The following is a 57,671-nucleotide window of genomic DNA, read 5'->3' as shown; positions in this document are numbered from 1 at the left end:
CAACCCGGCACCGGACGTCACACCGAACGCCTGGGACCTGGACGAGGAACTGGCGCACATGCTGTCCGCGGCGACGACCGGTCCGGAGGCCGACACGGTTCCCCTGCAGCGACCGCAGCGCAGGACCAACCGCCGTCGCCAGCGCCCCGAGTCGCACTTCCTCGACGGAGGTCAGCGCATCACCCACGTCACGATCCTGATCGCCGCGATCGCGGTGTGCGCGGCGTCCATGCTGGCCTGGTCCATCACGTACTCCTACGGCCAACTCCGCACCATCGCCGAGTCCGTACTGCCCGCGGGGCTGGCGCAGTGGTGGCCGCTCACGGTGTACGGGCCCTGGTTCGTGGCGGCCCTGTCGATCCTGCGGGCCACCGTCCAGCGCCGCAGCGCACACCGCTCCTGGGGGGTCATCCTCGCGGCCTCGTTCATGGCGGTGGCCCTGTGTGTCAGCCACTCGTCCCGTTCGCTGCTGGCGTTCGTGATGCTCGGCATCCCGCCGATCACGGCCCTGGTCTGCTTCTGGGAACTCATCGGCCAGGTCTCCTCCAAGTACCGGACCCGTCAGCAGGCGCCCCAGGGGGCCCACGCACACCGCAGTTCCAAGACGTGAGTCCCTCAACAGGACGGCCGGATACGTGAGTTCCACGGCGCGCGGTCCAGGACCTCGGCCGGCCAGTCGAAGACACGCTGTTCGAACACCACCCTGCCCGTCGGCTCGCAGTGCGGATGGGTGCCCTCCGCCTCGGTGAAGGGGGCCAGTCGCTCCGGGCCGGGCAGGGCGTCGTGGTGGGCCCGGCCAGAAGTGCTCGCCCTCCGGTCCGTGGTCAGCAGCGGGGCGGTGATCCGGTCGACGACCGGTGTGACGTCGTACCGGGCGATCTCGGTGGGCAGGGCGAACGGTGAGTCGATGCCGTACGCCTTGGCCCGCCGGCGCCGAGTCCCCTCGTCCAGGCCGGCTCCACGACGCGGCCGAAGACCGCGCGGTCGCCCGACTCCCACAGCGCGCGCAGCTCCGGGCCGAGGTCGTGCCACCAGCTCTCGGCCACCGCGACAACCCCCGGATCAGCAACCCCGGCTGCGATCCGGTGCTCGAAGGCGAGCGCGGGGAGCACCCGGTAGCCCCATCGACTGCTGGCCGGGACCGTCGCAGCGGCATGCGAAGGCCCCGCTGCCACGGCACGATGGAACGGTGGGGCGGTTACGACACAGGGGTGGTCAGCGCTGGGAGGATCTCCCATGAGACAGCAGACGGCGACGAAGGCCCCGGCCCGGAAGTCCGTCAGCGCCGGCGGTGCCTTTCTCTCCTTCGCTCCGTGGATCATCTTCGGCGTGGTCGCGAGCCCCAGCACCTGGGAGTACGCCGCACTCGCCGCGCTGATCGCCTCCTTCGGCCTGGCCGGGCAGGACATCCCCCATGGGCGGCTCAACATCCTCGACATGGCGGGCATCGTGTTCTTCGGCGTGCTCTCGGTCCTCGCGCTCGCCCTGGACCGCCATGAGCTCATCTGGCTGGAGACGTATGCCCAGGTCCTGTCGAACGCGGTCGTGGCCGTCGTCGCGCTCGGCTCGCTGCTCGCCGATCCGTTCACCGCGCAGTACGCCCGGCGCTCCACGCCCCCCGAGGTGTGGGACTCGCCGGTCTTCAAGCACATCAACATGGTGCTGACCGCGACCTGGGGCGGGGCGTTCACCCTGATGGCGCTCTCCACCTGGCTCGCCATCCGCGTGCCGGAGCTGAGCGACTGGTTCAACTGGGTCATCCCCGTCGCCCTGCTCGTCTGGGCCATCAAGTTCACCCAGCGCTACCCGGAGTCCTACCGCGCCCGCGCGATCTAGTGCTGTGACCGGAAGGGTTCACCGGCTCGCGACGCCCGGCACGGCACCTCGCGGCGTTGTCGCCTCACCCGAGTACATCCAGTACGCGGGTGACGCTCCGCCTTGCGATGCACCGCACCGGACGCCGCGAGCTTCCCGGCAAACCTTCCCGGCCACAGCACTAGCCTGTCCGCCGCCGTAGGGATCCGGACCGGCGGCTGAGACGTCCTGGTGGGTATGGACTTCGACAAGGCGCCCGAGCGCCCCCAGGAACCGGAGCGCTCTCGGGAGACCGAGCGTCACCAGGAATCGGAGGGTTGCCTCGTCGTCGCCCTGCGTCTGCCCCTGCGGATCGTCGTGCTCGTGCTGGTGGTGCCGGTGCGCATCGCGTGGGACGCGCTCGTTGTAGCCGGGCGGTTCCTGGCCGACATCGTGCTGCGCCCGCTCGGCAGGGCACTGCTGTGGGTCGCCCGCGCACTGTTCGTCCGGCCCTTCGTGGTGCTGTGGCGGTACGTCCTCGTACCCCTCGGAAAGGCGCTTGCCCGGCTGGGGCACGTGCTCGTCGTCCTACCGCTCGGGTGGCTGTACCGGTACGTGCTGACCCCGGTCGGACACGCCCTCGCGTGGCTCGCACGCGGGATCGGCTCCGGCCTCGCGTGTTTGTACGCGCGCGTGCTCACCCCGATAGGACACGGCATCGCCTGGCTACTCAGGGGCGTCGGGCGCGTGCTCGCCGCCGTCGGCGTCGGGCTGTACGCCGTGGTCGCCCGGCTGGTGCGGTACCTGATCGTCGTACCCGCCCGATGGCTGTACGAGTGGGTCCTCGCGCCGGTCGGACGCGCCCTGGCGTGGTGCGTGGGCGCCGTCGTCACCGGAATCGGCTGGGTCCTGTACTGGGCGACCCGCATCCTGCTCGCCCTGCCCGCCCTCGCCCTGTGGCGCTGGGTGCTCGTGCCCGTCGGCCGGGTCCTCGCCGTCGTCGCGCGCGAGGTGGGGGAGGCGCTAGCGCACGCCTGGCGGATCGCCGGGCACATCTCGCTCGCCGTCGGGCGGTTCCTCGGGACCCTCTTCCGGTGGTTCTTCGTGGAGCCGGTGCGCTGGGTCTACAGGACGGTCCTCACCCCGGTGGGGCATGTCGTCCGGGGCGCCGTCCTGCGCCCCGCGGCCGAGGCCGCGCGCGCCGTGGGCCGGGCCACGCGGCAGGCGCTGGCCGGCGCCCGCGAGACCGTACGGCAGGCCCGTGCCGACATCCGTCGGGCGTTGTTCGGCGAGCCGCGGCAGCCGGTGGCCGTGGACCGGCGGGAACCCTCGGGCGGTGAGACACGTACTCTTGGTAGCAGTACGACCGCACTCACTAAGGACTGAACGAAACTGGGCAAGCGACAGCCCGAAGGCCCGCCGCCCGCACCCGCGGTGCAGCGCATTCGACTGCGCTACACCAAGCGCGGCCGCCTCCGGTTCACCAGCCACCGTGACTTCCAGCGCGCCTTCGAGCGTGCGCTGCGCCGTGCCGAGGTGCCGATGGCGTACTCGGCCGGATTCACGCCGCACCCGAAGGTGTCGTACGCCAATGCCGCACCCACCGGCACGGGCAGTGAGGCGGAGTACCTGGAGATCGCGCTCGCCGAGGCCCGTGACCCGGAGAAACTGCGCGTCCTCCTCGACGAGTCGCTGCCCGCCGGGCTCGACGTCGTCGACGCGGTCGAGGCGCGGACCCCGGGGCTCGCCGACCGGCTGACCGCTTCCGTCTGGGAGCTCAGGCTGGACGGTGTCGACCCCACCGACGCCCAGCGCGCGGTCGAGGCCTTCACGGAGGCCGACACCGTAGAGGTCCGGCGTACGACCAAGAACGGCGTCCGCACGTTCGACGCCCGTTCCGCGGTCGTGAGCCTGACGAATGCGGAAACGCATGGTTCGCAGGCTGATGGGCCGACCGACCAGCCTTGTGCGATACTGCGGCTGGTTGTTCGGCACGTGACGCCTGCCGTACGACCCGACGACGTCCTGTCCGGTCTTCGCGCCGTGGCCGACCTGGCGCCGCCGGTCCCCGCAGCGGTGACCAGGCTGGCGCAGGGGCTGTTCGATGAAGAGACCGGCACGGTGACCGACCCGCTCGCGCCCGACCGCGAGGCAGCAGAGGCCCACCCCACGGCCGCTGCCGCCGCGACGGCGCCTGCGTAAGGAAGGTTCCGCGTAAGGACGCACGTCGAAGCGCCGCCCTCGGACTCGGGAGCCACCTGGGTCGGGCAGCGCACCGACCAGAAGACTTTCGCCAGGCCGTACGCGACAAGGCATACGGAACCGGCGAGACAGGACACAGAGAGCTCCCGTGTGGCGCCCGCGCCCCGGACGGCGGCCACCGCGCATCGCGCGGGCCGTGGACGTCAGCGGTGGTCGATCGAGATGATCGACGCCGGACCAGGCGCGGCGCCCGGGAGCCTGACGGGAGAACCGCCCGCATGCTCGAACCGATCGAACCCACAGAGGGTTCCGAACTGAACACGCCCAGCGACACCCTGCCGCCGCGCAGGCGTCGTCGTGCCGCGTCCCGCCCCGCGGGTCCGCCCGCCGCGGCGGAGACCGTGGCCGAGGTCACCTTGCCGGCCATACCGGCCGAGGAGACCGCCGACATCACCGCCTCCGCGGACCTCGCGGAGGACGAGGAGAAGACCGAGTCGTCCGAGGAGATCCTCGCCGGGGCGACCGCCGAGACCGTGGTGGCCGCAGAGGCGCCTGCCGTTGCCGAGGAGCCGGCACCTGCTGCGCGTACGCGTCGTCGTGCGACGCGTCGTGCGACCGCGCCTGCCGGTGCGCCCGAGGCCGCTGAGACCGTTGTGGCGGCTGTCGAGGAGAAGCCCGAGGCCGTGGTGGCCGTTGAGGCGCCTGCCGTTGCCGAGGAGCCGGCACCTGCTGCGCGTACGCGTCGTCGTGCGACGCGTCGTGCGACCGCGCCTGCCGGTGCGCCCGAGGCCGCTGAGACCGTTGTGGCGGCTGCCGACGAGAAGCCCGAGGCCGAGGTCGCCGCAGAGGCGCCCGTCGTTACCGAGGAGCCCGCGGCGCCTGCCCCGCGCACCCGCCGTCGTGCGACCCGTCGTGTCTCCGCACCCGCCGAGGCCGTGGAGGGTGCCGAGGCTGCTGAGACCGCTGAGGCCCCTGAGACCGCTGAGGTGAGTGAGGCCGCCGCTCCGGCCGAAGCCGAGGTCACCGCCGTAGCCGAGGAAACCGCCCCGCGTCGGGCCCGTCGTCGGGCCACGCGTCGGGTGTCCGCGCCCGCCGGTGCTCCCGAGGCCGAGGAGGCGCCCGCCGTCGAGACCGCCGAGGCCGGCCGGCCGGTCGAGCCCGTCGAGGTCGCTCAGCCCGCTCCGGCCGCCGCCGAGACGGAGGCCGAGACCGAGTCCGCCGTGGCCACACAGGCCCCCGTCGCCGAAGCCGCCGCCGAGAGCGGTGGGCCACGTCGGCGTCGCCGGGTCGTGCGGCAGGCCGCGTCCGGGTTCTCCGAGCCCGCGCGGCAGCAGCCCGCACAGCCCGAGGCCGCCGAGCCCGTCGAGGACGAGGCGCCGCGCCGGCCGTCGCGGCCGGCCGTCGCCGTCTTCCAGGCGCCGGTGTTCACCGAGCCGCAGTTCCAGACTCCCCAGCGCGCCGCCGCTGCAGCGGCCGCCGAGGCTGCCGGGGCCGAAGAGGCCGAAGAGGCCGAAGAGGCCGACGAGCCCGAGGAGTTCACGGAGGAGCGCGCCGAGACCGGTTCGCGCCGCCGTCGTCGCCGCCGGGGTGCCGCCTTCGAGGAGGACCGCGACCAGACCGTCGCGGCCGCCGCCGAGGAGGACGCGGTCGAGGCCGAGGAGCCGGAGGAGTCCGTCGAGGACGCCGTCGAGGGCGACGAGTCGGAGGAGACCGGTTCGCGCCGCCGGCGCCGTCGTGGTGGCCGCCGCCGGCGCCGCGGTGACGCCGCCGAGGGCGAGGCCGGTGAGGGCGCCGACGGCGAGTCCGACGAGCTCGCCGCCGAGCAGGCCGCGCAGGATGCCGAGGACACCGCCGAGCAGGAGGAAGAGGACGCCGACGAGGCCCGTGACGAGGCCGGCGGCTCCAGCACCAGCAGCCGTCGCCGCCGCCGTCGCCGTCGGCGCGCCGGTGACTCCTCCGCCGACACCGAGCCCGACGAGGGCGACCCGGAGCGCACGGTCGTCAAGGTCCGTGAGCCCCGCAAGCCCGCCGAGCCGTCCGACGAGGTGCAGTCCATCAAGGGCTCGACCCGTCTCGAGGCCAAGAAGCAGCGCCGTCGGGAAGGCCGCGAGCAGGGCCGCCGTCGCGTCCCGATCATCACCGAGGCCGAGTTCCTGGCCCGCCGCGAGGCCGTCGAGCGCGTGATGGTCGTCCGGCAGAACGGTGAGCGCACGCAGATCGGCGTCCTGGAGGACGGCGTGCTCGTGGAGCACTACGTCAACAAGGAGCAGTCGACCTCGTACGTCGGCAACGTCTACCTCGGCAAGGTGCAGAACGTGCTGCCGTCGATGGAGGCCGCCTTCATCGACATCGGCAAGGGCCGCAACGCCGTCCTGTACGCCGGTGAGGTCAACTTCGAGGCGCTCGGCATGGCCAACGGGCCGCGCCGTATCGAGTCCGCCCTCAAGTCCGGCCAGTCCGTGCTCGTCCAGGTGACGAAGGACCCGATCGGGCACAAGGGCGCCCGCCTCACCAGCCAGGTCTCCCTCCCGGGCCGCTACCTCGTGTACGTCCCCGAGGGCTCGATGACCGGCATCAGCCGCAAGCTGCCCGACACCGAGCGCGCGCGTCTGAAGACCATCCTCAAGAAGATCGTCCCCGAGGACGCGGGCGTCATCGTGCGCACCGCTGCCGAGGGCGCGAGCGAGGAGGAGCTGCGCCGGGACGTCGAGCGGCTGCAGTCGCAGTGGGAGGACATCAAGAAGAAGTCCAAGAGCGGTGGCGGCTCGAACGCGCCTTCGCTGCTGTACGGCGAGCCGGACATGACCGTCCGCGTCGTGCGCGACATCTTCAACGAGGACTTCTCCAAGGTCATCGTCAGTGGTGACGAGGCGTGGGACACCGTCCACGGCTACGTCGCGCACGTCGCGCCGGACCTCGCCGACCGCCTGTCGAAGTGGACCAGCGAGGTCGACGTCTTCGCGACGTACCGGATCGACGAGCAGCTCGCCAAGGCGCTGGACCGCAAGGTCTGGCTGCCCAGTGGCGGTTCGCTGGTCATCGACCGGACCGAGGCGATGGTCGTCATCGACGTCAACACCGGCAAGTTCACCGGTCAGGGCGGCAACCTCGAGGAGACGGTCACCAGGAACAACCTGGAGGCGGCCGAGGAGATCGTGCGCCAGCTCAGGCTGCGCGACCTCGGCGGCATCATCGTCATCGACTTCATCGACATGGTCCTGGAGTCGAACCGGGACCTGGTGCTGCGGCGTCTGCTCGAGTGCCTGGGCCGGGACCGTACGAAGCACCAGGTCGCCGAGGTGACCTCGCTGGGCCTCGTGCAGATGACCCGCAAGCGGGTCGGCCAGGGCCTGCTGGAGTCGTTCTCCGAGACCTGCGTCCACTGCAACGGCCGCGGTGTCATCGTCCACATGGAGCAGCCGACCGCCGCCGGCGGAGGCGGCGGCAAGCGCAAGAAGCGCGGCCGTGGCGGCGACGGACATGTCCACGAGGCCGAGACGGTGGTCGCCGAGGCGATCGAGACCGCCGAGCAGGAGGCGGAGAGCGAGGCCGAGCTGGTGGCCGAGGTCGCCGAGCCGGTCGCGCTTCCGGCCCCCGACTTCGCGCCGGACGAGGAGCTGTACAGCAGCGTCGCCGAGGCGGAGGCCGCGGCGAGCCGTGGCCGTACGCGCCGGCGGGCGAGCCGCCGGGCGTCCGCTCCGGCGGGCGCGCCGAAGCGCGAGTCGGCTCCGGCACCTGAGACCGTGACTGACGAGGCCCCGACGGCCCAGGCCGTCACGGCCGAGGTCGAGGTGGAGCGTCCGGTGCAGCCGACGCCCGCCGCCGAGGCGCTCGTCGAGCCTGCGGCCGTGGAGGACGCGGTCGTCCCGGCCGAGGCACCCGCCGCCGAGGAGGCCGCGCCGAAGGGCCGTACGCGTCGTCGCGCCACCCGCAAGGTGTCCGCGCCGGCCGGTTCCCCCGCCGGTGCCGAGGCGGCCGTCGTGACGGTCGCCGAGACCGCCCCGGTGGCCGAGGCGCCCGAAGCCGTCGAGGCTCCGGCCGTCGTCGAGGAGGCGCCCGCCGAGAGCGCTGCCCCGGCCCGTCCGCGCCGCCGTGCCGTGCGCAAGGAGACCGCGCCCACCGCGTCCGAGGAGACCGCCGTCGTGGTGCTCCCGTCGGCCACGGAGGACACCGAGGGCTCCGGGGCCGAGGCTGCGGAGGAGGCCGCCCCGGCGAAGAAGACGGCCCGCAAGACCGCGAAGAAGGCGACGGCGAAGAAGGCCGCCACCAAGAAGACCGCGGCGAAGAAGACGGCCGCGAAGAAGACGACGGCCAAGAAGGCGGCGAAGACCGTCAAGACGGCCGCCGCCAAGTCGACGGCGAAGAAGACCACGGTCACCGCCGCCACCGACGAGAGCTGAACGGGGCGTGCGGCCGGTCCACGTGACCGGCCGCACATCCCGGGGGCCCGGCCCGGTTTGACCCCTTCGACCGCGGCCCCGTAACCTTGACCGTCGGCGTGTCAGTGGACAAAGGCACGCCGCATCCCCGTAAACCTCTTCCTCCGGAGCACCGGGTGTTCCGGAGAGGCCGCCCGCGTGCCGGGTGGCTGGACTGCGGGGGTTCCGTTCCCGAGCGAGAGAGTGAGATCCGCGTGTACGCCATCGTGCGCAGCGGTGGTCGCCAGCACAAGGTTGCTGTCGGCGACATCGTCGAAGTTGACAAGATTTCCACCGCCAAGGTTGGCGACACGGTCGAGCTCTCGACCCTGCTCGTTGTCGACGGCGACGCTGTGACCAGCGACCCGTGGGTGCTGGCCGGCATCAAGGTCCAGGCCGAGGTCGTGGACCACCACAAGGGCCAGAAGATCGACATTCTGCGCTACAAGAACAAGACCGGCTACCGCCGTCGGCAGGGCCACCGCCAGCAGTACACGGCGATCAAGGTCACCGCGATCCCCGCGGCTGCGAAGTAAGGACTGAGGAGACATGGCACACAAGAAGGGCGCATCGTCCACCCGGAACGGTCGCGACTCCAACGCCCAGCGGCTCGGCGTGAAGCGCTTCGGCGGTCAGGTCGTCAACGCGGGTGAGATCCTGGTCCGTCAGCGTGGCACCCACTTCCACCCGGGCGCCGGTGTCGGCCGTGGCGGCGACGACACGCTGTTCGCGCTGCAGGCCGGTGCGGTGGAGTTCGGCACCCACCGTGGCCGCAAGGTCGTGAACATCGTTTCGGTCGCCTGACCCCGGGCTTCGACCGAACTTTTGCGAGGCGGACCTCACTTCCCGGACGGGAAGGCGGGTCCGCCTTTCGCGTGTTACGCAAGAAACACCCCGTAATCCTCTGGAGGCACTGATCATGACGACCTTCGTGGACCGCGTCGAGCTGCACGTCGCCGCGGGTAACGGAGGCCACGGCTGTGCCTCCGTCCACCGCGAGAAGTTCAAACCGCTCGGTGGACCCGACGGCGGCAACGGCGGCCGCGGCGGCGACGTGATCCTCACCGTCGACCAGTCGGTCACCACGCTGCTCGAATACCACCACTCCCCGCACCGCAAGGCCACCAACGGCAAGCCCGGCGAGGGCGGCAACCGCTCCGGCAAGGACGGCCAGGACCTGGTCCTGCCGGTGCCGGACGGTACGGTCGTCCTCGACAAGGCGGGCAACGTGCTCGCCGACCTGGTCGGACACGGCACGTCGTACGTCGCCGCGCAGGGCGGCCGGGGCGGGCTCGGCAACGCGGCGCTGGCGAGCGCACGCCGCAAGGCACCCGGGTTCGCGCTGCTCGGTGAGCCGGGTGACCTGCACGACGTCGTCCTGGAGCTGAAGACGGTCGCCGACGTGGCGCTGGTCGGCTACCCGAGCGCGGGCAAGTCCTCACTGATCTCGGTGCTCAGCGCGGCCAAGCCGAAGATCGCCGACTACCCCTTCACCACCCTCGTGCCCAACCTGGGCGTGGTGACGGCCGGTTCGACGGTCTACACGATCGCGGACGTGCCCGGTCTGATCCCGGGCGCCAGCCAGGGCAAGGGGCTCGGTCTCGAGTTCCTGCGGCACGTGGAGCGCTGCAGCGTGCTGGTGCACGTGCTGGACACGGCCACGCTGGAGTCCGACCGCGACCCGGTCTCCGACCTCGACGTCATCGAGGAGGAGCTGAAGCAGTACGGCGGTCTCGGCAACCGTCCACGCCTCGTCGTCCTGAACAAGATCGACGTACCGGACGGCAAGGACCTCGCCGAGATGGTGCGGCCCGAGCTGGAGGCGCGTGGTTACCGCGTCTTCGAGGTGTCGGCGGTCGCCCACACCGGCCTGCGGGAACTGTCGTACGCACTCGGTGAGTTGGTGGGCCAGGCGCGGGCCGCGCAGCCGAAGGAGGAGGCGACGCGGATCGTCATCCGGCCGAAGGCCGTCGATGACGCGGGCTTCACGGTGACGCGCGAGGAGATCGGCGGGGAGCCGCTGTTCCGGGTGCGCGGCGAGAAGCCGGAGCGCTGGGTACGGCAGACCGACTTCAACAACGACGAGGCCGTCGGGTATCTGGCTGACCGGCTCAACCGCCTCGGTGTGGAGGAGCGGTTGATGAAGGCGGGCGCCCGCTCCGGCGACGGCGTCGCCATCGGGCCCGAGGAGAACGCGGTCGTCTTCGACTGGGAGCCGTCGGTCATGGCGGGCGCGGAGATGCTCGGCCGGCGTGGCGAGGACCACCGCTTCGAGGAGCAGCGTCCCGCGGTGCAGCGGCGCCGGGACCGCGAGGCGGAGCGGGACGAGGCGATGCGGGAGTTCGACGACTTCGATCCGTTCTAGAGCCGGTTCGGACGGACACGGGCCCCGGGCCGGGGCTCCACGGCGGGTGCACGTGCGTGCGCCCGCCGTTCGTGTTCGGTGAACTCCAGGGAAAGTTGCGGTGCACGACAGGGCAACCAAGCGGGAGTCCGGTGGGTCGTACTGGGCAGCGTGGAGGGTGATCTTGAGACTCTCCGCCGCCGACTTACCTTCGTCATCCCTGGAGTTGACGTGCCCAAGCACACCTCGCGCAGAACCCGCCGTTCTGTCCTGGTCGCGCTCGGCCTGCTGACGGGCGTCGTCATCGCCCCCGAACTACCGGCCTCCGGCGTCGGGCCTGGCGCGGGTGAGCGCGTGCGGCAGGACTTCAACGGCGACGGGTACGAGGACCTGGCCGTCTCCGCTCCCGACGCGACCGTGAACGGCAAGCACGGGGCCGGCTATGTCGCCGTGGTGTACGGGTCCGCGAACGGGCTCGACCTCCACAAGAAGAAGGTCTACTCGCAGGCGTCCGCCGGGGTGCCCGGAAACCCCGAGACGCGGGACGCGTTCGGGTACGGGCTGGGCGCCGCCGACCTGGACGGGGACGGGTTCACCGATCTGCTGGTGGAGGCGCAGGGCGAGAAATGGCAGTACGGCGGCGTCACCCGGCAGAGCAGCCGGACCGTGCTCTGGGGCGGCGCGGCCGGTTTCGTCTCCGCGACGGTCCTGCCGGCCGTGGGTGACAGCCCGTACCAGGACGGCCATGTCGTCAACGGTGACTTCAACGGCGACGGGCACCAGGATCTGGTCCGGATGGGCAGCGTGGAATTCGGGCCCTTCGAGCGGGACGGCAGCCCCGTCTCGACGCAGGACACGGGACTCACCTACAAGTCCAACCAGTCGCTTGCCGCTCTGGCGGCGGGTGACGCGGACGGCGACGGCAACACCGACCTCGTCGCACGTGTCCGCGAGGAGACGGACGACGGTGAGGAGATCACCGGCCATTTCTACCTGCACTACGTGCGCGGCAGCCGCGACGGCCTGCGTCCGCTCACCGTCCTGAAGGACGCGCAGGGCCGCCCCGTCGAGTCGGACAGCCTGTCCCTGGAACTCGGCGACCTGAACGGCGACGGCCGTGCCGACCTCGTCGACGGCTACAAGAAGCTCAAGATCTTCTGCAGCACCGCGAGCGGCCCCGACACCACCGCACCCCTGGTCATCGATCAGAACACCCCCGGAGTGCCCGGCACCCAGGAGGCGGTGGACCATTTCGGTTCCCAGGTCTCCATCGGGGACGTGGACGGCGACGGCTACGGGGACATCCTGGCCGGTGACTCGGCCGAGGCCGTCGGCACGGTGAAGTACGCGGGCACCTTCGCCGTCATTCCGGGCGGGCCGAACGGGCCCACGGGCGGCGGCACCAAGGTCTTCAGCCAGAACAGCTCCGGCGTCCCCGGCGCCTCCGAGAGTTACGACAACTTCGGCGAGGCCGTCGAGCTGGTCGACTCCAACGACGACGGCCGGGCCGAGCCCGTCGTGGGGGCCATGGGGGAGAACGGCTTCAACGGCGCCGTGTGGGTGTTCCGCTCCACCACCGCCGGGGTCACGGCCAAGGGTTCCTTCTCCTTCGGCGCGGGCACCCTCGGCACGGTCGCGAAGCTCGCCGGCCTGGGCGACGAGTTCACCGACTGATCCCTCCACCCCCGTACGCACGACCACCCAGGAGGAAGCGACATGAACAGGCACCGAAAGACCTGACGGACGGGTCTCGCCGTCGTCATGGAGGTGACCGGGGCCGTGGCGGTCCCGGCGGCCCACGCCGCGGCCGGCACCGCCACCACCACGAAGCTCGAGGACGACTTCAACGGCGACGGCTACTCCGACCTCGCGGTGGCCGCGCCGTCGGGCACGGTCGCGGGCAAGCGCTACGCCGGCTGGGTGGCCGTGGTCTACGGCTCGCCGGCCGGGCTGAAGACCTCGACGCGGCAGGTGTTCAGCCAGAACTCGCGAGGGATTCCCGGGACCGCCGAGACGGGCGACCGGTTCGGCGGCGCGCTCGCCACCGGTGACGTCGACGGGGACGGATACGCGGACCTCGTCGTCGGAGTGGGCGCCGAGAACACGGACGCGGGTTCGGCGGCCGGGCTGGTCGAGGTCGTCTGGGGCGGGCCCAAGGGCCTGTCCGGCGGTGCCGTGGTGGCCCGGGGCGCCCGGCACGACATGCTCGGCCGCGAGGGGCGCCTCGCCGTCGCGGATGTCGACGGCGACGGCGCGGACGACGTGGTGAGCGTGCGGAACCTCAAGGACCTGCGGATCGACAACGGCCCCTTCGCCCGGGACGGTTCGACGGTGCACGGCGGTCAGATGGTGGTCGACCCGTACAACAGCATCGTCCTGAACCTGGCCGCCGGTGACCTGAACGGCGACGGCTTCGCCGACTGAACACCCGTTCGCCGGGCGTCGGTCGGCGTCTCCCAGGGACCCGTTGCGGCGAGATCACGGCAGGCGTCGTGATGTACGTGCGGCAACGGGCTCCCTGTTGTCTGCTCACTTGTCATGCACGCGCACGCTCCGGTTCAGCGGACGGGCGAACCGGCCGTGGGAGCTTCGAAGGGCCGGCCGTCCGAAGAGGCCCCTGTGGCGGGGGAGTTCGCGCATGACAGGAGCAGCATCGCCCGACCGCCGCCGCTTTCTGACCGCCGGTGCCGCCGGCCTCGGCGCCGCGGTCACCACCCGGCTCTGGCGGCCCGCAGCCGCGAGAGCGGCCGAAACCCCATTGCCCGACGGCGTGTTCAGTCTCGGCGTCGCCTCCGGCGACCCTCTGCCTCGAAGGCGGACAACCCGCACTGGAAGGTGATCGACGCCCACCGCGGCTACCACCTCTTCGACATCCGCCGCGACGGCATCGATGCGCGGGTCCGGGTCGTCGACACGGTGGTGGCGCCACGGGCAACCGTGAGAACATTAGCCACACTTAGGATCAAATCGGATAAGCCGGGCGCGCGTCCGGTCTGATCGTCTCCGGCCCCCAAGGGCACCCCCGGGACTCACTCGAACCCCGGGGGTGCCCCTCATTTCTTACCTTTTCTCACCGAGACCGAAATACCGTGGAATCGTGATGTGAACATCCGGTGCAGCCGAGTGGGAGAGATGTCGCAGAGCCGACAGACTGTCACGGTCGGCAATCAGAAAGTGCTGTGGAGTTACTCACAGCAATTCCGGGAGTCATGGGATCGCATCCGCAACGACCAGCGATGCAAGGTGAATGACAGGTTGCGAGCACATATGCAGTGAAGGGCGCTCACCTTGCACTGCGGTTACTCGAAGTGGGACCATTTCGGGGTTCCCTGACGCCCCAAGGTAGGTCACCCTGTGTCCCAGCACATAGCCAAGCCCCGTACCACCGCAGTGATCCTGGCCGGTGGTACCGGTCAGCGCGTGGGTCTGTCGATCCCCAAGCAGTTGCTGAAGATCGCCGGCAAGGCAGTCATCGAGCACACCCTGGCGACCTTCGAGAAGGCCGACTCGATCGACGACATCATCGTGCTGATGGCGCCGGGCTATGTCGCGGACATCGAGAAGATCGTCGCCAAGGCCGGGTTCACGAAGGTCAAGAAGATCATCGAGGGCGGCTCCACGCGGAACGAGACCACCGAGCGCGCCATCCAGGCACTCGGCGAGGGCCTGGCCGAGGGGGAGGACCGCAACGTCCTCTTCCACGACGCCGTACGCCCCCTGCTGTCGGAGCGCGTCATCGACGACTGCGTGACCGCCCTGGAGCGCTACCAGGCCGTCGACGTCGCCATCCCCTCCGCGGACACCATCATCGTCACGCGCACGCACGGCGAGGACGGCGAGTTCATCACCGAGATCCCGGACCGCTCCCGCCTGCGCCGCGGCCAGACTCCGCAGGCCTTCAAGCTGTCCACGATCCGCCGGGCCTACGAGGTCGCGGCCGGTGACCCCAACTTCCAGGCCACGGACGACTGTTCGGTCGTACTCAAGTACCTGCCGGACGTGCCGATCCACGTCGTCGCGGGTGACGAGTACAACATGAAGGTGACGCAGCCGGTCGACGTCTTCATCGCCGACAAGCTCTTCCAGCTCGCCTCCACCGCCGCGCCCGAGCAGAACGGCGCCGAGGCCTACCGCGAGCTGCTCTCCGGCAAGACCGTCGTGGTCTTCGGCGGGTCCTACGGCATCGGCAAGGACATCACCGAACTCGCCGAGTCCTACGGCGCCACGGTGTACGCGCTCGGCCGCTCCACCACCGGCACCCACGTGGAGAACCCGGAGGAGGTCGACGACGCGCTGTCCAAGGCGTACGCGGAGACCGGCCGGATCGACTACGTCGTCAACACCGCGGGCGTGCTGCGCATCGGCAAGCTCGCCGAGACCGACAACGCCACCATCGAGGAGGCGCTGAAGGTCAACTACCTGGCCCCGGTGCAGATCGCCCGTTCCGCGTACAAGTACCTGGCCGAGACCGAGGGCCAGCTGCTGCTCTACACCTCCAGCAGCTACACCCGCGGCCGCGCCGAGTACAGCCTCTACTCCTCGACCAAGGCCGCCATGGTGAACCTCACCCAGGCCCTGTCCGACGAGTGGGCCGGCGACGGCATCCGCGTCAACTGCATCAACCCCGAGCGCACCGCGACCCCGATGCGCACCAAGGCCTTCGGCCAGGAGCCCGCGGGCAGCCTGCTCTCCTCCGAGGCCGTGGCCCGCACCTCGCTCGACGTGCTGCTGTCCGAACTCACCGGCCACGTCATCGACGTCCGCCAGCAGGACCCGACGGCCCCGGCCGGTCGGGCCTCCGGCTTCGAGCAGGCGCTGGCCAGCGTCCTGGACCGCCAGGACGGCGTGGCATAATCAACTGCAATTACCATCTGTAATTCAGGCCTCTGTGGCTACGCGTTCGCGGAGCATTCACAGAGGCCTGAATCCGTAAGACTTCCAGATCGTCCGCAAGGTCTCATTCCGGCCTTTTTGTCAGCAAAAGGTTCTCCGTGATATCCACTGCTATTCGCGTCGCCCGGGTGGGCAGCGCGGCCGAGCTGGGTGCGGCGGTCCTCATGATCCTGGGCTTCCCGGCGCTCATGGTGGCCGCGCTGGTCCCGAATGTGTACGCCTTCGCGGCCGCGGCCGCCGTGACGTACCTGGCGGACCACTACTTGCACCGTAAGGGCAGCTATCTGATAAACCGCCTGAGCAAGGTGCGGGCCGGCCTGTCGATCCGCTTCCTGATCCGGCAGCTGCTGCTCGTCCTGCTGCTGGCCCGGCTGTCCCTCGCGGACAACCTGATCTACTACGGGGCGATCGCCTGCTTCATCGCCTTCTACGGCCTGCAGGCCCCGCACGGCGCGCTGGTCACCCTGATCCGCAACCGCCGCAGGATGCCGGTCGCCACCCGCAACGTGGACCTCAAGTCCCGCATCCGCATCCCGGACGCGCCGCCGCGCGCCCTGCTGGATCGCTCCGCCGAGAAGATGCTGCACCTCGACCTCTTCGCGGTCGCGGGCATACTCGTCGCCGCGGCGCTGGACTCGTCCGTGTACGGCTACGTCGGCATCGTCGTCACGGTCGTCCTGGGCGGTCTGTACGTCCTCGCGCTCATGCCGTACGTGCGCGGCAACAAGATCCCGCCGAACGCCGACAGGGTGCTGGCCGCCGTCGACGACTGGCTGGTCGGCTACAAGCCCGAGACGGTGCTCTACTTCTCCGGCTCCAAGGACTCCGCGTACCAGGTCAACATGTGGCTGGAGACGATGGAGCAGCTGGACACCCGGCCGCTGATCATCCTGCGCGAGCGGGTCATCCTGAACAACCTGGCGCCCACCACGGTCCCTGTCATCTGCGTGCCCGGCGGTGTGCACCTGATGAACCTGGACCTGTCGACCGTGCGCGTCGCGCTCTACGCGGCGAACGTCGGCAAGAACATCCACCTGCTGCGCGTCCCGACCATGAAGCACGTCTTCATCGGCCACGGTGACAGCGACAAACTGGCGAGCGTCAACCCGTTCAGCAAGGTGTACGACGAGGTGTGGACCGCCGGCCGTGCGGGCCGCGACCGCTACGCCATCGCCGACGTCGGCGTCCGCGACGACGACATCGTCGAGGTGGGCCGCCCGCAGCTGGCGTCCATCCAGGGCCGGCAGGGGGTGCCCGACGATCGCCGTGGCGGAGCCGTTGACGGACACTGCCCGACCGTCCTGTACGCACCCACCTGGGAGGGCTGGGACGGCAACCCCGGCAACACCTCCCTCGTGCTCGCCGGTGAGAACATCGTGAAGAAGCTGGTCAAGGCCGACCCGCCGGTCCGTGTCCTGTACAAGCCGCACCCCTTCACCGGCACCGTCAGCGCCAAGGCCGGTGCCGCGCACAAGCGCATCACCGCGCTGGTCGAGAAGGCCGGCGCCGAGCGTGCGGCCGACTCCCGCTTCACGGCCGACACCGCCGCCCAGGCCGAGGCCAAGGCCAAGGCCGAGCTGACCCGGATCGAGGCCCGCCTGGCCCAGCTGTCCGGCGCCTCCGGTGCCACCGGAGACAAGGGCGACGAGGCCGAGGCCACCCGCGACGGCGTGGTGGACGTGCGGAAGCACGAGGAGATCGCCCAGCTGCGCGCCGAGTGGAACGACGCCTACTGGCGCTCCTTCCCGGCGTACGAGCACCGGGTCATCACGGGCGCCGAGCCGCGGCTGTACGACTGCTTCAACGTCTCCGACGCGATGGTCTCCGACATCTCGAGCGTGGTCTCCGACTTCATCGCGAGCGGCAAGCCGTACGCGGTCACGGACTCGGCCGAGCTCGGCGTGGAGGAGTTCAAGCGGCAGAACACGGCCGTGCGCGCCGCGGTGATCCTCTCCAACAGCGCCAAGGAGCTGGGCGGCCTGCTGGACGCCGTACGCGACCCGTCGGCCGATCCGCTGGCCGAGGACCGCACGGAGCTCAAGCGGTATCTGCTGGGCCCGGACGAGCCGACGTCCATCGTCCAGTTCAACACCGCGGTCGCCGGCCTCGCCCGTAAGGCGGAGGCCCGCAACCTCGGCCAGCAGGCGCACGCCGCCGCCGCTGACGCCGAGGAGGCGGAGCTGGCGGGCTCGCTGCCCGGACAGCGACTGGCGTCCACCGGTGAGACGGACGGCGTCACGGCGGGCTGAACCACCCCGTACGACAGCACAGGGCCCGGCCCCCGAGGAGAGATCCCCGGGGGCCGGGCCATTTCCGTACCGGCCTCTTACAGGCCCTCTTACCCACACCTCTCGTTCACCGTGAGCAACTCTTACCGCTCGCCCGTACTGTCCGATGTCACCGCCGCATACCCCCGGCTGTCTCTTCGCTGTGTGACGTGTGCCACTTGATCCATGCCCTGAAGCAACCGATCATCCCGGCCGACCGTCTAACAAGTTGCGATTAAGGCGATACGGGGGAAATATTCCATTGACGAGGGGGAAACGTGACCGTCGTGACGCAGCCTGATGTGAGCGTGATCATCGGGGCGTACGAAGCGATGCCGTACCTGGTCGAGTGCCTGGCGTCCGTCGCCGCGCAGACCATCGACCCGGCACGTGTCGAGGTCATCGCGGTCGACGACGGCTCGACCGACGGCACGGGGGAGTACCTGGAGGACTTCGCGGCCGGCGCGCCCATGCCGGTCTCGGTGATCCGGCAGGAGAACTCCGGCGGCCCCAGCGGCCCGCGCAACGTCGGCCTCGGCAAGGCGGCCGGACGGTATGTGTTCTTCCTCGACGCCGACGACCGGCTCGGCCCCGAGGCCCTGGAGCGCATGGTCGCCATGGCCGACAGGAACGGCACGGACGTGGTCCTGGGCCGCGTCGAGGGCATCAACCGCACCCCGCCCAAGTCGATGTGGGGCCAGACCCTCGACCGTACGGACGTCTACTCCTCCAACATCAAGTTCACCCTCAGCGCCCAGAAGCTCTTCCGCCGCGAGCTCCTGGAGCGGCACGGCATGCGCTTCGACGAGTCGCTGTGGACCGGCGAGGACGCGCTGTTCACGATGGAGGCCTATCTGCGGGCCGACGGCGTCTCCGTGCTCGCCGACTACACCTGCTACTACCTGGTGGGCCGTGACGACGGCAAGCACGTGACCAAGAGCGGCAGTTACACGCTCCGCTTCGACTCCGCGCGCGCCCTGATGAACCTGATAGCCGAGATGGTCCCGGCCGGCCCCAAGCGCGACACTCTCATGGTCCGGCCCTTCCTGGTGACCCTGCTGCCGCAGTTCGGCCCGAAGTTCCTCAAGGACTCCGAGGACGTCAGGCGGAACAAGTTCGAGCTGGCCAAGCCACTCATGGAGGCCTACTGGACCTCAGAGGTCGCCCGCCGACTCAGGGTCCACGAGCGGCTCAGGCTGCACCTGGTGGCCGTGGGGCGGCCCGATCTCCTCGTGGACGTCGTGGAGTTCGTACGGGCCAAGCGGCAGGCCGCCGCCGTCATCGAGAAGCACGGCACCCGCGTCTACCTCGTCTACCCGCACTTCCGCTCGCGGACCGCCGGCATCCCCGACTCCCTCTACCTCGCCGAAGCACGCGAGGCCCGCGCCTTCGAGGGCTACCGCGAGGCGGCCGCCCATTCCCTCCTGCGGCGCGCGCTGCGCAGGATGCGCCGATCACTGCCGACGGACGGCTACGGGGCAGTGGCCTGACGAACAGCGAAGTCCGGTCCCGCCCACGGGGGCGGGACCGGACAGCGGGTCGGGATTCGATTGCGGCTGACACCGGGCCGGCGGGGGTCGGGACCCGACCGCGGTCAACGCTCGGACAGCGCGGGCGGGACCCGACCGCGGTCAACGCCCGGACTGCAGTGCCCGGCCCATCGCGCGGCGCGCACGCCGGTAGACCGAAGGGGTCCGCACGGTCACGGCCGGCGTCTGCGCCACGGTGGCGGCCTTGGCCGCGCCCTTCGCGCTCGTCCTGACCCGCGTCAGCTCACGCTTCAACTGGGCGTTGTCCTTGGACAACTGGCTGACCCGGGAGTGCAGCCAGCCGAACCGGGAGACCATCGAGTCGATGTCGGCGGCGTTCCAGGGGCGGATGCCCTCCGGGAACGTCAGCTTCTTCATGCGCTGCTCGAAGGCCGCCCCGCCGTCGCCGTGCGTGAAGGTGTTCTTCAGCCCGTTCACGTCGAGGAAGCGGACGAACCGTTCGAACCGCTCCGAGTGACCGCCGACCAGTGCACCGAAGTCCGCCTCCTCGTACAGCCGCGCCGGGTCGACGTCCTCGGGCACCTCGGTCAGCGTCCGGTGCGGGATGTCGAAGTAGCGGCACAGCTCCAGCGTCCGCGAGTCGCTGCACAGCACCGTCGCGGGCGTGCCGGCCAGCAGCGCCGCGATGTTGCCGTGGATGCGGGAGCCGAAGGAGAAGTCGAAGCCGCGCAGATCGTCGATCCAGCGCACCGGGTCGATGTAGATCCGGACCTTGTCCTCCCGGTACATCGGGTGGTCCGGATGCGTCGGCATCCCGGTCACCCGGCTGTTGCGGTCCGACAGATCGCGCCAGTGCATCTGCTGCGCGTCGGAGAGGTTCTGGCCGACGAAGCGCAGATGGGGGTAGCGGGCATGGGCATTGAGGATGATCTTGTCCATGCCCTGGTTCTTCACGGCGCTGTGCGAGCCGTTGATCGAGATCCGGGACTCGGTGGTCAGCGCGTCCACGCGCTTGTGCACCGCGAGTTCCTTGCCCCACATGAACATCGAGGGGCAGCCGATGATTTCGACGTCCCTGAAGCCCATGTCCTTCAGATACTTCTCGGTGAACTCGCCCCGCACGCCGATGGACGCGCTGCGGTCCAGCACCGCGGAGACGAAGTCGCGCACGACGGGCTCGAGCGGCTTGAGGCGTCCCGCGTCGAAGCCCACGTCGGCCTGCGCCCCGACACCCAGGACGACCACCGGGATCTTCAGCTTTCCGATGAGCTGCGTCAGCTTCTGCAGCGGCTCCGCGAACGAAGGCCGGAACGCGTTGGCGAGCGGTACGACGAAGGCGTCGTACTCCTCGTTGATACGGCCGGCCGCGGTCACATCGACGCGCATGCGGTTCGAGACCACCTCGGTACCCGGAGTCTCGAGGATCTTGTGAGCGGCGTCACTGAAGATCAGGTTGCCGGAATTGGTGGCGATCACGTTCTTGTGGAGGGCTTCCTCCACGGGAATCGCGTCGAAGGGGCTCTTCCCCGATCTGAGGAGGATGCGCTGGGGGCGGACTGGAGACGACACAGTGGTCACATTATGTTTACGTCCTCTTTAATTTCTAGAAGGAACCAGTACAACCTTTTTGCCATATGCGACGCGTGAGCAAGCGGTTACCGGGTGCGCGTCCGGGGACTGGACTGATGCGCGGCGCACGATCCCCTTCGCGTAGATTGCCGGGTGAGGCACCCGGACGTGTACGAGGGGACAGAGGGCACGGTGGCAAGGGCAAGGCAGGCCGTGGGCGAGGCCCGCAGGATCGTCGTCAAGGTCGGTTCCTCGTCGCTGACCACCGCGTCCGGCGGCCTGGACGCCGACCGTGTGGACGCGCTCGTCGACGTCCTCGCCAAGATCCGCAGCGGCGGAGAGCGGGAGATCGTCCTCGTCTCCTCCGGCTCCATCGCCGCCGGCCTCGCCCCGCTCGGACTGCGCCGCCGGCCCCGGGACCTCGCCCGCCAGCAGGCCGCCGCCAGCGTCGGCCAGGGCCTGCTCGTCGCCCGCTACACCGCCTCCTTCGCCCGCTACGGCGTCCGCGTCGGCCAGATCCTGCTCACCTCCGACGACATGAGCCGCCGCGCCCACCACCGCAACGCCTCCCGCACCCTCGACAAGCTCCTCGCGATGGGCGCCCTCCCCGTCGTCAACGAGAACGACACGGTCGCCACCGACGAGATCCGCTTCGGCGACAACGACCGCCTCGCCGCCCTCGTCGCCCACCTCGTCCACGCCGACCTGCTGGTGCTGCTCTCCGACGTCGACGGCGTCTACGACGGCGACCCCGGCAAGGCGGGGACCTCGCGGATAGCGGACGTGCGCACACCCGCCGACCTCGACGGCATCGAGATCGGCAGCGCCGGCAAGGCCGGCGTCGGCACCGGCGGCATGGTCACCAAGGTCGAGGCCGCCCGGATCGCCGCCGCCGCGGGCATCCCCGTCGTCCTCACCAGCGCGGTCCACGCGGCCGAGGCCCTCACCGGCGGCGACACCGGCACCTACTTCCACCCCACCGGCAAGCGCTCCGCCGACCGGCTGCTGTGGCTCCAGCACGCGTCCACCCCGCAGGGCGCACTGACCCTGGACGACGGTGCCGTGCACGCGGTCGTCGAGCGCCGTAAGTCGCTGCTGCCGGCCGGGATCGCCGCCGTCGAGGGCGAGTTCAGCGCCGGCGACCCGGTCGAGCTGCGCGACGCGCGGGGGCACGCCGTGGCGCGCGGGCTCGTCAGCTTCGACGCCAAGGAGATCCCCCAGCTGATCGGGCGTTCGACGCGCGAGCTGGCGCGCGAGCTGGGTCCGGCGTACGAACGAGAGGTCGTACACAGGGACGACCTGGTGATCCTGCACCCGTAAACCGGGCACAACCACCGACCCCGGTGGGGGACGTTCCGTAAAACCGCCCCACGGAGCCTTGCGGGCTGCTCAACTTTGTCTGAGGAACATGTTTGGACACGTTCCGGCACGAGCGCTGCGCGAAGGAGGCTGTCGTGAGACGAGTACGCCCTGGGGCGACGGCGTCCCGCGGTGCCTCCCCCTCGCGAACCACGGGCGAGGAGCGTCCCCTGACGAGCGTCGCGGCCGGAGAGACGTACGAGGAGCCGAAGGACCTGCCCCGGCTGTGGCACGTCACCCTCAGCGTCTCCGGCGACCAGGTACCGCTCAGGGAGCTGCGCCGTGGGCTGGAACAGCTCGCCCACGACCACCCCTTCCTGCTCACCAGCAGATACGCGCCCGACCACGCCGAGATCCGCTACTGGGAAGAGGCCCGTGACCTGCACGACGCGGCCGCCGTGGCGCTGCGCCTGTGGGGCGAGCACCGGCAGAGCGCCGGACTGCCGTCCTGGGAGATCGTCGGCCTGGAGGTCATCGACCGCGAGACCTACCATCAGCGCATCGCGGAGGGCTACGGCCCGCCACCGGCGACACCGGTCGGAGTTCACCCGTTTTGACCCCGTCTCGCGGTGTGGGACAAACGCTGAGCCCTTACCGTCCGCGCACTACCCTTCCCCCATGACGACGCTCTCGCCGTACGACGCCATGTCCCCGGTCACCCAGGCCGCCTACCGTGCCAAGGCCGCCGCCGCCGACCTCGCGCCGCTGCCGCGGGCCGAGAAGGACGACGCGCTGCTCGCCATCGCGGACGCCCTGGAGGTCCGCACGAGCGAGATCGTCGAGGCCAACGCCCTGGACATCGCCAAGGCCCGCGAGGCCGGCACCAGCGAGGCCATCGTCGACCGGCTCACCCTCACGCCCGAGCGGGTGCGCGCCATCGCCTCCGACGTGCGCGACGTCGCCGCGCTGCCCGACCCGGTCGGCGAGGTCGTGCGCGGCTCCACCCTCCCCAACGGCATCGACCTGCGCCAGGTCCGCGTCCCGCTCGGTGTCGTCGGCATCATCTACGAGGCCCGCCCGAACGTCACCGTCGACGCCGCGGCCCTCTGTCTGAAGTCCGGCAACGCGGTGCTGCTGCGCGGCTCGGCCTCCGCGTACGAGTCGAACGCCGCCCTCGTCCGGGTGATCCGGGACGCCGTCGGCGGCGCCGGGCTGCCCGCCGACGCCGTGCAGCTGGTGCCCGGCGAGAGCCGCGAGAGCGTGCGCGAGCTGATGCGCGCCCGCGGCCTGGTCGACGTGCTCATCCCGCGCGGCGGCGCCTCCCTGATCCAGGCCGTCGTCACCGAGTCCACCGTCCCGGTCATCGAGACGGGCACCGGCAACTGCCATGTCTACGTCGACGCCCACGCCGACATCGACATGGCGATCGAGATCCTGATCAACTCCAAGGCCCAGCGCGTCAGCGTCTGCAATGCCGCCGAGACCCTCCTGGTCCACCAGGACATCGCCCCCCGCTTCCTGCCGCGCGCCCTCGAGGCGCTCGCCGAGGCCGGGGTGACCGTCCACGCCGACGAGCGCGTACTGGCGTACGCCGCGGACTCCAAGGCGACCGTGGTCGAGGCGACCCCGGAGGACTGGGAGACCGAGTACCTCTCGTACGACATCGCCGCCGCCGTCGTCGACTCCCTCGACCGGGCCGTCGAGCACATCCGGCTGTGGACCTCCGGCCACACGGAGGCGATCGTCACCGGCTCGCAGCAGGCCGCCCGCCGCTTCACCCAGCTGGTCGACTCCACCACCGTCGCCGTGAACGCCTCCACCCGTTTCACCGACGGCGGCCAGTTCGGCTTCGGTGCCGAGATCGGCATCTCCACGCAGAAGCTGCACGCCCGCGGCCCGATGGGCCTGCCCGAGCTCACCAGCACGAAGTACATCGTCACCGGCGACGGGCATGTGCGCCGCTGACATGAGCGGGTGACGGCCGTCTCCGGCCGTCTCACCAGACGGATGAATTTCCATACCGTCTGCCCAAATTGACCCCCCAGGTCTACTCTGGATCCGTGCCGGAGGACGTGGGGGGCACGCCGTTCCCTGACGGCTGGGAGCCCGACGACGACCACGACCGCGGGGTGTCGGACGAAGAGTTCGCCTCCGTGGTCTTCGACGAGGCCTTCGTGCGAGCGGCCGTGGTGCACGAGCCGACCGCTGTGGAGCGTCTTCTGGCTGCCGCCCAGGCGAGAGCCGAGGCCGAGGCCCGCCGGGCCCACGCGAGGGGCGAGCGGTACGACGAGGGGTACGAACCCGACCCGTTCGGCCAGGACCACGACCTCGACGACCTGGACGACCCCGACGGCTCCGCGGACCGCGCCGGCGCGGGAGCGTACGGCAAGCACGTCCGCTGGCACCGCCCCGTCGCCTGGCTCCTCGCCCTCGTGATGGGCGTCGGCATGGTCGCGCTGGCCTTCGCGGCGGTCTACCGCAGCGCCTCCTCGGGCAGCCGCGACCAGGTCCCGCAGCCGGCTTCCACCGGCCTTGAACAGGGCAGTGCGGCGGCTCCCTCCGTGTCCGCCCACAACTCCCAGCCGGCGCTCTCCGCGATCCCGCGCTCGCCCTGAACGACCGCACAGGTTCGTGGTGAGAACCTGTCAGAACTTGTCGTGTAGCAGGGCGTTTACCCGAGGCTCGTGAGACCTACCCTGAAAGTATGGGCGGGCCAGGAGAACCACCTGAGGGGGCACCCGAGGGCGCTCCCGGTGGTGGAGAGGACGAATACCGATCCGTCGTCTTCGACGAGTCGTTCGTCCGTGCTGCCCGCCTCCAGGAGTACTCGGCGCAGGAGCGGATGGCCGACCACGCCCCCGCGGTGCGCCGGCGCCCGCCCCTGCACCGCGGGCTGTCCCGGCAGGCGCTGATCCTCGTCCTGCTGATCGCCGTCGCCTTCGGCACCGCGATCTACATGGGCGTACGCCACCCCTACGGCGCCCCCGAGGCCCGGCAGCCCGTCGAGCCACTGCGCATGACCGTCATACCGCTGTCCCCGCAGGGCAAGGTGCCGGGCGCGGCGGACCCCGAGTATCTGTACGCGCACAGCCCGGCCGCACAGTTCGGCGTCGGCGAGGACGCGATACCCCTGCCCGCCTGGCGGCGCACCGCCCACTTCTCCGACAGCGATGTGAAGGCCGCGCTGACCATCGCCAGGGACTACGTCGTCCGTTCCTCGCTCCATCCCGAGGTGCTCGACAGCAGCCAGGTGCATCTCGCGCGGATGCTGCTCGACGCCGGTCAACTCGACCAGTTCGACCAGAGTTTCGAGCATCCCGCGGCCGACGGGCGGCACGCCCCCACCGGCTGGCTGGTCCGCTTCGACCCCGCCCGCGCGGAACTGGCGGATCCGAAGATCCGCGTCCAGGGCTCGTTCCAGGCCGTCGAGGTCGACTCGGCCACGCTGGAGGTCACCGCGGACCACACCTTCGTCTACGCGCTCCGGCCGACCGGCTCGGCCGACCACGCGCAGGCCTCACTGTTCACCGTCCGCCGCGAGCTGACGTTCCGCTTCGACCGCACCGACCTGCGCACGAACCAGACCCAGCTCGTCGTCTCCTACGGCCAGGCCGGTCCGCTCTCCTGCGCCGAGGACTCCACCAACCACCTGGAGCCACTGCTGGCCGGCCAGACCGCCAGGAGCGGCGGCCCGGCGGGCACGAACCCGTACGCGACGGGCAGCGCGACGGCGCTGTGCGGCACGCTGGCGGCCGGCGCGGAACCGAAGGTGTGACGACGCCGACCTGCGTGGCAGCCAAGGTCCGACGGACGCCGGCCTGCTTGGAAGCCCCCCGTGTGACGGGCGCCGGTCGGCGTGGGAGTTCCCTGTGGCGGGCGCCCGGTCGGCGCAGAAGTGCCGTGTGGCGGGCGCCCGGCCTGTGTGGAAAGCCGAAGCAGCGATGCGCGGGCCGGTGGCTCTCAGTCGTCGTCGCCGGACGGCGTCTCGTCCCTCGGGTGCGAGCCCTGGTCCTTCGGCGGGGCCGGGCTCGCGAAGCCACCGAAGCCGCGCCGCACCCGGCCGCCCAGGTCCCCGGCGCCGCCCGCGATGTCGGAGACCAGCTTCATCAGCGGGTCCTTGGAGCTCTTCACGTCACTCACGTAGCTCGCCGCCGACTCCTTGAACGAGTCGCTGACCGACGTGTCCTTGTCCTCTGTGCGCCGCGCGTAGTGACCGTCCATGATCCGCTGGTAGTCGCGGGTCTCGGACCACTTCTTCAGCTCGGCCGCGCGGACCACGGTGAAGGGGTGCGAGCGGGGCAGCACGTTGAGGATCTTCAGCACGGAGTCGCGCAGGTCGCCCCCCGACTCGTACTCGTCGGCCTGCTGGAGAAAGGCGTCCACGTTCATCTCGTGCAGGTGGTTGCCGCCCGCGATCTTCATCAGGCCGCGCATCGAGGCCTGCAGGTCCTGGCCGACGAGGAGCCCCGCCCGGTCCGCGGAAAGCTCCGACTTGCGGAACCACTCCCGCAGAGCCGTCACTATCGCCATGATCGCAAGGTTGCCCAGCGGGATCCAGGCGACCTTGAGTGCCAGGCTGGTCAGGAACAGCAGGATCGTGCGGTACACCGAGTGACCGGACAGCGCGTGGCCCACCTCGTGGCCGACGACCGCCCGCATCTCCTCCTCGTCGAGCAGCTCGACGAGCCCGGTGGTGACGACGATGATCGGCTCGTCCAGGCCGATGCACATCGCGTTCGGCTGCGGGTCCTGATTGACGTACATCGGTGGGACCTTCTCCAGGTCCAGGATGTAGCAGGCGTCCCGCAGCATGTCGTTCAGGTGCGAGAACTGCTGGTCCGAGACGCGGACCGAGTCGGACAGGAACAGCAGCCTCAGGCTCCGCTCGGGCAGCAGCCCGCTGAGCGCCTTGAAGACCGTGTCGAAACCGCTCAGCTTGCGCAGCGCCACCAGGGCGGAGCGGTCGGCCGGGTGCTCGTACGCCCGCGAGGAGATCCCCGGGAAGCGCCTCCGCTGCCTGCTCGGCACGTTCTCGTGCGCGCTCTGCTCGTGGCCGTCGTCGGACATGTGGTCCCCCATGTGCGTCTGTGTGACCGAAGTGCCCCCGAAGCAGTGCCCAGCCTAGGCGGAGATACCGTGGACGGGCAGCACAGCCGAAGGAGTCCATCGCCATGGAACACACCCCTGCAGCCGCCCGGCTGACCGAGGCCGCCGTCGCCGCCCAGCAGCAAGGGGCGGGCGATCTGCTGCGGATCGTACTCGTCGTGATGGTCCTTGGTTGCGTACTGACCGCGTGGTTCCTGCTGCGCGGGTACAAGCAGAAGGACGACTGAGGCGCCCGGATCGTTCCCCGCCCGTCCCCAACGGCGGAGTCGGGGTGATCGCCGTCGGGCCGCCCGCATACGATGGGCCGACGTCTTTATCCCGCCCACACCGGATAGGTCTGCCGAAGATGAGCTTCCACAGCACCGCTGCCCAGTTGGTCACCCTCGCTGCCGAGGGCGAGGAGCACGGCGGCAACCACAACAGCCTCGACCCGCTCGTGACGGGCGGCAGCGCGTTCCTCATCCTGCTGCTCCTGCTGTGGATCACCACCCGTTTCAACCGGGACCGCTGACCACTGTCCGCGACGGCCTCACCCCGGGCCGTACACCCCGGGGTCTGACGAACGGGCCCCGCGGGCCGGGCCGGTAGGGTCTGCACGCATGGGAGAGCAGCACATGCCTACCGGTCCGGCGAACGAGACTGCGCGGGCCCCGGAGCCGCAGCCGGGCAACGGGCCCGTGCGCACGGGCAAGCGCCGTCTCGGTGTCATGGGCGGAACCTTCGACCCGATCCACCACGGGCACCTCGTGGCGGCCAGCGAGGTCGCCGCGCAGTTCCATCTCGACGAGGTGGTGTTCGTCCCCACCGGACAGCCGTGGCAGAAGTCCCACCGCAAGGTCTCGCCGGCCGAGGACCGCTATCTGATGACGGTCATCGCGACCGCCGAGAACCCGCAGTTCTCGGTGAGCCGCATCGACATCGACCGCGGCGGCCCCACCTACACCGTGGACACCCTGCGCGACCTGCGCGCGCTCAACCCCGACACAGACCTCTTCTTCATCACCGGCGCCGACGCCCTCGCCCAGCTGCTGACCTGGCTCGACACGGAGGAGCTGTTCTCCCTGGCGCACTTCATCGGGGTCACCCGGCCCGGCCACCTCCTGACCGACGCGGGACTTCCCGAGGGCGGCGTCTCGCTCGTCGAGGTCCCCGCCCTGGCCATCTCGTCCACGGACTGCCGTGCGAGAGTCGCCAAGGGCGATCCCATCTGGTACATGGTGCCGGACGGAGTCGTGCGCTACATCGACAAGCGCGAGCTGTACCGCGGCGAGTGAGCCGAGAGGGGCACCGGTGAACGACCGATACGACCCGGGGTACGCGGGCGACCAGTACGAGCTCGTCGGCTACGACGAGTACGGCAGGCCCGTGTACCGCCAGATCCCGGCCCAGCAGGCCCCACAGGGGACATACGACTCGTACGCGCAGCAACAGGGCTACGGGTACGACCCGTACGCCGCCGGACAGCAGCCACCCGTGCCCCCGTACGACGGCTACGACACCGGCAGCCACCCCCAGGTGCCCTCCTACGACCCCTACGGGACCGGTCAGCAGCCACCCGTGCCGTCGTACGACCCCTACGGGCAGCAGGCCCCCGACGGCCGGCCGCCCCGAACCGCCGAACAGACCGCCTACATCCCTCAGCAGCCCGGCCCGGCCGACCATCCCGAACCGCCGGCAGCCCCTGAACGGGATTACCGAACCGAGCAGTTCGCGTTCGTGGAGGAGCCGGACGGCGACTCCGAGGACGTCATCGACTGGCTGAAGTTCACCGAGAACCGCACCGAGCGCCGCGAGGAGGCCCGTCGCCGCGCCCGCAGCCGGCTCATCGCCTTGTGCGTCGTCCTCGCCCTCGTCGCCGTCGGCGGCGTCGGCTACCTCTGGTACGCAGGGAAGCTGCCCGGACTGTCCTCGTCCGGCTCCAAGTCGGGCACGGCGACGGCCGTGGGCGACCAGAACCGTGACGTGATCGTCGTCCATCTGCACAACACGGCCAAGGGCGGCACCTCCACGGCGCTCCTGGTCGACAACACCACCACCAAGCAGGGCACCACCGTCCTGCTGCCCAACTCCCTCGCCCTGAGCGGCGATGACGGCTCCGTCACCACCCTCGCCAAGTCGGTCGGCGACGACGGCTCCTCCGGGACCCGCGACCAGCTCGACACCGTCCTCGGCACGAACATCGAGGGCACCTGGCGCCTGGACACCCCCTATCTGCAGAACCTCGTCACGCTGGTCGGCAACATCGACATCGACACCAATGCCGACGTCCCCGACTCGGACAAGAAGAAGGGCACCGCGCCGCTCGTCCACAAGGGCAAGGGTCAGACCCTCAGCGGCAAGGCGGCCGTCGCCTACGCCACCTACCGCGGACCGGGCGAGGCCCAGAACGCCCAGCTGGAGCGGTTCGGCCAGGTCATGCAGGGCGTGCTGCGCAAGATGTCCTCAGACGCGCAGGGCGCGACCGTCACCGTGCAGACGCTGGGGCAGATCATCGAGCCGCCGCTGTCCGACAGGAACCTCGGCGCATTCCTCGCCAAGCTCGCCGACCTCGCCAAGGGCGGCGACTACAAGACGGCCCTGCTGCCCCTGCAGTCCGACGGCACGCTGAGCGAGCAGACCAGCGCCAGTGTGGTGAAGGACATCCTGGGCGGCACCGCCAAGAGCCCCGACGCCGGCTCCGCCGTCCGCCTGTCCGTGCAGAACGCCTCCGGGGTCGAGGGCAACGCCGAGAAGGCCCGCGTTGTCCTCCTCAACGGCGGCTTCTCCTTCCTGGGCGGCGGCAGTGCGGCATCCTCCGCCACGACGTCGAAGGTGCTCTACTCGGACGCCGCCGACAAGGAGAACGCCACCGAGGTCGCGAAGACCCTGGGCCTGCCCGCGAGCGCCGTGGCGAAGGGCGACGTCGGCGCGAACGCGGATGTCTCGGTGGTCCTCGGCCAGGACTACAAGCCGTCGTCGTCCTGACGACGAGCCGTCCTCATCCGGATGGCGGTCCGGACGACGGCAGTCCGATACGGCCCGGCACCCCATGTGATCCGATAATCACGTGGGGTGCCCCCGGCGGGCCGTGAGACCCTTGATGGCAAGTGACCGCCGACGTGCTGTGCCATGTCGGGGCCGACCCCCACACCTCCAGCCGATCTCTGTCCTCGACCGAAAGCTTCGTAGTGACCGCAACCGACCACTCCATCGAGCTCATCAACACCGCCGCCCAGGCGGCCGCCGACAAGCTCGCCCATGACGTCATCGCCTACGACGTCAGCGACGTCCTGTCGATCACGGACGCCTTCCTGCTGGCCTCCGCGCCCAACGACCGCCAGGTCAAGTCGATCGTCGACGAGATCGAGGAGCGGCTCCTGAAGGAGCTCGGCGCCAAGCCGGTGCGCCGCGAGGGCGATCGCGAGTCCCGCTGGATCCTGCTCGACTACGTCGACATCGTCGTCCACGTCCAGCACAGCGAGGAGCGGGTCTTCTACGCCCTGGAGCGGCTGTGGAAGGACTGCCCCGAGATCGAGCTGCCCGCCGACGCGAAGGCCACTCGCGGCAAGGCCGAGGAGCACGCGAAGCTGCAGGCCGCCGAGGAGGCCGCCGAACTGGGCGGGGAATGGCGATGAGCGGCACCGGCGAGGGCGCGGACCGCAGGCCCGGCCGGGGCCGCCGCATCATCCTGTGGCGGCACGGCCAGACCTCGTGGAACGTGGAGCGCCGTTTCCAGGGCACCACGGATGTCGAGCTCACCGAGACCGGCGTCGGCCAGGCCCGCCGCGCCGCCCGGCTGCTCGCCTCCCTGGGGCCCGACGCGATCGTCTCCTCGGACCTCCAGCGGGCCACGAACACGGCCGTCGAGCTCGCCGCCCTCACCGGCCTCGACATCACCCGCGACGAGGGCCTGCGCGAGACCTACGCGGGCGTCTGGCAGGGGCTGACGCACGAGGACATCATCGGCCGGTACGGCGAGGAGTACACCGCGTGGAAGCGCGGCGAACCGGTCCGCCGCGGCGGTGGCGAACTGGAGACCGAGGTCGCCGACCGGGCCGCCCCTGTCGTGCTGCGGCACGCCGAGAAGCTGCCCGAGGACGGCACCCTCGTGGTGGTCAGCCACGGCGGTACCATCCGCACCACCATCGGGCGCCTCCTCGGCCTGGAGGCCCGCCACTGGGAGAGCCTCGGCGGCCTGTCCAACTGCTGCTGGTCCGTCCTCGGCGAGGGCGCCCGCGGGTGGCGTCTCCTCGAGCACAACGCCGGCACTCTCCCGGAGCCGGTCCTCGGCGACGACGACTGAGCGCCCCCACTCCCGGATTTCACTTTCCGGCAGGTCGCAGGCTAAAGTTCTTCTTGTTCGCCCCGCCGAGCGGGGCGAGAGACCATGCGGCTCGGCCGCGTGGGACCAGGGGCTATAGCTCAGTTGGTAGAGCGCCTGCATGGCATGCAGGAGGTCAGGAGTTCAATTCTCCTTAGCTCCACACAGGCTCCACGGATCCCGTCCCCTCAGGGGGCGGGATTTTTCGTCGTGCCCGTGATCCACCGCGCCGCGTGCGGCGGCCACAGGCGTTCCCGACGCTCCCTCAGCAACGCTGTGCGCCGCGCCGTTTCCTCGTCGTCCGGGGTGTACACCACGATCCGGCACTCGGGCATGCCGTTGACCGACAGCGACACCGACGTCATCCGCAACTCGCCCACGTCCACGTGCCGGAACGTCTTCACACGTCGCCCGGGCTGCGCCACGTCGCCCGTCCCCCACAGACGCGCGAAGAGCGGACTGGCCGCGCTCAGCCCGCGTATGAAGTCCTCCCAGCCGGCTCCCCGGCGTGCAGGCCGTAGGAGGCGCGCAGGGTCGCGACCATCACCGGCAGCTCCGACTTCCGGAACATCAGCGGGCAGTCCTCCTCGGGCACCGTGAACAGCCCCCACAGCGCGTTCGGCGGGCGCGTGGCCGACAGCGGTCCGGTGAGGAACAGGTCGGCGTAGACCGCGTTGGCGGCCAGCACGTCGTACCGCGCGTTGTAGACCACCGCCGGCCGTGGTGCGAGGGCGTCGATGATGCCCTGGATCTCCGGGCCCACCGTCTGCACCGGGGCCCCCGGTGCGGCCGTGTACGGCACCTCGGCGAGGTGGTACAGATGCTCGCGCTCCGGCGGGTCGAGCCGCAGCGTGCGGGCCACGGCGTCCAGGACCTGCGGGGAGGCGTTGATCGGTCTGCCCTGCTCCAGCCAGGTGTACCAGGTCACGCCGACGCCCGAGAGCTGGGCGACCTCCTCGCGGCGCAGGCCCGGGGTGCGGCGCCGCAGGCCCGGTGGCATGCCCACGTCCCCGGGTGTCACCCGGGCCCGCCTGCTGCGCAGGAACGCGGCCAGCTCCGGCCGGCGGCGGTGTGTCGTCGTCCCCATCGTCACGTCCCCCTCGCTCCACGTCCCGCACGCCACCACCCCATGGTCGGCGCCGGGCGCTCCCTCTGCCAGGTGCTGTCAGTACCAGCATCAGCGGGCACTCGGCACCCGTACCCGCACGTCGCCAGGCTCGAGCGCATGACGACGACTTCCCGGACGGGACGAGGTCCCGCGCCCGCTCCGAGCACTGCGATCAGCGAAGCACCCGGCACCGACAACCGGCCCCGGCTGCTGCTCGCGGTCGTGCTCACCGCCCTGTTCATGGCGGTCCTCGACGTCTTCATAGTGAACGTCGCGGCCCCCACCATCGGCTCCGAACTCCGGGCGTCCGGCGCCGACTTGCAGCTGGTGATCGCCGGATACGCCATCACCTACTCCGTGCTGCTGATCACCGGCGCCCGGCTCGGCGACCGGTTCGGCCAGGGCCGGGTCCACCTCGCCGGGCTCGCCCTGTTCACCGTCGCCTCGCTCGCCTGCGGCCTGTCGCAGGGCACCACAGAACTGATCGTGTTCCGCTTGGTGCAGGGCGCCGGTTCGGCCGTGATGATCCCGCAGGTGCTCAGCCTCATCCAGCGCACCTTCACCGGCGAGGCCCGGGTCCGGGCGCTCGGCGCGTACTCGGCGGTCCTCGCCGTCGGTGCGGCGGCCGGGCAGATCGCCGGCGGCGTCCTGGTCAGCGCCGACCTCCTCGGCACCGGCTGGCGACCGGTGTTCCTGGTGAACGTGCCGGTGGGCGCCGTCCTGCTGGTGCTGGGCCGTCGGGTCCTGCCCCGGGACGGCGGCGCCGGCCCCCAGGCGGCGCGTGGCCTGGACCTGCCCGGCCTCGTGCTGCTCGGCGCGGCCGTGTCGCTGCTGACGGTGCCGCTGGTGCTGGGGCAGGGGGAGGACTGGCCGCTGTGGGCCTGGCTGTCGCTGGCCGCCTCCGCCGTGCTGTTCGCCCTGTTCTGCGGGTACGAGTCCCGGCTGGCCCGGCGCGGCGGCGCCCCGCTCATCGCGCCCCGCGTCCTGCGCCGGCCCGGCATGGGCCTGGCCGTCCTGCGCATCCTGGCCGTGATGGCGGTCAACGCCGGTTTCCTGTTCGCGCTCACCCTGCACATCCAGGGCGGCCTCGGCTACAGCGCCCTGCGCGCCGGACTCACCTTCGCGCCCACCGCCGTCGTCTTCGGCGTGGTCGGCATGACCTGGCGCAGGTGGCCGGCCTCCTGGCAGCGCGCGCTGACTCCGTCCGGGTTCGCGCTCACCGCGCTGTCCGTGGCGGGGGTGGGCCTGGCGTTCCGGGGCGGCGGCGACGGAGGAGCGGCGCTGTACGTCGCGTACGCCGGAGTCGGCGCTGGGCTCGCCCTCGCGTTCAGCCCGACGCTCACCGGGGCACTGGCGACCGTGCGCCCCGAGGACGCGGCCGACGCCAGCGGTCTGCTGGCGACGGTCACCCAGCTCGGCCAGCTGATCGGTGTCGCGGCCTTCGGCACACTGTTCCTGAACCGGCTTGAGTCACTTGGGCCCCTGGAGGCGTATACCTCTGCGAAGGCGCTCTCGACCTGCATGTGGACACTGGCCGGGACCGCCGCGGTGGGCGCCGTGTCCGGACTGGTACGGAGGCGTCGCTGACCGTATTGCTCGGGCCGTGGCAGAATCAAGCGGCCGGTAGGGGGCGCGGTCCGACGGGAGGGAGTAGCGATGCCTGCGAGCATCCTCGAGGAGGTCGGCCACCTCCTCGGTGCGGCGTTGATACGGGACACGGCCACCCGGCTCAGCTGCCCCTCCTGCGGTTCCGCGCATGTGGCCCAAGTGCTCGGCGACAACGGCGGTATTTCCTACGTGTGCACGGCCTGCGGCCACAGCTGGAGCTGATCGATGGGTGCACACAGGCGAAAGTGCGACTGGTGCGGCAGCGGCACGCCCATCGTCCGTGACATGGAACCGATCAACCCCGACTACCAGTACTGGTGCGAGGAATGCGCGCGGGCGCTGATCATAAAGGGCGACCCGATCGAGACGTACCGCGAACTGGAGGGTGAGCCGATCTACGGCCGCCTCCTGGAGGAGCACTGCACGCTCAAGCGGTTCTACTCGTTCGTCACGGCTTGACGTCCGCCGGGTCTCGGCAACGATGTCCGGCGAGCACCAGGAAGGCCAGCCCCACGCACGCGTAGAGCGCCGACAGCGTCAACTCGGCGCCGTTCTGGTGCAGTTCGGGACGGCCGTGCACATGTGGCACCCACCACAGGGCGTACGAGCAGAAGACCAGCAGCGTGCCGACGGCGACCGCGCGGTGGCCGCGCGTCCACAGCAGGAGCACCACGGGTACGCACCACACCCAGTGGTGCGACCACGACACGGGACACACCAGCAGCGCCGTCACCGCGCAGACGGCCACCGCCCAGCACCGGTGGCCTCGCAACTCCGCCGCGACCGCCACGGCGAGCCCGGCAAGGCCCACGAGGGCCGCCGTGACGGCCCAGAGGGCTCCCGGGTCGGGGGAGTGCAGCAGGCGCGCCAGAACGCCGCGCAGGGCCTGGTTCGCGGTCTCCTCGACGTGCCCGACCCGGCCGGTGCTCAGCACCATGCGCGTCCAGAAGCGCCATGAGTCGTACGGCAGGACGGCCGCCGCGAGAAGCGTCGCTCCGGCGAACGCGGCGGCGGCCCCGCGCGCGTGCCGCAGCCACGGACCCCCGTCGCCGCCCCTGAGCGCGGCCACCACACCCGTGGCGGCCAGGAAGACGGCGAACAGCGCGGGCGTCAGCTTGACCGCCGCGGCGAGTCCCAGGCCGGCCCCGGCCCAGCGGTCCGCGGCGCCCGGGGAGCGGCGTGACAGATCCCACAGCACCAGAACGGCCAGCGCGAGATTGACCTGCCCGTAGCGGAGCGTCGTCCACACCGGCTCGCACCACACGGCCGCCGCCGCGACCCACCAGACGCTCGCCACGCGTGCGTGGCCGACGAGTTTCAGCGACAGCCGCACGAACACCACCAGGAGGGCGAGGTTCCCGGCCGTCGCCAGGGTGCGCAGCAGGCCGGTGTCCAGGAGCGTCAGCGGCGTGAACAGCAGCGCCGCGAACGGCGGGTAGGTTGCGGGCAGATGGAAGGCGGTGGTGCGCAGTGCGTACAGATCGCCTCCCGCGCGGACGGTCGCCCCCTCGGCCCGGTACACCATCAGGTCGACCATCGACACGTGCGCGATCCGCTGCGCGACCCAGAACGCCGTGAACGACACCAGGCACGCCCCCACGGCGACCGGGACTCGACGGTGGACTCCGGACAACGCGATCACGGTCACGAAACCAGACACTAGCGTCCGTATCGGTGCAGAACGGAAACGATTTGGTGATGCACCCGGTGGACCGTGTAATGTTGGCGTCGCCGCCGGGGAAACCGGGCGGACCGAAGCGAGGGGCTATAGCTCAGTTGGTAGAGCGCCTGCATGGCATGCAGGAGGTCAGGAGTTCAATTCTCCTTAGCTCCACAGGAGTCGAAGGCGGATCATCCGAAGGGATGGTCCGCCTTCGATGTTTTCCGGTGGTATGTCGGCGGCGGGTCCCCCGTTTCCGGGGGACCCGCCGCGCGTGCGTTCAGCGGCCCAGGGAGCGGCGGCCGCGGCCCTGGGAGAGGACCGGCAGATTGCGGGACGGCGCCTGCGCTCGCGTGTCCTCCTCGAGGCGCAGCGCCAGCGCCGGGCAGCGGCGCACGGCGCGCAGCGCCTTCGCCTCCGCGTACTGCGGCACCTTGGCCTGGGCGACCGTCGGGAAGCCGTCGGCGCCGAGCTGGAAGACCTCCGGGAGGATGTCCGCGCACAGGCCGTGACCCCGGCACAGGGTCCAGTCGACGTAGATCTTCTGGCGGCTGGCGCCGCTGTCCTCGGGTTCGCCGCCGCCCGGGATGCCCGTCGGCGTTCTGCCCCCCTCGAAGAGCGGCAGAACGCCCTCCACGGGCCGTCCGCAGCCGTTGCCGAGGACATGAGCGGCGAGATCGTCGGTGAACGCCTTGATGGTCGACTCCAGGAACATCGCGGAGCCGTCCGGATGCGAGCACGCACCGCGCCGCTTCACGTTCCTGGCGACCTGCTTGAGCGCCTCCAGGGCGGCCGGTCCGCCGCCGCTCAGGATGTCCTCCATGCCGCGCGCGGCGGCGGGCAGTCCGAGGTAGCAGGGACCGCACTGGCCCGCGCTCTCCTCGGCCAGCCACTGCGCCACCCGCAGCGACTCGCCCAGCGGGCAGGTCTCCTGGCTGATCGGCAGAATGGCGCCCGCGCCCAGCGAACCGCCCACCGCGTCGAGGGAGTTGCGGGAGACGATCGCCTCGTCGACGGTCGCCGCGTCGATCCACTTGCCGTGGTAACCACCGGTCAGCACGCCCTGCGGCACCGGCGGGGCGCCGGCCAGCTGCAGGACGTAGCGCAGTGGCACGCCCGTGGGGACCTCGATCACCATGGGCCGGGCGACCGCGCCGGAGACCGTCAGCATGACGGTGCCCGGCTCGTCGTACAGACCGGTGTGGCCGTAGCGCTCCGGGCCGATGCGGGCGGCGATCGCCAGCTGGGCGAACGTCTCGGCGTTCGACAGCAGCGTCGGCGCACCGCCGACCCCGGTCTGCGAGGCGCTGACCTTGCGGCCGGGCGGGATCGCCGGACCGCCGTCGATGGAGCGGATCAGCGACGCGGCCGCGCCGGTGACCATGCGGACCGGGTTGCGCTGCACGCTCGCGCGCACCGCCGACCTGCGGCTGTTGCTGAGGCCGCGTTCGGCGAGCGCGGCCTCCATGGAGCGCTGCGTCGACTCACGGGTGACCCCCACCACGAGCGTGCGGGCACCCAGGGCCTCGGCGCACAGCAGCGCGCCGTCCAGGATCAGGTGCGGGGCACGGTTGATGAGCACCGTGTCCTTGCGGCAGGCCGGTTCGTCCTCGCTTCCGTTGACGACGACGACCGGCCGTACGCCACGCTTGATCGCCGACTCGGCGACCGAGCGCAGCTTCTTGTGGAAGGGGAAGCCCGCGCCGCCGCGGCCCTTCAGGTTGATGCGTTCGGCGAGCTGCGCGAGCTGCTCACCGCCCAGGGGGTCGAGAGGCCCGTGCACCTTGAGGTGCATGGGCAGATCGAGTCGTTCGACAAGGTCGAAGCCCGACGTGAGCTGCGGAAGGCCGACCACGCGGACTTCTGGTACGTCGGGCAGGGCCTCGTTCACCTATGGCCTCCGAAAGGCGTGTTCCAAGGTTCGCCCGAGCCCGGGGTGTCGTAGGGCGCACCGGGTGACGGTTCATTGGCGGGACCGCTGTTGTACGTGTCACCCGGGTTGTACGTCCCGTAGAGGGTGTTCGTCTCACCTGTGTCGTACGCATCACTCCCGCCGTACCCGCCGGTGCCCGGATTGCCGTGGACCGGCATGGTGTATCCGGTGTCCTGGAGCGGGTCGAAGGCCGACGGGGGGGCCTCGCCGACCGGCGGCGGGGACGGGATCGGCCAGCTGCTCGAGCCACCGGCGGGGCCGTCCACGCGCGGCATCGACTCCGTGGCCCGCAGGTCCGTGCGGCCGGTCCGGCCGGTCGCATAGGGCTGCTGCCGGGGCTGCGGAGGCGTCGAGACGGCCCGGTAGGCGGCGGCGAAGCCGGACGCGGGGGCCTCGTAGGCGGGCGCCGGACGGGCCATCGCCTCGTCGCGCGATTGCTGCGGCGCGCGTCGGCTGTCGTAGCCGGGCAGCGTGGCGGCGGTCTCTGCCACCCGGGCCCGGCTCGCGTCCAGCTGCTCGCGGCCCGGCCGCTCCTCGGAGCCCAGGATCGAGACGAGCCGTTCGGCGACCCTGTGCTTGAACGGGCGGGGAGCCGCGCGCAGGGCGAGGGCTGCGGCCACCGCGACCAGGCACAGCTCGTACGACACCATGAAGAACGTCTTCGCCGGCCGGCCGGCGAACAGGCCGTGGACCAGGGCCGCGCACCAGGCCGGGTAGGCCAGCATGTGCATCGCGCGCCAGCGCGCCGCCACCGGCGCCGGGGAGGCGAACTGGTTGCGCAGTGCGCCGGTGACGCCCACGAAGATCATGAGCAGCCCGGCCAGGGAGCCGAGGCCGATGAGTCCCGCGCTGCCCTTGACGCCGAGGCTGAAGGGGATCACCGCGGCGATGAGGACGGTGTGGTCGAGGGCCAGCTTGATGGTGATGTGCACCAGGAGGAACGCGATCGAGGCGACGGCGGTCACCCGGTGGATGCCCTGGGCCACGATCCGCTGGCGCGTGTTGAGGATGAGCCGGTCCTGTGCGACCAGGCCCCAGATCACCGAGCAGGTGAGGCAGACCAGGGACAGGACGCCTGCGCCGAAGTTGAGGAAGTCCTGGAGCCGGCTGCCTCCGAACAGTACGACCACGGGTATGAGCAGCAGAACAACAGCACTCGCCATCCCGTTGGCCGACCGGCCCGGTTTGGGAAGCGAACTGTTACTACGACGAGGGTTCATGGGGGCAACTCCGAGCGGTTCGGGAAAGCGGTCCCGCTGCGGCACTCTAAGCGGCGCCATACTGATGAGTACGAGGTTTGAGTTATTGCGCTGTTATCAAAGGACTATGCGGTTGTTGCGATGCCCCACTAGTGGGCGTTACGCGAAGTAACCGTTGAACAGGGTTCAGTTCTTGTCATGTCGAGCGGGTCTGTCCACCAGGCATACGGAAGCGCGTCGCGGCTTGCTCAAGGCCTGCGGTACCCTGACGCCATGCGTGCCGTACGCCTTCTGCTTAGCGGGCCGCGCTGATCAGTACCGACCACCGGATGAGATCGTGGTCGGCATCGGCGCGGCGTCCCCTCCTGTGCGAGGGGATTTTTCGTTTCTAGAAAGTCACAGCCGCAGGCAGAGACGATCGATGGAGCTTTGAGGATCATGAGCGAGACGAACCCTGCTGCCCCCGCCGCCGCGACGGCGGAGGCCGCGCCGCACCGCTACACGGCGGCCATGGCCGCCGAGGTCGAGGCACGCTGGCAGGACTTCTGGGACGCCGAGGGCACCTATGCCGCGCCGAACCCGAAGGGCGACCTGGCCGGTGACCCCGAGATCGTCGCCCGGCCCAAGAAGTTCATCATGGACATGTTCCCGTACCCCTCGGGTGCGGGCCTGCACGTCGGCCACCCCCTGGGCTACATCGCCACCGACGTCTTCGCCCGGTTCCAGCGGATGACCGGCCACAACGTCCTGCACACCCTGGGCTTCGACGCCTTCGGCCTGCCCGCCGAGCAGTACGCCGTGCAGACCGGCACGCACCCGCGCGTGTCCACCGAGGCGAACATCGAGAACATGAAGGCCCAGCTGCGCCGGCTGGGCCTGGGCCACGACAAGCGCCGGTCGTTCGCCACGATCGACCCGGAGTACTACAAGTGGACCCAGTGGATCTTCCTGCAGATCTTCAACTCCTGGTACGACGACGAGGCCGACAAGGCCCGTCCGATCTCCGAGCTGATCGCCCAGTTCGAGTCCGGTGAGCGCGGCGTACCCGGCCACACGCGCGCGTGGAACGAGCTGACCGATGTCGAGCGCGCCGACGTCCTGAGCGAGTTCCGGCTGGCCTACGCCTCCGACGCGCCCGTCAACTGGGCGCCCGGTCTGGGCACCGTGCTGGCCAACGAGGAGGTCACCGCCGACGGCCGCTCCGAGCGCGGCAACTTCCCCGTCTTCAAGGCCAAGCTGCGCCAGTGGAACATGCGGATCACCGCTTACGCGGACCGCCTGCTGGAGGACCTGGACGAGCTGGACTGGCCCGAGGCCATCAAGCTGCAGCAGCGCAACTGGATCGGCCGCTCGGAGGGCGCCCGCGTCGGCTTCCCGATCGACGGCGAGTACATCACGATCTTCACCACGCGCCCGGACACCCTGTTCGGCGCGACCTACATGGTGCTGGCCCCCGAGCACCCGCTGGTCGAGAAGTTCACCCCGGCAGCCTGGCCGGAGGGCACCCACGAGGTGTGGACCGGCGGCCACGCCACGCCCGCCGAGGCCGTCGCCTCCTACCGCGCGCAGGCCGCCTCGAAGTCGGACGTGGAGCGTCAGGCCGAGGCCAAGGACAAGACCGGCGTCTTCACGGGCGCGTACGCGACCAACCCGGTCAACGGCGAGCAGGTCCCGGTCTTCATCGCCGACTACGTGCTGATGGGCTACGGCACCGGCGCGATCATGGCCGTACCGGCGCACGACACGCGTGACTTCGAATTCGCGCGCGCCTTCGAGCTGTCGATCCGCTGTGTCGTCGAGCCGACCGACGGCCGCGGCACGGACACCTCGGCGTGGGACGACGCCTTCGTCTCGTACGACGCGAAGATCGTCAACTCCTCCACGGACGACGTGAAGCTGGACGGCCTGGGTGTCGTCGAGGCCAAGGCGCGCATCACCGAGTGGCTGGCCCGCAAGGGCATCGGCGAAGGCACCGTCAACTTCCGCCTGCGCGACTGGCTGTTCAGCCGCCAGCGCTACTGGGGCGAGCCCTTCCCGGTCGTTTACGACGAGGACGGCATCGCGCACCCGCTGCCCGAGTCGATGCTGCCCCTGGAGCTGCCGGAGGTCGAGGACTACTCGCCGCGCACCTTCGACCCGGACGACGCGGACACCCAGCCCGAGACCCCGCTGTCGCGCAACGAGGACTGGGTGAACGTCACCCTGGACCTGGGCGACGGCCGCGGCCCGCGCAAGTACCGCCGCGAGACCAACACCATGCCCAACTGGGCCGGTTCCTGCTGGTACGAGCTGCGCTACCTGGACCCGCACAACGACCAGAAGCTGGTCGACCCGGAGATCGAGCAGTACTGGATGGGCCCGCGCGAGGGCCAGCCGCACGGCGGCGTCGACCTGTACGTCGGCGGCGCCGAGCACGCCGTGCTGCACCTGCTGTACGCGCGTTTCTGGTCCAAGGTGCTGTACGACCTCGGACACATCTCGTCCGCCGAGCCGTTCCACAAGCTGTTCAACCAGGGCATGATCCAGGCCTATGTCTACCGCGACAACCGTGGCATCGCGGTGCCGGCCGCCGAGGTGGAGGAGCGCGACGGCGCGTACTGCCACCACGGCGAGAAGGTCAGCCGACTGCTGGGCAAGATGGGCAAGTCCCTGAAGAACGCGGTCACCCCGGACGAGATCGCCGCCGAGTACGGCGCCGACACGCTGCGCCTGTACGAGATGGCGATGGGCCCGCTGGACGTCTCCCGGCCGTGGGACACGCGCGCGGTCGTGGGCCAGTTCCGGCTGCTGCAGCGGCTGTGGCGCAACATCGTCGACGAGACGACCGGCGAGGTCACCGTCACCGATGCCGAGCCCGGCGAGGAGACGCTGCGCGCCCTGCACAAGGCGATCGACGGAGTGCGCCAGGACCTGCAGGGCCTGCGCTTCAACACCGCCATCGCCAAGGTCACGGAGCTGAACAACCACCTGACCAGGGCGGGCGTCGTCGTGCCGCGTCCGGTCGCGGAACCGCTGGTGCTGATGGTCGCGCCGCTGGCCCCGCACATCGCCGAGGAGCTGTGGCGGCGGCTGGGCCACACCGACTCGGTGGTCCACCAGGACTTCCCGGTCGCCGACCCGGCGTACGTAGTCGACGAGACCGTGACCTGCGTCGTGCAGATCAAGGGCAAGGTCAAGGCCCGCCTGGAGGTCTCGCCGGCCATCTCCGAGGAGGAACTGGAGAGGGTGGCGCTGGCCGACGAGAAGGTCGTGGCCGCGCTGGACGGCGCGGGGATCCGCAAGGTGATCGTGCGAGCGCCGAAGCTGGTGAACATCGTCCCGGCGTAAGCATCCGTCGCCGAGGGTGAGCACCTCCGGGTAGTCCCCTACGGGCAGGTTCGGGGTTCTGCTGGAACTCCGGGCCTGCCCGTTGCGTTTACCGTTGAAGAGCGGAGCGGCCTGCCCCGCGGAAGCGGAGGAGGAGCGTCGTGGAAACAGTGATCGCGGTCTTCGCCGTGCTCTTCCTGCTCTTCGTCGTCCTCGGCGCGTACGCCGCCGTCAAGGTGATCGGCGCCGCCAAGCGGGGCGTCGACCGCACCATCACCCAGGCCCGCCGCACGGTCGAGGACCACACGCTGCGCGCCAAGTCCTTCGCACAGCCGGGCCCGGCGGGCGAGATCGCCCAGCTCCGGCTCAGCCTGCGCACCTCGATGAGAGCCACCCAGGACGCGCTGCACATGGGCGTGACCGAGGACGAGTCACTGCGCGAGTCCCTCGGCCTCTTCCAGCGGCTGAGCGTCCACGGTCATGAACTGGACGGCGAACTCAAGCGCCTGGAGTCCGAGCCGGACCGCGCGACGCTCGCCGAGCGGCTGCCCGAGCTGCGCGCCCGCACCGAGCGCATCACCAAGTCCGCCGACTCCCTGCGCTGGGCCGCCCGCGACCGCGCCCACCGCTTCGCCGAGGACGACCTGGACTCGCTGAGCACCCAGATCGACGTCGAGACCGGCGCCCTGCGGCACTGGCAGCAACCGGACCCCTCGGCGACCCCGGCCCCGTGGCCCGACGCCCCGCCGGAGGAGGGCCCCCACACCCAGCAGACCTGGCCCGAGACCCCGAAGTCCCGCACCGCCGGCGAACCCACCCGGCCGGCCATCAACCCGCCCGGACGGCGCCAGCAGTATCCGTGGCAGAAGAAGCCCCGCCCGGAGAGCACCACTTGATCCGGCCGGTGCCGGCCCGGTGAGAGGGGCCGGGCTGCCGCCCGGGCGCTACGGCAGGTAACCTCCAGCTCATGTCCCGCCATGTCGCGATCGTCACCGATTCAACGGCCTACTTGCCGCCCCGGGCGACGGAGCGTCATGGCATCACATCAGTTCCTCTGACCGTCGTCCTGGGCGATCGGGCGCTCGAAGAAGGCACCGAGATCTCCACCCGTTCCCTGGCCCAGGCGTTGCAGAAGCGACGGCCGGTCACCACGTCCCGCCCGAGCCCCGAACGGTTCGCGGAAACCTACCGCAGGGTCGCCGAGTCAGGCGCCACCGGCATCGTCTCGCTGCACCTCTCCGCCGAGTTGTCCGGTACGTACGACGCGGCGGTACTCGCGGCCCGCGAGGCGCCCGTGCCGGTACGGGTGGTGGACACCGGCATGGTCGCGATGGCCCTCGGCTTCTGCGCGCTCGCCGCGGCCGAGGTCGCGGACGCGGGCGGCACCATGGACGAGGCCGTCACGGCGGCGGAGAAGCGGGCTGCCGGCACCTCCGCCTACTTCTACGTCGACACCCTGGACTATCTGCGCCGCGGTGGCCGCATCGGCGCCGCGCAGGCGCTGCTGGGCTCCGCGCTCGCCGTGAAACCCCTCCTCCAGCTGGACGACGGCCGCATCGATCTCCTCGAGAAGGTACGGACGGCGTCGAAGGCCATCGCCCGCCTCGAGGAGATCGTGGCCGACCGGGCAGGCGGTGCCGAGGTCGACATCGCCGTCCACCATCTCGCCGCCGCAGACCGGGCGTCGGCCCTCGCCGAGCGGCTGCGGACGCGGGTGCCCGGGCTGGTGGACCTGCATGTGAGTGAGGTCGGGGCGGTGATCGGGGCGCACACGGGGCCGGGGTTGTTGGGGGTCGTTGTTTCGCCTCGGTGAGGTGCAGACGCAAGCTCTTGGTTGGTGGGCTCACTCGTGCGGGTGACGGAATTATCCACAACTGGGCGGTTCCCCGGGAATTGAGCAAGATCATCACGGATCTGCGAGATGCCCGATCCTCGTCGCATGGCACTTCGATCACGCTCACGCACAGCGACCGCGACCAGTGGACCGGGCCGGAGCCCCGCCTCCGACGGGCGCACCCGCCACCGACACCCCCTCACGCGCCGCCATTCGCACCAAGGGCACGCACCGGCGGACGAACTGCGCCGCCGGGCGGAACTTCTCTTCGGCGAACGCGCCCTGCAACGCCGGGAGTCGGGACACGGACCTCCGGACGCCAAGCGGGGTCCGGACGGGCCGGCAGCTACGGCAACGGGTACGGGTACGGCGTCCGGGATGAGGCAGGCACCGGTTGCCGTGCTGCCGGACGAGCCGTCGCCGCCGAGCCTTCGGCAGCGTGCCGGGACCGCACTGCGGGAGCGCATGCCGGTCTGGCTGCAGACCAGGTGCGGGCTGGAGAGGCGGGGCGTGGTCGCGCTCGCGGCTCTGCTCGCCCTCGTCGCCGTGTTCGCCGTCCAGCACTTCTGGTCCGGCCGCACCCAGGCAGTGCGGGCACCTCAGGTGGTGCGGGCGGAGGAGCCGGCGGGGGAGGACGGGAGGGGAGGCCAGGGAACCCGGGGTGAGGCGTCGGCGTCCGGCGGGGATGCGTCGAGTGTGCCCGGAGCACCTGGTGGGGCGGGTTCGGTGAGCGCCGAGATCGTGGTGGACGTCAGCGGGAAGGTCCGTAAGCCCGGCATCCATCGGTTGCCGGCCGGCTCGCGGGTGGTGGACGCCCTGCGAGCTGCGGGAGGGGTACGGCAGGGCACCAGCACCGAGGGCCTCAACCGCGCCCGGTTCCTGGTGGACGGCGAGCAGATCGTGGTGGGCGGTCCGGCACCGGGGCCGGGGCCGGGACCGGGTGTGAGCGGCGCGACCGGTTCGGGTGCGGCGGGAGTGACCGGTCCCGCGGCTCCGATCTCCCTCAACACGGCCACCGCGGACCAGCTCGACGCCCTGCCCGGGGTCGGTCCCGTGCTGGCCCAGCACATCATCGACTACCGCACCCAGCACGGCGGGTACCGCTCGGTCGACGAACTGCGCCGGGTGAACGGCATCGGCGACCGCCGGTTCGCGGATCTGCGGAGCCTGGTACGGCCATGAACCACACGGAGCCGACGACGAGGCCCGGCCCTGCGCCCCCGCCCCCATTCATGTCACCCGCACTTCGCCGCGCGGTGCATGCCGACTCCGGCAAGCGGCTGGGCGCAGCCCATCCACGGCAGGAAGGCCCGATCGACCTACGGCTCGTACCGCCCGCGCTGGCGGCCTGGGCCACCGCGGCGATGACGCTGGACGCTGCACCGTTGTGGACCGCCGTCATCGCGGCGGTGTGCCTGATCACGGCTGCCCTCCTGCTTGCGGCGCACCGGCGTCGATCGGGCCGACGGGCTCTCACCCCGCCACCTCGGCCCTCGCCATCCGGCCGGCCGGCACCGCCTCGCCGCCTCACCTGGCCGCGCGCCTCCGTCGCCGCCGTGTTGCTGTGCGTCGCCGCGGCCGCCGTGTCCGCAGGGCTGCACGGGGCCGACGTGCGCCGTGGGCCGGTGCCCGGGCTGGCCCGTGACTACGCCACCGTGACGGCGGAGGTGGAGCTCGACTCCGACCCCTGGCTCAGCAGACCTCGCGTCCGAGGCGATCACGCGGCCCCGGCCGCCGTACTGGTCCGCGCCGAGGTGCGGCGGGTGGAGGAGCGGGACGGGACGGTCGTGAGCACCCGGACGCCGGTGCTGATGGTCGTCGACGCGGACGTCCCGGCACCGGGGCGGGCTGCCAACGGCAGTGGAGAGGACGGGCGTTCGGGCTGGCTGGGGCTGCTGCCGTCCACCCGGCTGAGGGTGAGCGCCGGACTGGCACCGGTGCTGAGCGACGGGGACCGCACCGCGGCCGTGCTGCGTGTCAGGGAGCAACCGCCCCCGGAGGTCGTGGGCGGGCCGAGTGCGCCGCAGCGGCTGGCGGGGCGGCTGCGGGCCGGGCTGCGCGTGGCGACCGGCGGGTTGCCCGCAGACGCGCGGGCGCTGCTTCCCGGCCTGGTCGTCGGAGACACCTCGCGGATCACACCCGAACTCGACGAGGCGTTCAAGGAGACGGACCTGGCGCACACCCTCGCCGTCTCGGGCAGCAACCTCACCATCCTGCTCGCCCTGCTCGTCGGACCGCCCGGCCTGGCGCGCTACGCCGAGCGCCGTGGGCTGGCCCCGCGCCTCGGCATTCCGCTGCGGAGCACAGCGCTGCTCGCCGGGGCACTGACGCTCGGGTTCGTCGTCGTGTGCCGGCCGGACCCGAGTGTGCTGCGCGCCGCGGCCTGCGGAGCCGTCGCCCTGCTTGCCCTGGCGACCGGACGCAGCCGAACCCTGATCCCGGCGTTGGCGACGGCCGTTCTGCTGCTGGTGTTGTACGACCCGTGGCTGGCCCGCAGTTATGGGTTCCTGCTCTCGGTGCTGGCCACGGGGGCGCTGCTGGTGCTCGCGCCGGGCTGGGGCGCGGCGATGCGGCGGCGCGGGGTGCCCGCCCGGCCGGCCGAGGCGCTGGCCGCGGCCGCCGCGGCGCAGGCCGTGTGCGCACCCGTCATCACCGTGCTGTCGGCGCGGGTGAGCCTCGTGGCGGTGCCCTGCAATCTGCTCGTGGAGGTGGCGGTCGCGCCGGCCACGGTGCTGGGCTTCGCGGCGCTGGCGGCGGCACCGGTGGCGATGCCCGTGGCCAAGGTCCTTGCCTGGTGCGCGAGTTGGCCGGCCAGGTGGATCGCGGGTGTCGCCCGGACCGGGGCCGCGCTGCCCGGCGGCGCGATGGACTGGCCCGGCAGCTGGGCGGGGGCGCTGCTGCTCGCCGGGGTGACGGTGGCTCTCGTGCTCGTCGGGCGCCGGCTGCTGCGGCACCCGTGGTGGTGCGGTGTCTGCGCGGTGCTGCTCCTGTTGCTGGTGCTGCGGCCTGTGCCGCTGACCCGGGTGATCACGGGCTGGCCGCCGCCGGGCTGGCGGTACGCGATGTGCGACGTGGGCCAGGGCGACGCGACGGTCCTGGCGGCGGGCGAGGGCAGCGGGGTGGTCGTGGACGCCGGACCCGATCCGACGCTTGTCGACCACTGCCTGCGGGAGTTGGGCATCACCCGCATCCCGCTCGTCGTCCTCACCCACTTCCATGCCGACCATGTCGCCGGACTGCCCGGTGTGCTGCGCGGCCGTTCGGTGGACGCGATCGAGACGACGGACTTCGAAGAACCTGCGGACCAGGCCGAGTTCGTACGAAAGGAGGCGGCCGAACGGAACATCCCGCTCACCCACGCCGTGGCCGGGGAGCGGCGGCGCACCGGAGCGCTCACCTGGCAGGTACTGTGGCCCCCGGCGCGTCCGGCAACGGACCCGGACGGCCCCAACGACGCGAGCATCACCCTGCTCGTCCGGTCCGCGGGACTGCGGCTGCTGCTGCTCGGGGACCTGGAACCCCCGGCCCAGCAGGCCCTGTTGCGGTCACCGGCGGCGGCCGCGCTGGCCGGTGTCGACGTGCTGAAGGTCGCTCATCACGGGTCGGCGTACCAGGACCCCGGGCTGATACGTCTCGTGTCGCCCCGCGTCGCGCTCATCTCGTGCGGGGCGGACAACCCGTACGGACATCCGGCGCCTGGCACCGTGGCCGCTCTGCGGGCCGGAGGTGCGGTGGTGCTGCGCACGGACCGGGATGGCGCGCTCGCGGTCACCGGTATGGGCTCCGAGTTGGGGGTGGCGCGAGACTGAGGGCATGAATGCCGATCAGGTCGACGCATATCTCCGCCGTTTCGGGGCCGTTCGCCCGGTTGAGCCCACTGCCGAAGCGCTGCGGGAGCTGCATCTGCGCCATCTGCGGGCCGTGCCCTTCGAGAACCTGTCGATCCACCTCGGAGAGGAGATCGTGCTGGAGGAGAAGCATCTGCTGAACAAGCTGGTGGGCGCACGGAGGGGAGGGTTCTGCTACGAACTGAACGGCGCGTTCGCGATGTTGCTCGCCGCACTCGGCTTCGACGTCGTGCTGCTGGCGGCGCGGGTGTACGGCGAGGAGGAGCGGCTCGGGATGCCGTACGACCATCTGGCGCTGCGTGTGGGCACGGTGGACGGGAGCAGGTGGCTGGCCGACATCGGGTTCGGGGCGCACAGTCACTATCCGCTGGCGTTCGACGAGCGGGCGGAGCAGAGCGATCCCGGTGGGGTGTTCCGGATCGTGGAATCCGGTCCGGACGCCGCCGGAGCGGGCGGCCGTGGTGTCGGAGTCGGTCCTGGGGCGGCCGGGGTGGTGGATCTGGACGTGCTGCGGGACGGGAAGCCGCAGTACCGGCTGGAGGTGCGGCCGCGGGTACTCGAGGACTTCGTGGTCGGAGCCTGGTGGCACAGCACCTCGCCGCTCTCGCACTTCGTCCGGTCGACGGTGTGCTCGCGGGTCGCGGAGGACGGGGGGAGGATCACGCTCAGCGGGCGGGCCTTGACGGTGACCACGCCCGACGGGAAGCGCGAGGTGTGCGAGTTGGCGGCGGACGAGGAGGTGCTCGCGACGTACCGGGAGCGGTTCGGGATCGCGCTCGACCGGGTGCCCGCGGTCCGACACCGGCACGGCGAGGGCTGATTCGGGCGTCTCGGGACCACTCGATGCTACTCGTGCGTAGTCCCATCACTTGTGCTGGATTCCCACGATGAGAGCCCGTGTTGCCTCGAAAGCCGCATCGGTGATCGAATGTCTCTCCGGCAGCAGATGATGTCGAGGCGTGCAGAGGTGTGGTAGATGTTCGGCCGCTGGCTGGGAAACCGAACGAACTGGGTCCAACGGACGAGTCCTCTCGCCGCGCTGCAGACCCCGCCCGATGCCGGAGTGTTGAGCTGCCGGGTGCTCGACCCGGTCAACGAACCGGTGGCGCACGCGGAGTTCGCGGTCAGCGACGCGCAGGGGCGCAAGGTGGTCAGCGGTGGTACGGATCCCTACGGGTCGTTCGTGGCGACGGTGCCGGCGGGGGAGTACCGGCTCGCGGTGTCGGCGGAGGGGTACGCGCCGTACCGCGCGACCGCGATGGTCGGTGAGAACGCGCTCGCTTCGCTGGGCGACGTGACCCTCCAGGTCGCGCAGCCGCCCGACCTGCCCGCGCCGGGAGACTGGGACATCGAGGCGACGCACTCCTCGATCGCCTTCACCGCGCGGCACATCGGACTCGCCCGGGTCCACGGGCGGTTCAACTCCTTCGCCGGGGCCGTGCGGATCGCCGACCATGTGGAGCAGTCCGCGATGCACGTGGTGATCGACGCCGCGTCCATCGACACGAACGTGCGGATGCGGGACGACCATCTGCGCTCGGCGGACTTCCTGGACGTGGCGCGCTTTCCGACGCTCGAGTTCTACAGCGAGCGGTGTGCGCACAAGGGCGGCAAACGGTGGGCCGTCACCGGTGCGCTGTCGTTGCACGGCGTGACGCGTACGGTCACGCTCGACATGGACTACCTCGGGCTCGGCAACGGCATGGAGGGCGAGACGCGGGCGGCGTTCCGGGCCTCGACCGAGCTGCACCGGGACGACTACACCGTGAGCTGGCAGACGATGCTGGCACGCGGGATCGCGGTGGTCGGGCCGAGCATCAAGGTCGACCTCGATGTGCAACTCGTGCCCAGGGGGTAGGAGGCGACCTGGGCCGTACGGCGTGCGGGTGGTGCCGGACAATGAGGCCGTGAGCGATGTGAGACACGTGCTGGTGCTGCCCGACCGCGATGCCGCCGAGGAAGTGGCGCAGGCGCTCGCCGAGCGGTTCGGCGTCGACGAGGAGCCGCGGCTCGTGCGGGACGCTCTGGCGGGCGAGGACGACGCGGAGGACGCGCAGTGGCTCGTCGTCCTGCGGGACGAGAACGCGCGACTGGACCCGGCGGCGCTGGACGCCTTCGCCGGGGAGTGGGACGGCTGGCGCGAGGAACCCTAGGCCGGCGGCGGGCCCGGCCCGTTGTCAGTGGCGCGTGCGATGCTTGTCGCGATGGCCAGGAAGACTGCTGACAACGACCCTCTCGCCCCGGTGACGCTCGCCGTGGGCCAGGAGGACCTCCTGCTCGACCGTGCCGTGCAGGAGGTGGTGGCCGCCGCCAGGGCCGCCGACGCCGACACGGACGTACGTGACCTGACACCGGACCAGCTCCAGCCCGGCACCCTCGCCGAGCTGACGAGCCCCTCGCTCTTCGCGGAGCGCAAGGTGGTGGTCGTACGCAACGCGCAGGATCTCTCGGCCGACACGGTCAAGGACGTGAAGGCGTATCTCGGGGCGCCCGCCGAGGAGATCACGCTCGTGCTGCTGCACGCGGGCGGGGCCAAGGGCAAGGGGCTGCTCGACGCGGCGCGCAAGGCGGGCGCGCGTGAGGTGGCCTGCCCGAAGATGACCAAGCCGGCGGACCGGCTGGCGTTCGTGCGGAGCGAGTTCCGCGGGCTCGGGCGGTCGGCCACGCCCGAGGCGTGCCAGGCGCTCGTCGATGCCATCGGGAGCGATCTGCGGGAGCTGGCCTCGGCCGTGACCCAGCTCGTCGCGGACGTCGAGGGGACGATCGACGAGGCGGTCGTCGGGAGGTACTACACCGGACGGGCCGAGGCGTCGAGCTTCACCGTGGCCGACCGGGCGGTGGAGGGGCGTACGGCGGAGGCGCTGGAGGCGTTGCGGTGGTCGCTGGCGACGGGGGTGGCGCCGGTGCTGATCACCAGCGCGTTGGCGCAGGGCGTGCGGGCGATCGGGAAGCTGTCGTCGGCGCGAGGTGGCCGTCCTGCCGACCTGGCCCGGGAGCTGGGGATGCCGCCGTGGAAGATCGACCGGGTGCGGCAGCAGATGCGGGGGTGGACGCCGGACGGCGTGGCGGCGGCGTTGCGGGCGGTGGCCGAGGCGGATGCGGGGGTCAAGGGGGGCGGGGATGATCCGGAGTACGCGCTGGAGAAAGCCGTGGTGATCGTGGCTCGGGCGGCGCGGTCACGTGGGCGTGGGTAGCTCTGGCTGAGGCCGTCCGTTGTCTGCGGGTGCGTTCGTCAGGGGCTCCGGCCCCTGGACCTCCGGCCTTCGCCCACCGACCACCCGACTCGGCGGGCTGAAAGGCCCTCGATCGCGACTCGGGGGGCCGAAGGCACCCGGCCGCGGCTCGACCAGGCAGGGCGAAGGGAAACCGAAGACCCCGGGCCCGCCCTGGGGAAGGGTGGCTACCGGGGTCTTCGGTTCGAGCTGTTGGACCCGCGCCCGCGTGGCGAACGCAGGCCGCGCGCGGGTCCTTGGGGGGCCGGGTGGGAGCGGATGAGAGAGGGCCCGCTGGGTCCGCCCGGCGTCAAATCAAGTGTCAGCCCTTGAGGGACACGACCTTGGAAGCAAGCGCCGACTTCTTGTTGGCGGCCTGGTTCTTGTGGATGACGCCCTTGGAGACGGCCTTGTCGAGCTGACGCGCGGCAGCGCGCTGGTACTCGGTGGCCTTCTCGGCGTCACCCGCGGCAGCGGCCTCACGGGCCTTGCGGATCGCGGTCTTCAGGGAGGACTTGACGGCCTTGTTGCGCAGCCGCGCCTTCTCGTTGGTCTTGATCCGCTTGATCTGGGACTTGATGTTCGCCACGAATGAGCCTTTTCAGGTTCTGGCACCGGGCCGCGAAGGTCCCGTGCCGATGATTTCTTGAAGAAGTGCCTCGCGCTGAGAGGGCTTGAGACACAGCCCCCCACACTACCAGCGGCTTGGCGGACGGCCCAAACCCGCTCCCGGTCGCCGCCCGTGGGACCATGGAAGCTACGTATCGATCCGACCCGAGGCATAAGGCGCCTCAAGAGACAGGACCCTGCGTGCCCGCGACCCCTAAGAATGTGCCCGAGCCGAGCCGTACCGACCCGGCTCTGATCCGCAATTTCTGCATCATCGCGCACATCGACCACGGAAAGTCCACGCTCGCCGACCGGATGCTCCAGCTGACCGGTGTGGTCGAGCAGCGGCAGATGCGCGCTCAGTACCTCGACCGCATGGACATCGAGCGCGAGCGTGGCATCACGATCAAGTCCCAGGCGGTGCGTTTGCCGTGGGCTCCCACCCACGACCCGGGCAACACGCACATCCTCAACATGATCGACACCCCGGGGCACGTCGACTTCACGTACGAGGTCTCGCGGTCGCTCGCCGCCTGCGAGGGGACCATCCTCCTCGTCGACGCCGCCCAGGGCATCGAGGCCCAGACCCTCGCCAACCTCTATCTGGCGATGGAGAACGACCTCACCATCATCCCGGTGCTCAACAAGATCGACCTGCCGGCCGCGCAGCCCGAGAAGTTCGCCGAAGAGCTGGCGAACCTCGTCGGCTGCGAGCCCGGCGACGTGCTCAAGGTCTCCGCGAAGACAGGGCTCGGCGTCGAGGCGCTGCTCGACAAGGTCGTCGACCAGATCCCGGCCCCGGTCGGCGTCGCGGACGCCCCTGCACGCGCCATGATCTTCGACTCGGTGTACGACTCCTACCGGGGCGTCGTGACGTACGTCCGTGTCATCGACGGGCAGCTCAACAAGCGTGAGCGCATCAGGATGATGTCCACCGGCGCCACCCATGAGCTGCTGGAGATCGGGACCAACTCGCCCGAGATGCTCCCGGCCGACGGCCTCGGTGTGGGTGAGGTGGGGTACCTCATCACCGGTGTGAAGGACGTCCGCCAGTCCAAGGTCGGTGACACCGTCACCAGCCAGCAGAAGGGGGCCACGGAGGCGCTCGGTGGCTACAAGGACCCGAAGCCGATGGTCTTCTCCGGTCTGTATCCGCTGGACGGCTCCGACTACCCCGAGCTGCGCGAGGCCCTGGACAAGCTCCAGCTCAACGACGCCGCGCTCGTCTACGAGCCGGAGACCTCGGCGGCGCTCGGCTTCGGTTTCCGTGTCGGCTTCCTCGGTCTGCTGCACCTCGACGTGATCCGTGAGCGGCTGGAGCGCGAGTTCGGCCTCGACCTGATCGCCACGGCGCCCAACGTGGTCTACCGCGTGATCATGGAGGACGGCACCGAGGCCGTCGTCACCAACCCGAGCGAGTTCCCCGAGGGCAAGATCGACGAGGTGTACGAGCCGGTCGTGCGGGCCACGATCCTTGCGCCCACCGAGTTCATCGGCGCGATCATGGAGCTGTGCCAGACCCGGCGCGGCACCCTGCTGGGCATGGACTACCTCTCCGAGGACCGCGTCGAGATCCGCTACACGCTCCCGCTCGCGGAGATCGTGTTCGACTTCTTCGACCAGCTGAAGTCCAAGACGCGCGGCTACGCCTCCCTCGACTACGAGCCCACGGGCGAGCAGTCCTCGAGCCTCGTCAAGGTCGACATCCTGCTGCACGGCGACAAGGTCGACGCCTTCTCGGCGATCACGCACAAGGACCAGGCGTACGCGTACGGCGTGCGGCTCGTCGCCAAGCTCAAGGAGCTGATCCCGCGGCAGAACTTCGAGGTGCCGGTCCAGGCCGCCATCGGCTCCCGGGTGATCGCCCGCGAGACCATCCGCGCCATCCGCAAGGACGTCCTCGCCAAGTGCTACGGCGGTGACATCTCCCGCAAGCGGAAGCTGCTCGAGAAGCAGAAGGAAGGCAAGAAGCGGATGAAGATGGTGGGTTCCGTGGAGGTTCCGCAGGAGGCGTTCATCGCCGTGTTGTCCAGCGATGACAGCGCGGGGTCGGCCAAGAGCAAGAAGTAACCACGGGTTACACCGGGTTACCCAAGCAAACCGGGGCCAAAGGGGTCCGTCGTACGAAAGTGCGGCGGGCCCTTGTGCATGCGGCCGGTCGCTCTCTGTAGGAAGTGACAGGCCGCAGCCCCTTACGCGCCGGCGGGGCGGGCTCTACTCTGATCCCTGCTCGATAGTTACTCGCGAGTTAAACAACAGCTCGAGCCATACCGTGAGTAAACCCAGCCGCACTGAGCCAGCCGCACTGCCGCGGGCCCCGGAGGATGTCGTGAGCGACACACAGACCCTGATCGAGAACCGTCCGCCGTCCGTGGCGGCCCTCTTCCTGGACCGCGTCGCGGCCACACCGGACGCCGAGGCCTACCGCTACCCCGTGCCCCCGGCAGCGGGCGCGGGCCCCGACGACTGGAAGTCGCTCAGCTGGGGGCAGGCGGCCGAACAGGTCTTCGCGATCGCGGCGGGCCTCATCGAACTGGGTGTGCAGCCCGAGCAGCGCGTCGCCCTGGCCTCCTCGACCCGCGTCGAGTGGGTCCTCGCCGACCTCGGCATCATGTGCGCGGGCGCGGCCACGACGACCGTTTATCCGCAGACCAACGCGGACGAGGCGGCGTTCATCCTCTCCGACTCCGAGAGCCGGGTGCTGATCGCCGAGGACGCGGCTCAGCTCGCCAAGGCGCAGGAGAGGCGCACCGAGCTGCCCGACCTCACCCATGTCGTCGTGATCGACGCGACCGGCGTGCAGACCGGCGGCGACGTGCTCTCCCTCGCCGAGCTGGAGCAGCGCGGCGCCGCCCACCTGGAGAAGAACCCCGAGCTGATCAAGGACCGGGTGGCGGCGATCACCAAGGACCAGCTCGCAACCCTGATCTACACCTCCGGCACCACCGGCCGCCCCAAGGGCGTGCGCCTGGCGCACGACAGCTGGTCGTACATGGCGAAGGCGATCGCCGGGACCGGGCTGATCAGCGCCGAGGACGTGCAGTACTTGTGGCTGCCGCTCGCGCACGTCTTCGGCAAGGTGCTCACCTCCGGCCAGATCGAGGTCGGTCACGTCACCGCCGTGGACGGCCGCGTCGACAAGATCATCGAGAATCTGCCGGTCGTGCAGCCGACGTACATGGCGGCCGTGCCGCGTATCTTCGAGAAGGTCTACAACGGGGTCGCGGCCAAGGCCCGCGCGGGCGGCGCCGCCAAGTACAAGATCTTCCAGTGGGCCGCCGAGGTCGCCCGCGAGTACGCCAAGGTCGGCCAGGACAACTTCCGCCGCACCGGCGCCGCGACCGTGCCGTTCGGCCTGTCCGCCAAGCACAAGGTCGCCGACGCGCTCGTCTACGCCAAGATCCGCGAGGCCTTCGGCGGCAATCTTCGCGCCTGCGTCTCCGGCTCGGCCGCGCTCGCGCCCGAGATCGGCTACTTCTTCTCCGGCGCCGGCATCCACATCCTGGAGGGCTACGGCCTCACCGAGTCCGCCGCGGCGTCCTTCGTCAACCCCGGCGAGGCCTACCGCACCGGCACGGTCGGCAAGCCGCTGCCCGGCTGCGAGGTGCGCATCGCGGACGACGGCGAGATCCTGCTGCGCGGCCCCGGCATCATGCAGGGCTACCACAAGCTGCCCGAGAAGACCGCCGAGGTCCTGGAGCAGGACGGCTGGTTCCACACCGGCGACATCGGCGAGCTGTCACCCGACGGCTATCTGCGCATCACCGACCGCAAGAAGGACCTCATCAAGACGTCCGGCGGCAAGTACATCGCGCCGGCCGAGGTCGAGGGCCAGTTCAAGGCCGTGTGCCCGTACGTCTCCAACATCCTGGTGCACGGCGCCGACCGGAACTTCTGCACCGCCCTCATCGCCCTCGACGAGCCCTCGATCCTGGAGTGGGCGAAGGAGAACGGCCTGGGCGGCAAGTCGTACGCCGAGGTGGTCGCCGCACCGGCGACCGTCGCCCTCATCGAGGGGTACGTCACCGAACTCAACGCGGGCCTGCAGCGCTGGCAGACCATCAAGAAGTTCCGTCTGCTCCCGCGCGACCTCGACGTCGAACACGGCGAGATCACCCCGAGCCTGAAGCTGAAGCGGCCGGTGGTGGAGCGCGAGTACAAGTCCCTGATCGACGAGATGTACGCGGGGACACGCGAGGCGTGACGACCGCACGGCCCCGGAACACCCACGGCGTTCCGGGGCCGTCGTGTGTCCGCGGCGCGGTGGTGTTCGGTTGCTCGGAGCCGGGCCGGTTTCTGTCCGAGTTCGAGCACGCGCGTAGCACTGTTCTCTCGTTTGGCGGCCCACTTCGGTAACTCGGTGCTTATGGGCGCGTTCGTTCTGTCACCATGTCGGCATCGACCGAGAGGTATTCGTCCGAAGTGCTCCGGGAGCCGGCCATGGGGGCCATACCCACGCAGCGGGAGACCGTTCCCGTGGTCTGCGACGCGCCCGCGCACCGTGGCGAGGGGGAGCGTGCGGAGATGTGCGCGACCCTGCCGGGGAGCCCCCTCGCGCCGGGTTCCGCGCGTGCCCTCGTGCGCAGCGCGCTGGCCGAGTGGACGGACCTCGGGCTCGTCGGCTCCGCGCGGCTCGCCGACGACGTCATGGTGACCGTCAGCGAACTCGTCACCAACGCCGTCGTGCACGCCGGTACCGACCTCGAGCTGGTCTGCCGCATCGAGCCCGGCACCGGCGCCCTCACCGTCGAGGTCACCGATCACCACCCGTCCCGCGCGCCGCGCGACAGCGCCGCCGAATCGCCGTACGAGACACCGGAGTTCGGTCGCGGGCTGCGCCTCGTAGCCTCCCTCGCCGAGGCCTGGGGCGTCACCTACCGCACGGGCGCCAAGACGGTGTGGGCGCGGCTGCCCGCCGAGGAGGGGACGGAGGCGGGCGGGTACGGCGGGGAGCGCGGGCTGGGACGTGAGCTGAAGGTCGCCGAGAATCTCGCGCCGGGGGCCAAGCGCGCCGAGCGGGACCGGGACTGGCTCGGCCGGGGCGCGCTGTCCTTCCTCGCCGAGGCCTCCGACCTGCTCGCCGGACAGCTCGACGAGAACCTGGTCGCCGCGCTCACCGGACAGCTGATCGTGCCGCGCCTCGCCGACTGGTGTGCCGTATGGCTGGAGGACGAGTCGACCCTGCGATGGGGGTCCCCCCGCTGGAGCGGAGCCGGAAGTGGGGGAGGCTGGACCGACGGCACCGCCGCGGCCGGGCCGCGGCTCGCCCGGGTCTGGCACGAGAGCGAGAACCGCATCGAGGAACTGCGCCGGGCCCTGGAGAAGGAGCCGCCGCGACCGCGGGACGGCGACATGGGGGTCCCCCCGTTCGAGCGCAGCCGGGAGTGGGGGCGGTCCGGGCCGGAGCCGTACCCGTGGCCCGGTGAGGCGCTCGGCCCGCACGGCACCGAGGGCGCCGCCCTCGCCTACCGGCTGATCGCGGGCGGCCGGCCGCTGGGCACCCTGGTCATCGGGCGGTGCGGGCTGCCGCGCTTTCCCGACGAGATCACCGGGCTCGTCGAGGACCTCGGCCGCCGTGTCGCGCTCGCGATCGGCGCGGCCCGCCGGTACGCCCGCCAGGCCACCATCAGCGCCGTCCTGCAGCGCGGGCTGCTGCCCGGAGCCGTCGCCCA

General features: G+C 70.8%; 47 protein-coding genes, 2 tRNA genes and 2 pseudogenes (2 of these 51 cut by a window edge). 43 read left to right on the top strand and 8 right to left on the bottom strand.

Going from position 1 to position 57,671, the window contains the following annotated elements; genetic code table 11:
* Positions 1–610, top strand: partial view of a DUF2637 domain-containing protein gene (locus IEZ19_RS12665; protein WP_229840245.1) — the 3' portion only. 122 nt of this gene lie to the left of the window's left edge; the window shows 610 of its 732 coding nt (coding positions 123–732); its start codon lies beyond the left edge, outside the window; it ends in the stop codon at positions 608–610.
* 5 nt (positions 611–615) lie between these two features.
* Here the strand turns inward: IEZ19_RS12665 and IEZ19_RS12660 are convergent, their stop codons facing one another.
* Complete coding sequence (locus IEZ19_RS12660; protein ID WP_189311232.1) at positions 616–999, bottom strand: hypothetical protein; 384 nt, start codon at positions 997–999, stop codon at positions 616–618.
* A 237-nt stretch (positions 1,000–1,236) separates the two neighbouring features.
* Here IEZ19_RS12660 and IEZ19_RS12655 point away from each other — a divergent pair, with 237 nt between their 5' ends.
* The 14 genes and pseudogenes from IEZ19_RS12655 to IEZ19_RS12595 all read left to right on the top strand — a co-directional run bounded on the left by IEZ19_RS12655 (position 1,237) and on the right by IEZ19_RS12595 (position 19,408).
* Positions 1,237–1,836, top strand: coding sequence for a hypothetical protein (locus IEZ19_RS12655; RefSeq protein ID WP_189311231.1), 600 nt, complete (start codon positions 1,237–1,239; stop codon positions 1,834–1,836).
* A 216-nt stretch (positions 1,837–2,052) separates the two neighbouring features.
* Entirely contained in the window at positions 2,053–3,180 is a 1,128-nt protein-coding gene (locus tag IEZ19_RS12650) for a hypothetical protein (RefSeq protein ID WP_189311230.1), read from the top strand.
* Between the two features lie 48 nt (positions 3,181–3,228).
* Entirely contained in the window at positions 3,229–3,996 is a 768-nt protein-coding gene (locus IEZ19_RS12645) for a TIGR03936 family radical SAM-associated protein (RefSeq protein WP_189311229.1), read from the top strand.
* Between the two features lie 278 nt (positions 3,997–4,274).
* Positions 4,275–8,396 (top strand): Rne/Rng family ribonuclease, encoded by a 4,122-nt coding sequence (locus tag IEZ19_RS12640; protein ID WP_189311228.1) that lies wholly within the window; start codon positions 4,275–4,277, stop codon positions 8,394–8,396.
* 233 nt (positions 8,397–8,629) lie between these two features.
* Positions 8,630–8,950, top strand: coding sequence for a 50S ribosomal protein L21 (gene rplU, locus IEZ19_RS12635; RefSeq protein ID WP_100826193.1), 321 nt, complete (start codon positions 8,630–8,632; stop codon positions 8,948–8,950).
* A 13-nt stretch (positions 8,951–8,963) separates the two neighbouring features.
* Positions 8,964–9,218, top strand: coding sequence for a 50S ribosomal protein L27 (rpmA, locus tag IEZ19_RS12630; protein ID WP_189311227.1), 255 nt, complete (start codon positions 8,964–8,966; stop codon positions 9,216–9,218).
* A gap of 115 nt (positions 9,219–9,333) precedes the next feature.
* Entirely contained in the window at positions 9,334–10,779 is a 1,446-nt protein-coding gene (gene obgE / locus IEZ19_RS12625; RefSeq protein ID WP_189311226.1) for a GTPase ObgE, read from the top strand.
* A gap of 210 nt (positions 10,780–10,989) precedes the next feature.
* Positions 10,990–12,432 (top strand): FG-GAP-like repeat-containing protein, encoded by a 1,443-nt coding sequence (locus IEZ19_RS12620; RefSeq protein ID WP_189311225.1) that lies wholly within the window; start codon positions 10,990–10,992, stop codon positions 12,430–12,432.
* A gap of 87 nt (positions 12,433–12,519) precedes the next feature.
* Positions 12,520–13,182: an FG-GAP repeat protein gene (locus IEZ19_RS12615; protein ID WP_189311224.1), complete on the top strand. Its 663-nt coding sequence runs from the start codon at positions 12,520–12,522 to the stop codon at positions 13,180–13,182.
* 214 nt (positions 13,183–13,396) lie between these two features.
* A pseudogene (locus IEZ19_RS53445) lies at positions 13,397–13,567 on the top strand (alkaline phosphatase); the annotation flags it as partial.
* 26 nt (positions 13,568–13,593) lie between these two features.
* Positions 13,594–13,755 (top strand): hypothetical protein, encoded by a 162-nt coding sequence (locus IEZ19_RS53440; RefSeq protein WP_373296963.1) that lies wholly within the window; start codon positions 13,594–13,596, stop codon positions 13,753–13,755.
* Positions 13,756–14,112: 357 nt separating this feature from the next.
* A complete protein-coding gene (locus IEZ19_RS12605) occupies positions 14,113–15,612 on the top strand; it encodes a bifunctional cytidylyltransferase/SDR family oxidoreductase (RefSeq protein ID WP_189311223.1) in 1,500 nt (499 codons plus the stop codon).
* A 167-nt stretch (positions 15,613–15,779) separates the two neighbouring features.
* On the top strand, positions 15,780–17,900 hold the full coding sequence (locus tag IEZ19_RS12600) for a CDP-glycerol glycerophosphotransferase family protein (protein WP_189311276.1): 2,121 nt from the start codon (positions 15,780–15,782) through the stop codon (positions 17,898–17,900).
* Positions 17,901–18,250: 350 nt separating this feature from the next.
* Positions 18,251–19,408 (top strand): glycosyltransferase family 2 protein, encoded by a 1,158-nt coding sequence (locus IEZ19_RS12595; RefSeq protein ID WP_229840255.1) that lies wholly within the window; start codon positions 18,251–18,253, stop codon positions 19,406–19,408.
* A 141-nt stretch (positions 19,409–19,549) separates the two neighbouring features.
* Here the strand turns inward: IEZ19_RS12595 and IEZ19_RS12590 are convergent, their stop codons facing one another.
* Entirely contained in the window at positions 19,550–20,977 is a 1,428-nt protein-coding gene (locus IEZ19_RS12590) for a polysaccharide pyruvyl transferase family protein (RefSeq protein ID WP_189311222.1), read from the bottom strand.
* 213 nt (positions 20,978–21,190) lie between these two features.
* Between IEZ19_RS12590 and proB the strand changes: the two genes are divergently transcribed.
* From proB to IEZ19_RS12565, 5 genes are all read left to right on the top strand, one after another.
* Positions 21,191–22,297, top strand: a complete 1,107-nt coding sequence (proB, locus tag IEZ19_RS12585) for a glutamate 5-kinase (RefSeq protein ID WP_189311274.1) — start codon at positions 21,191–21,193, stop codon at positions 22,295–22,297.
* A gap of 134 nt (positions 22,298–22,431) precedes the next feature.
* Complete coding sequence (locus IEZ19_RS12580; protein WP_189311221.1) at positions 22,432–22,893, top strand: DUF8830 family protein; 462 nt, start codon at positions 22,432–22,434, stop codon at positions 22,891–22,893.
* A 61-nt stretch (positions 22,894–22,954) separates the two neighbouring features.
* The gene (locus IEZ19_RS12575) at positions 22,955–24,241 is read left to right on the top strand and encodes a glutamate-5-semialdehyde dehydrogenase (protein ID WP_189311220.1); all 1,287 of its coding nucleotides are present in this window, start codon (positions 22,955–22,957) and stop codon (positions 24,239–24,241) included.
* 95 nt (positions 24,242–24,336) lie between these two features.
* Positions 24,337–24,891: an SCO2584 family spore wall biosynthesis protein gene (locus IEZ19_RS12570; protein WP_444545190.1), complete on the top strand. Its 555-nt coding sequence runs from the start codon at positions 24,337–24,339 to the stop codon at positions 24,889–24,891.
* Positions 24,892–24,980: 89 nt separating this feature from the next.
* Positions 24,981–26,051 carry an SCO2583 family membrane protein gene (locus tag IEZ19_RS12565; RefSeq protein WP_189311218.1) on the top strand — a complete coding sequence of 357 codons (1,071 nt, stop codon included), beginning with the start codon at positions 24,981–24,983 and terminating at the stop codon, positions 26,049–26,051.
* Between the two features lie 185 nt (positions 26,052–26,236).
* On the opposite strand, the gene IEZ19_RS12560 is transcribed toward IEZ19_RS12565, so the two are convergent.
* Positions 26,237–27,343: a M48 family metallopeptidase gene (locus IEZ19_RS12560; RefSeq protein WP_189311273.1), complete on the bottom strand. Its 1,107-nt coding sequence runs from the start codon at positions 27,341–27,343 to the stop codon at positions 26,237–26,239.
* Between the two features lie 104 nt (positions 27,344–27,447).
* On the opposite strand from IEZ19_RS12560, the gene IEZ19_RS12555 reads away from it, so the two are divergent.
* The 7 genes from IEZ19_RS12555 (at position 27,448) to IEZ19_RS12525 (ending at position 31,845) form a co-directional block, all read left to right on the top strand.
* Positions 27,448–27,609: a hypothetical protein gene (locus IEZ19_RS12555; protein ID WP_189311217.1), complete on the top strand. Its 162-nt coding sequence runs from the start codon at positions 27,448–27,450 to the stop codon at positions 27,607–27,609.
* 119 nt (positions 27,610–27,728) lie between these two features.
* On the top strand, positions 27,729–27,893 hold the full coding sequence (locus IEZ19_RS12550) for a hypothetical protein (protein WP_189311216.1): 165 nt from the start codon (positions 27,729–27,731) through the stop codon (positions 27,891–27,893).
* Between the two features lie 88 nt (positions 27,894–27,981).
* Positions 27,982–28,656, top strand: coding sequence for a nicotinate-nucleotide adenylyltransferase (gene nadD, locus IEZ19_RS12545; RefSeq protein WP_189311215.1), 675 nt, complete (start codon positions 27,982–27,984; stop codon positions 28,654–28,656).
* A gap of 16 nt (positions 28,657–28,672) precedes the next feature.
* Positions 28,673–30,346 carry an LCP family protein gene (locus IEZ19_RS12540; RefSeq protein WP_189311214.1) on the top strand — a complete coding sequence of 558 codons (1,674 nt, stop codon included), beginning with the start codon at positions 28,673–28,675 and terminating at the stop codon, positions 30,344–30,346.
* Positions 30,347–30,549: 203 nt separating this feature from the next.
* The gene (gene rsfS / locus IEZ19_RS12535; protein WP_189311213.1) at positions 30,550–30,996 is read left to right on the top strand and encodes a ribosome silencing factor; all 447 of its coding nucleotides are present in this window, start codon (positions 30,550–30,552) and stop codon (positions 30,994–30,996) included.
* Positions 30,987–31,664: a histidine phosphatase family protein gene (locus IEZ19_RS12530; protein WP_189311212.1), complete on the top strand. Its 678-nt coding sequence runs from the start codon at positions 30,987–30,989 to the stop codon at positions 31,662–31,664. The genes rsfS and IEZ19_RS12530 overlap by 10 nt, the downstream gene beginning before the upstream one ends.
* 108 nt (positions 31,665–31,772) lie before the next feature.
* A tRNA-Ala gene (locus IEZ19_RS12525) sits at positions 31,773–31,845 on the top strand.
* 25 nt (positions 31,846–31,870) lie between these two features.
* On the opposite strand, the pseudogene IEZ19_RS12520 reads toward IEZ19_RS12525, so the two are convergent.
* Positions 31,871–32,769, bottom strand: a pseudogene (locus IEZ19_RS12520) (helix-turn-helix transcriptional regulator).
* A 138-nt stretch (positions 32,770–32,907) separates the two neighbouring features.
* On the opposite strand from IEZ19_RS12520, the gene IEZ19_RS12515 reads away from it, so the two are divergent.
* The 3 genes from IEZ19_RS12515 (at position 32,908) to IEZ19_RS12505 (ending at position 34,857) form a co-directional block, all read left to right on the top strand.
* The gene (locus IEZ19_RS12515; protein WP_189311211.1) at positions 32,908–34,377 is read left to right on the top strand and encodes an MFS transporter; all 1,470 of its coding nucleotides are present in this window, start codon (positions 32,908–32,910) and stop codon (positions 34,375–34,377) included.
* A gap of 69 nt (positions 34,378–34,446) precedes the next feature.
* A complete protein-coding gene (locus IEZ19_RS12510) occupies positions 34,447–34,620 on the top strand; it encodes a hypothetical protein (protein WP_100826177.1) in 174 nt (57 codons plus the stop codon).
* Positions 34,621–34,623: 3 nt separating this feature from the next.
* Positions 34,624–34,857, top strand: a complete 234-nt coding sequence (locus IEZ19_RS12505) for a hypothetical protein (RefSeq protein ID WP_006136074.1) — start codon at positions 34,624–34,626, stop codon at positions 34,855–34,857.
* Here IEZ19_RS12505 and IEZ19_RS12500 read toward each other — a convergent pair.
* Complete coding sequence (locus IEZ19_RS12500) at positions 34,847–36,046, bottom strand: glycosyltransferase 87 family protein (protein ID WP_189311210.1); 1,200 nt, start codon at positions 36,044–36,046, stop codon at positions 34,847–34,849. The two genes, IEZ19_RS12505 and IEZ19_RS12500, sit on opposite strands and share 11 nt — an antisense overlap.
* Positions 36,047–36,159: 113 nt before the next feature.
* On the opposite strand from IEZ19_RS12500, the gene IEZ19_RS12495 reads away from it, so the two are divergent.
* Positions 36,160–36,232 (top strand) — tRNA-Ala (locus IEZ19_RS12495).
* A 106-nt stretch (positions 36,233–36,338) separates the two neighbouring features.
* Here the strand turns inward: IEZ19_RS12495 and IEZ19_RS12490 are convergent.
* Together IEZ19_RS12490 and IEZ19_RS12485 are read right to left on the bottom strand one after the other, a co-directional pair.
* A complete protein-coding gene (locus IEZ19_RS12490; RefSeq protein WP_189311209.1) occupies positions 36,339–37,949 on the bottom strand; it encodes an NADH-quinone oxidoreductase subunit NuoF family protein in 1,611 nt (536 codons plus the stop codon).
* The gene (locus IEZ19_RS12485; protein WP_189311208.1) at positions 37,946–39,154 is read right to left on the bottom strand and encodes a ferric reductase-like transmembrane domain-containing protein; all 1,209 of its coding nucleotides are present in this window, start codon (positions 39,152–39,154) and stop codon (positions 37,946–37,948) included. Before IEZ19_RS12485 ends, IEZ19_RS12490 begins: the two co-directional genes overlap by 4 nt.
* Positions 39,155–39,628: 474 nt before the next feature.
* Between IEZ19_RS12485 and leuS the strand changes: the two genes are divergently transcribed.
* The 9 genes from leuS (at position 39,629) to holA (ending at position 51,372) form a co-directional block, all read left to right on the top strand.
* Complete coding sequence (leuS, locus tag IEZ19_RS12480) at positions 39,629–42,517, top strand: leucine--tRNA ligase (RefSeq protein WP_189311207.1); 2,889 nt, start codon at positions 39,629–39,631, stop codon at positions 42,515–42,517.
* A 140-nt stretch (positions 42,518–42,657) separates the two neighbouring features.
* Positions 42,658–43,392, top strand: a complete 735-nt coding sequence (locus IEZ19_RS12475) for a hypothetical protein (RefSeq protein WP_189311206.1) — start codon at positions 42,658–42,660, stop codon at positions 43,390–43,392.
* A 71-nt stretch (positions 43,393–43,463) separates the two neighbouring features.
* Positions 43,464–44,309: a DegV family protein gene (locus IEZ19_RS12470; protein ID WP_189311205.1), complete on the top strand. Its 846-nt coding sequence runs from the start codon at positions 43,464–43,466 to the stop codon at positions 44,307–44,309.
* Positions 44,310–44,435: 126 nt separating this feature from the next.
* A complete protein-coding gene (locus IEZ19_RS12465; protein WP_189311204.1) occupies positions 44,436–45,512 on the top strand; it encodes a ComEA family DNA-binding protein in 1,077 nt (358 codons plus the stop codon).
* Between the two features lie 50 nt (positions 45,513–45,562).
* Positions 45,563–48,139, top strand: coding sequence for a ComEC/Rec2 family competence protein (locus tag IEZ19_RS12460; RefSeq protein WP_189311203.1), 2,577 nt, complete (start codon positions 45,563–45,565; stop codon positions 48,137–48,139).
* Positions 48,140–48,143: 4 nt separating this feature from the next.
* Positions 48,144–48,998, top strand: coding sequence for an arylamine N-acetyltransferase family protein (locus IEZ19_RS12455; protein WP_189311202.1), 855 nt, complete (start codon positions 48,144–48,146; stop codon positions 48,996–48,998).
* A gap of 156 nt (positions 48,999–49,154) precedes the next feature.
* Positions 49,155–50,036 (top strand): YceI family protein, encoded by an 882-nt coding sequence (locus tag IEZ19_RS12450; RefSeq protein ID WP_189311201.1) that lies wholly within the window; start codon positions 49,155–49,157, stop codon positions 50,034–50,036.
* A 49-nt stretch (positions 50,037–50,085) separates the two neighbouring features.
* Positions 50,086–50,331, top strand: a complete 246-nt coding sequence (locus IEZ19_RS12445) for a hypothetical protein (RefSeq protein WP_189311200.1) — start codon at positions 50,086–50,088, stop codon at positions 50,329–50,331.
* A gap of 51 nt (positions 50,332–50,382) precedes the next feature.
* Entirely contained in the window at positions 50,383–51,372 is a 990-nt protein-coding gene (gene holA / locus IEZ19_RS12440) for a DNA polymerase III subunit delta (protein WP_189311199.1), read from the top strand.
* 340 nt (positions 51,373–51,712) lie between these two features.
* Here the strand turns inward: holA and rpsT are convergent, their stop codons facing one another.
* Complete coding sequence (gene rpsT, locus IEZ19_RS12435; RefSeq protein ID WP_189311198.1) at positions 51,713–51,979, bottom strand: 30S ribosomal protein S20; 267 nt, start codon at positions 51,977–51,979, stop codon at positions 51,713–51,715.
* Positions 51,980–52,200: 221 nt separating this feature from the next.
* Between rpsT and lepA the strand changes: the two genes are divergently transcribed.
* The 3 genes from lepA to IEZ19_RS12420 form a co-directional block, all read left to right on the top strand.
* Positions 52,201–54,069, top strand: a complete 1,869-nt coding sequence (gene lepA, locus IEZ19_RS12430; protein ID WP_189311197.1) for a translation elongation factor 4 — start codon at positions 52,201–52,203, stop codon at positions 54,067–54,069.
* Positions 54,070–54,328: 259 nt separating this feature from the next.
* The gene (locus IEZ19_RS12425; RefSeq protein ID WP_189311196.1) at positions 54,329–56,203 is read left to right on the top strand and encodes an AMP-dependent synthetase/ligase; all 1,875 of its coding nucleotides are present in this window, start codon (positions 54,329–54,331) and stop codon (positions 56,201–56,203) included.
* A gap of 236 nt (positions 56,204–56,439) precedes the next feature.
* Positions 56,440–57,671, top strand: the 5' portion of a protein-coding gene (locus IEZ19_RS12420) for a SpoIIE family protein phosphatase (protein WP_189311195.1). Its footprint extends 733 nt past the window's final position; 1,232 of the gene's 1,965 nt are visible here — the first part of the coding sequence; its start codon is at positions 56,440–56,442; its stop codon lies beyond the right edge, outside the window.

Source organism: Streptomyces brasiliensis (assembly GCF_014647875.1).
GTDB classification, from domain to species: Bacteria; Actinomycetota; Actinomycetes; order Streptomycetales; family Streptomycetaceae; genus Streptomyces; species Streptomyces brasiliensis.
The sequence above is the reverse complement of the archived record's forward strand: the minus strand, read 5'-3'. Positions and strand labels throughout refer to the sequence as shown.

Bases quoted from the DNA above. Each gene is read 5' to 3' on its own strand.
- IEZ19_RS12655 (WP_189311231.1), top strand. From the start codon at position 1,237: ATGAGACAGCAGACGGCGACGAAGGCCCCGGCCCGGAAGTCCGTCAGC.
- IEZ19_RS12650 (WP_189311230.1), top strand. From the start codon at position 2,053: ATGGACTTCGACAAGGCGCCCGAGCGCCCCCAGGAACCGGAGCGCTCT.
- IEZ19_RS12640 (WP_189311228.1), top strand. From the start codon at position 4,275: ATGCTCGAACCGATCGAACCCACAGAGGGTTCCGAACTGAACACGCCC.
- rpmA (WP_189311227.1), top strand. From the start codon at position 8,964: ATGGCACACAAGAAGGGCGCATCGTCCACCCGGAACGGTCGCGACTCC.
- obgE (WP_189311226.1), top strand. From the start codon at position 9,334: ATGACGACCTTCGTGGACCGCGTCGAGCTGCACGTCGCCGCGGGTAAC.
- IEZ19_RS12615 (WP_189311224.1), top strand. From the start codon at position 12,520: ATGGAGGTGACCGGGGCCGTGGCGGTCCCGGCGGCCCACGCCGCGGCC.
- IEZ19_RS12595 (WP_229840255.1), top strand. From the start codon at position 18,251: ATGCCGTACCTGGTCGAGTGCCTGGCGTCCGTCGCCGCGCAGACCATC.
- IEZ19_RS12575 (WP_189311220.1), top strand. From the start codon at position 22,955: ATGACGACGCTCTCGCCGTACGACGCCATGTCCCCGGTCACCCAGGCC.
- IEZ19_RS12565 (WP_189311218.1), top strand. From the start codon at position 24,981: ATGGGCGGGCCAGGAGAACCACCTGAGGGGGCACCCGAGGGCGCTCCC.
- IEZ19_RS12560 (WP_189311273.1), bottom strand. From the start codon at position 27,343: ATGTCCGACGACGGCCACGAGCAGAGCGCGCACGAGAACGTGCCGAGC.
- IEZ19_RS12555 (WP_189311217.1), top strand. From the start codon at position 27,448: ATGGAACACACCCCTGCAGCCGCCCGGCTGACCGAGGCCGCCGTCGCC.
- IEZ19_RS12550 (WP_189311216.1), top strand. From the start codon at position 27,729: ATGAGCTTCCACAGCACCGCTGCCCAGTTGGTCACCCTCGCTGCCGAG.
- nadD (WP_189311215.1), top strand. From the start codon at position 27,982: ATGGGAGAGCAGCACATGCCTACCGGTCCGGCGAACGAGACTGCGCGG.
- IEZ19_RS12530 (WP_189311212.1), top strand. From the start codon at position 30,987: ATGGCGATGAGCGGCACCGGCGAGGGCGCGGACCGCAGGCCCGGCCGG.
- IEZ19_RS12515 (WP_189311211.1), top strand. From the start codon at position 32,908: ATGACGACGACTTCCCGGACGGGACGAGGTCCCGCGCCCGCTCCGAGC.
- IEZ19_RS12510 (WP_100826177.1), top strand. From the start codon at position 34,447: ATGCCTGCGAGCATCCTCGAGGAGGTCGGCCACCTCCTCGGTGCGGCG.
- IEZ19_RS12505 (WP_006136074.1), top strand. From the start codon at position 34,624: ATGGGTGCACACAGGCGAAAGTGCGACTGGTGCGGCAGCGGCACGCCC.
- IEZ19_RS12485 (WP_189311208.1), bottom strand. From the start codon at position 39,154: ATGGCGAGTGCTGTTGTTCTGCTGCTCATACCCGTGGTCGTACTGTTC.
- leuS (WP_189311207.1), top strand. From the start codon at position 39,629: ATGAGCGAGACGAACCCTGCTGCCCCCGCCGCCGCGACGGCGGAGGCC.
- IEZ19_RS12470 (WP_189311205.1), top strand. From the start codon at position 43,464: ATGTCCCGCCATGTCGCGATCGTCACCGATTCAACGGCCTACTTGCCG.
- IEZ19_RS12465 (WP_189311204.1), top strand. From the start codon at position 44,436: ATGGCACTTCGATCACGCTCACGCACAGCGACCGCGACCAGTGGACCG.
- IEZ19_RS12460 (WP_189311203.1), top strand. From the start codon at position 45,563: ATGTCACCCGCACTTCGCCGCGCGGTGCATGCCGACTCCGGCAAGCGG.
- IEZ19_RS12455 (WP_189311202.1), top strand. From the start codon at position 48,144: ATGAATGCCGATCAGGTCGACGCATATCTCCGCCGTTTCGGGGCCGTT.
- IEZ19_RS12450 (WP_189311201.1), top strand. From the start codon at position 49,155: ATGTTCGGCCGCTGGCTGGGAAACCGAACGAACTGGGTCCAACGGACG.
- holA (WP_189311199.1), top strand. From the start codon at position 50,383: ATGGCCAGGAAGACTGCTGACAACGACCCTCTCGCCCCGGTGACGCTC.